Annotated in this window: 44 protein-coding genes and 1 pseudogene (1 of these 45 cut by a window edge); 24 read left to right on the top strand and 21 right to left on the bottom strand. The window is 71.3% G+C overall.

Going from position 1 to position 57,671, the window contains the following annotated elements; all coding sequences use genetic code 11:
* A protein-coding gene (gene iolC, locus AB0E24_RS29795) for a 5-dehydro-2-deoxygluconokinase (protein ID WP_069864114.1) crosses the window boundary here: on the bottom strand, positions 1 to 292 show its start. It extends 656 nt beyond the left edge of the window; 292 of the gene's 948 nt are visible here — the first part of the coding sequence; it begins with the start codon at positions 290 to 292; its stop codon lies beyond the left edge, outside the window.
* A 283-nt stretch (positions 293 to 575) separates the two neighbouring features.
* On the opposite strand from iolC, the gene AB0E24_RS29790 reads away from it, so the two are divergent.
* The 6 genes from AB0E24_RS29790 to AB0E24_RS29765 all read left to right on the top strand — a co-directional run bounded on the left by AB0E24_RS29790 (position 576) and on the right by AB0E24_RS29765 (position 6,187).
* Complete coding sequence (locus AB0E24_RS29790) at positions 576 to 1,586, top strand: sugar ABC transporter substrate-binding protein (RefSeq protein WP_069864205.1); 1,011 nt, start codon at positions 576 to 578, stop codon at positions 1,584 to 1,586.
* Between the two features lie 7 nt (positions 1,587 to 1,593).
* Complete coding sequence (locus tag AB0E24_RS29785; protein WP_069864111.1) at positions 1,594 to 2,664, top strand: ABC transporter permease; 1,071 nt, start codon at positions 1,594 to 1,596, stop codon at positions 2,662 to 2,664.
* A 5-nt stretch (positions 2,665 to 2,669) separates the two neighbouring features.
* Complete coding sequence (locus AB0E24_RS29780) at positions 2,670 to 3,548, top strand: ATP-binding cassette domain-containing protein (protein WP_359381560.1); 879 nt, start codon at positions 2,670 to 2,672, stop codon at positions 3,546 to 3,548.
* A 110-nt stretch (positions 3,549 to 3,658) separates the two neighbouring features.
* Entirely contained in the window at positions 3,659 to 4,579 is a 921-nt protein-coding gene (locus AB0E24_RS29775) for a sugar phosphate isomerase/epimerase family protein (RefSeq protein WP_079257709.1), read from the top strand.
* Between the two features lie 95 nt (positions 4,580 to 4,674).
* On the top strand, positions 4,675 to 5,694 hold the full coding sequence (locus AB0E24_RS29770) for a Gfo/Idh/MocA family protein (protein ID WP_359381558.1): 1,020 nt from the start codon (positions 4,675 to 4,677) through the stop codon (positions 5,692 to 5,694).
* 283 nt (positions 5,695 to 5,977) lie between these two features.
* Entirely contained in the window at positions 5,978 to 6,187 is a 210-nt protein-coding gene (locus tag AB0E24_RS29765; protein WP_069864102.1) for a helix-turn-helix transcriptional regulator, read from the top strand.
* A gap of 303 nt (positions 6,188 to 6,490) precedes the next feature.
* Here AB0E24_RS29765 and AB0E24_RS29760 read toward each other — a convergent pair whose 3' ends face one another.
* Positions 6,491 to 8,869 carry an MMPL family transporter gene (locus AB0E24_RS29760; RefSeq protein WP_359381554.1) on the bottom strand — a complete coding sequence of 793 codons (2,379 nt, stop codon included), beginning with the start codon at positions 8,867 to 8,869 and terminating at the stop codon, positions 6,491 to 6,493.
* 166 nt (positions 8,870 to 9,035) lie between these two features.
* Here AB0E24_RS29760 and AB0E24_RS29755 point away from each other — a divergent pair, with 166 nt between their 5' ends.
* The 3 genes from AB0E24_RS29755 to AB0E24_RS29745 all read left to right on the top strand — a co-directional run bounded on the left by AB0E24_RS29755 (position 9,036) and on the right by AB0E24_RS29745 (position 12,575).
* Entirely contained in the window at positions 9,036 to 9,695 is a 660-nt protein-coding gene (locus AB0E24_RS29755; RefSeq protein WP_359381552.1) for a TetR family transcriptional regulator, read from the top strand.
* A gap of 210 nt (positions 9,696 to 9,905) precedes the next feature.
* Positions 9,906 to 10,130, top strand: a complete 225-nt coding sequence (locus AB0E24_RS29750) for a heavy-metal-associated domain-containing protein (RefSeq protein WP_087684215.1) — start codon at positions 9,906 to 9,908, stop codon at positions 10,128 to 10,130.
* Between the two features lie 87 nt (positions 10,131 to 10,217).
* Positions 10,218 to 12,575, top strand: coding sequence for a heavy metal translocating P-type ATPase (locus AB0E24_RS29745; RefSeq protein WP_359381548.1), 2,358 nt, complete (start codon positions 10,218 to 10,220; stop codon positions 12,573 to 12,575).
* A gap of 603 nt (positions 12,576 to 13,178) precedes the next feature.
* Here the strand turns inward: AB0E24_RS29745 and AB0E24_RS29740 are convergent.
* Positions 13,179 to 14,468, bottom strand: coding sequence for a citrate synthase (locus AB0E24_RS29740; RefSeq protein ID WP_069864091.1), 1,290 nt, complete (start codon positions 14,466 to 14,468; stop codon positions 13,179 to 13,181).
* A gap of 151 nt (positions 14,469 to 14,619) precedes the next feature.
* Entirely contained in the window at positions 14,620 to 16,863 is a 2,244-nt protein-coding gene (recD2, locus tag AB0E24_RS29735) for an SF1B family DNA helicase RecD2 (protein WP_069864088.1), read from the bottom strand.
* Positions 16,864 to 17,036: 173 nt separating this feature from the next.
* Between recD2 and AB0E24_RS29730 the strand changes: the two genes are divergently transcribed.
* The 5 genes from AB0E24_RS29730 to rbsD all read left to right on the top strand — a co-directional run bounded on the left by AB0E24_RS29730 (position 17,037) and on the right by rbsD (position 23,114).
* Positions 17,037 to 18,053 carry a LacI family DNA-binding transcriptional regulator gene (locus AB0E24_RS29730; protein WP_359381544.1) on the top strand — a complete coding sequence of 339 codons (1,017 nt, stop codon included), beginning with the start codon at positions 17,037 to 17,039 and terminating at the stop codon, positions 18,051 to 18,053.
* 266 nt (positions 18,054 to 18,319) lie between these two features.
* Positions 18,320 to 19,837, top strand: coding sequence for a sugar ABC transporter ATP-binding protein (locus AB0E24_RS29725; protein ID WP_093707465.1), 1,518 nt, complete (start codon positions 18,320 to 18,322; stop codon positions 19,835 to 19,837).
* Positions 19,827 to 21,776, top strand: coding sequence for an ABC transporter permease/substrate-binding protein (locus tag AB0E24_RS29720; RefSeq protein ID WP_069864082.1), 1,950 nt, complete (start codon positions 19,827 to 19,829; stop codon positions 21,774 to 21,776). The genes AB0E24_RS29725 and AB0E24_RS29720 overlap by 11 nt, the downstream gene beginning before the upstream one ends.
* Before the next feature lie 19 nt (positions 21,777 to 21,795).
* Positions 21,796 to 22,722, top strand: coding sequence for a ribokinase (gene rbsK / locus AB0E24_RS29715; RefSeq protein ID WP_069864080.1), 927 nt, complete (start codon positions 21,796 to 21,798; stop codon positions 22,720 to 22,722).
* On the top strand, positions 22,719 to 23,114 hold the full coding sequence (gene rbsD, locus AB0E24_RS29710; RefSeq protein WP_069864078.1) for a D-ribose pyranase: 396 nt from the start codon (positions 22,719 to 22,721) through the stop codon (positions 23,112 to 23,114). Before rbsK ends, rbsD begins: the two co-directional genes overlap by 4 nt.
* 513 nt (positions 23,115 to 23,627) lie before the next feature.
* On the opposite strand, the gene AB0E24_RS29705 is transcribed toward rbsD, so the two are convergent.
* Complete coding sequence (locus AB0E24_RS29705) at positions 23,628 to 24,536, bottom strand: LysR family transcriptional regulator (protein ID WP_069864076.1); 909 nt, start codon at positions 24,534 to 24,536, stop codon at positions 23,628 to 23,630.
* Positions 24,537 to 24,822: 286 nt separating this feature from the next.
* On the opposite strand from AB0E24_RS29705, the gene AB0E24_RS29700 reads away from it, so the two are divergent.
* Positions 24,823 to 25,629 carry an SDR family NAD(P)-dependent oxidoreductase gene (locus tag AB0E24_RS29700; protein WP_359381585.1) on the top strand — a complete coding sequence of 269 codons (807 nt, stop codon included), beginning with the start codon at positions 24,823 to 24,825 and terminating at the stop codon, positions 25,627 to 25,629.
* A 185-nt stretch (positions 25,630 to 25,814) separates the two neighbouring features.
* Here AB0E24_RS29700 and AB0E24_RS29695 read toward each other — a convergent pair whose 3' ends face one another.
* The 11 genes from AB0E24_RS29695 to AB0E24_RS29645 form a co-directional block, all read right to left on the bottom strand.
* Positions 25,815 to 26,645, bottom strand: a complete 831-nt coding sequence (locus tag AB0E24_RS29695; protein ID WP_359381539.1) for a sugar phosphate isomerase/epimerase family protein — start codon at positions 26,643 to 26,645, stop codon at positions 25,815 to 25,817.
* The gene (locus AB0E24_RS29690) at positions 26,642 to 27,811 is read right to left on the bottom strand and encodes a dihydrodipicolinate synthase family protein (RefSeq protein WP_069864069.1); all 1,170 of its coding nucleotides are present in this window, start codon (positions 27,809 to 27,811) and stop codon (positions 26,642 to 26,644) included. The genes AB0E24_RS29695 and AB0E24_RS29690 overlap by 4 nt, the downstream gene beginning before the upstream one ends.
* Positions 27,808 to 28,968, bottom strand: coding sequence for a Gfo/Idh/MocA family protein (locus AB0E24_RS29685; RefSeq protein WP_167501752.1), 1,161 nt, complete (start codon positions 28,966 to 28,968; stop codon positions 27,808 to 27,810). Before AB0E24_RS29685 ends, AB0E24_RS29690 begins: the two co-directional genes overlap by 4 nt.
* 117 nt (positions 28,969 to 29,085) lie before the next feature.
* Positions 29,086 to 30,918 carry a hypothetical protein gene (locus AB0E24_RS29680; RefSeq protein ID WP_359381535.1) on the bottom strand — a complete coding sequence of 611 codons (1,833 nt, stop codon included), beginning with the start codon at positions 30,916 to 30,918 and terminating at the stop codon, positions 29,086 to 29,088.
* Positions 30,915 to 31,499, bottom strand: a complete 585-nt coding sequence (locus AB0E24_RS29675; RefSeq protein WP_079257718.1) for a hypothetical protein — start codon at positions 31,497 to 31,499, stop codon at positions 30,915 to 30,917. The genes AB0E24_RS29680 and AB0E24_RS29675 overlap by 4 nt, the downstream gene beginning before the upstream one ends.
* A gap of 10 nt (positions 31,500 to 31,509) precedes the next feature.
* Positions 31,510 to 32,382 carry a carbohydrate ABC transporter permease gene (locus AB0E24_RS29670; protein ID WP_100807170.1) on the bottom strand — a complete coding sequence of 291 codons (873 nt, stop codon included), beginning with the start codon at positions 32,380 to 32,382 and terminating at the stop codon, positions 31,510 to 31,512.
* Entirely contained in the window at positions 32,379 to 33,341 is a 963-nt protein-coding gene (locus AB0E24_RS29665; protein ID WP_069864059.1) for a carbohydrate ABC transporter permease, read from the bottom strand. The genes AB0E24_RS29670 and AB0E24_RS29665 overlap by 4 nt, the downstream gene beginning before the upstream one ends.
* Complete coding sequence (locus AB0E24_RS29660) at positions 33,338 to 34,627, bottom strand: ABC transporter substrate-binding protein (protein WP_359381531.1); 1,290 nt, start codon at positions 34,625 to 34,627, stop codon at positions 33,338 to 33,340. Before AB0E24_RS29660 ends, AB0E24_RS29665 begins: the two co-directional genes overlap by 4 nt.
* 61 nt (positions 34,628 to 34,688) lie before the next feature.
* Positions 34,689 to 35,429, bottom strand: coding sequence for a cupin (locus tag AB0E24_RS29655; RefSeq protein ID WP_069864055.1), 741 nt, complete (start codon positions 35,427 to 35,429; stop codon positions 34,689 to 34,691).
* Positions 35,430 to 35,443: 14 nt separating this feature from the next.
* Positions 35,444 to 36,400, bottom strand: coding sequence for a DUF6807 domain-containing protein (locus tag AB0E24_RS29650; protein ID WP_099013811.1), 957 nt, complete (start codon positions 36,398 to 36,400; stop codon positions 35,444 to 35,446).
* Between the two features lie 7 nt (positions 36,401 to 36,407).
* A complete protein-coding gene (locus AB0E24_RS29645) occupies positions 36,408 to 37,565 on the bottom strand; it encodes a Gfo/Idh/MocA family protein (RefSeq protein WP_359381528.1) in 1,158 nt (385 codons plus the stop codon).
* A 173-nt stretch (positions 37,566 to 37,738) separates the two neighbouring features.
* On the opposite strand from AB0E24_RS29645, the gene AB0E24_RS29640 reads away from it, so the two are divergent.
* Complete coding sequence (locus AB0E24_RS29640; RefSeq protein ID WP_359381525.1) at positions 37,739 to 38,797, top strand: LacI family DNA-binding transcriptional regulator; 1,059 nt, start codon at positions 37,739 to 37,741, stop codon at positions 38,795 to 38,797.
* 191 nt (positions 38,798 to 38,988) lie between these two features.
* On the opposite strand, the gene AB0E24_RS29635 is transcribed toward AB0E24_RS29640, so the two are convergent.
* Together AB0E24_RS29635 and AB0E24_RS29630 are read right to left on the bottom strand one after the other, a co-directional pair.
* The gene (locus AB0E24_RS29635) at positions 38,989 to 39,630 is read right to left on the bottom strand and encodes a hypothetical protein (protein WP_359381523.1); all 642 of its coding nucleotides are present in this window, start codon (positions 39,628 to 39,630) and stop codon (positions 38,989 to 38,991) included.
* A 286-nt stretch (positions 39,631 to 39,916) separates the two neighbouring features.
* Positions 39,917 to 40,300 (bottom strand): VOC family protein, encoded by a 384-nt coding sequence (locus AB0E24_RS29630; RefSeq protein ID WP_099013813.1) that lies wholly within the window; start codon positions 40,298 to 40,300, stop codon positions 39,917 to 39,919.
* A 196-nt stretch (positions 40,301 to 40,496) separates the two neighbouring features.
* Between AB0E24_RS29630 and AB0E24_RS29625 the strand changes: the two genes are divergently transcribed.
* The 5 genes from AB0E24_RS29625 to AB0E24_RS29605 all read left to right on the top strand — a co-directional run bounded on the left by AB0E24_RS29625 (position 40,497) and on the right by AB0E24_RS29605 (position 46,310).
* Positions 40,497 to 41,447: a bifunctional helix-turn-helix transcriptional regulator/GNAT family N-acetyltransferase gene (locus tag AB0E24_RS29625; RefSeq protein WP_359381519.1), complete on the top strand. Its 951-nt coding sequence runs from the start codon at positions 40,497 to 40,499 to the stop codon at positions 41,445 to 41,447.
* Positions 41,448 to 41,659: 212 nt separating this feature from the next.
* Entirely contained in the window at positions 41,660 to 42,427 is a 768-nt protein-coding gene (locus AB0E24_RS29620) for an RNA polymerase sigma factor (protein ID WP_359381516.1), read from the top strand.
* A complete protein-coding gene (locus tag AB0E24_RS29615; RefSeq protein ID WP_359381514.1) occupies positions 42,424 to 43,500 on the top strand; it encodes a CU044_5270 family protein in 1,077 nt (358 codons plus the stop codon). Before AB0E24_RS29620 ends, AB0E24_RS29615 begins: the two co-directional genes overlap by 4 nt.
* Before the next feature lie 318 nt (positions 43,501 to 43,818).
* On the top strand, positions 43,819 to 44,961 hold the full coding sequence (locus AB0E24_RS29610) for a methyltransferase (protein WP_069864038.1): 1,143 nt from the start codon (positions 43,819 to 43,821) through the stop codon (positions 44,959 to 44,961).
* A 551-nt stretch (positions 44,962 to 45,512) separates the two neighbouring features.
* Complete coding sequence (locus AB0E24_RS29605; RefSeq protein WP_359381511.1) at positions 45,513 to 46,310, top strand: sugar phosphate isomerase/epimerase family protein; 798 nt, start codon at positions 45,513 to 45,515, stop codon at positions 46,308 to 46,310.
* Positions 46,311 to 46,532: 222 nt separating this feature from the next.
* Here the strand turns inward: AB0E24_RS29605 and AB0E24_RS29600 are convergent.
* Positions 46,533 to 47,444, bottom strand: a pseudogene (locus AB0E24_RS29600) (EamA family transporter); the annotation flags it as partial.
* A 98-nt stretch (positions 47,445 to 47,542) separates the two neighbouring features.
* On the opposite strand from AB0E24_RS29600, the gene AB0E24_RS29595 reads away from it, so the two are divergent.
* Positions 47,543 to 48,457 carry a LysR family transcriptional regulator gene (locus tag AB0E24_RS29595; RefSeq protein WP_359381505.1) on the top strand — a complete coding sequence of 305 codons (915 nt, stop codon included), beginning with the start codon at positions 47,543 to 47,545 and terminating at the stop codon, positions 48,455 to 48,457.
* A gap of 913 nt (positions 48,458 to 49,370) precedes the next feature.
* The gene (locus AB0E24_RS29590; protein ID WP_251773302.1) at positions 49,371 to 51,299 is read left to right on the top strand and encodes a glycoside hydrolase family 3 protein; all 1,929 of its coding nucleotides are present in this window, start codon (positions 49,371 to 49,373) and stop codon (positions 51,297 to 51,299) included.
* Positions 51,300 to 51,379: 80 nt separating this feature from the next.
* Here the strand turns inward: AB0E24_RS29590 and AB0E24_RS29585 are convergent, their stop codons facing one another.
* The gene (locus AB0E24_RS29585) at positions 51,380 to 52,783 is read right to left on the bottom strand and encodes a S28 family serine protease (protein ID WP_359381502.1); all 1,404 of its coding nucleotides are present in this window, start codon (positions 52,781 to 52,783) and stop codon (positions 51,380 to 51,382) included.
* Positions 52,784 to 52,965: 182 nt separating this feature from the next.
* On the opposite strand from AB0E24_RS29585, the gene AB0E24_RS29580 reads away from it, so the two are divergent.
* Complete coding sequence (locus AB0E24_RS29580) at positions 52,966 to 53,409, top strand: hypothetical protein (protein ID WP_079260481.1); 444 nt, start codon at positions 52,966 to 52,968, stop codon at positions 53,407 to 53,409.
* A gap of 263 nt (positions 53,410 to 53,672) precedes the next feature.
* On the opposite strand, the gene AB0E24_RS29575 is transcribed toward AB0E24_RS29580, so the two are convergent.
* On the bottom strand, positions 53,673 to 57,611 hold the full coding sequence (locus AB0E24_RS29575; protein ID WP_435865335.1) for an ABC transporter ATP-binding protein: 3,939 nt from the start codon (positions 57,609 to 57,611) through the stop codon (positions 53,673 to 53,675).
* Positions 57,612 to 57,671 lie beyond the last annotated feature (60 nt).

The raw sequence follows: 57,671 nt of genomic DNA, 5'->3' as shown, positions 1-57,671 counted from the left end.
TCTCGCAGAAGGTGATCGGGGTGGGGTACTGCTCGACGGGGGTGACGAAGCGGTCGTCCACCCCGAAGGCCCGCAGCTCCTGGTGGATGTAGTCGCCGAACGGATCCGCCCCGGTGCGGCTGATCACCGCGGAGCGGTGGCCGAAGCGCGCCGCGGAGACCGCGACATTGGTCGCCGAGCCGCCGAGGAACTTTCCGAACGATTCAACCTGCGGCAAGGGCACACCGGTCTGGAGCGGATAGAGATCCACTCCGATGCGGCCCATCGTGATCAGGTCGTACGGCTCACTCATGCCTGCCCCTTCGGGAAAGACGCAGCTCAGGGTCTGATGCGCGGAACTCCGGGACGTACCCCGGCCCTTCAGGTCTAGACGTGTCCCCCACCCACTGTCAAGACTTTGTCCTTACATACTGACGTAACTACCCGACCCCATGATGGACGTTATCGCGTCGTTACGTCTAGATGAAATGTTGTCATGACAAAGTCTTGACAGAGGATATCCCCGGGGAGTTGGCTCCCGTTCTGCAACGGCCGTGTTACTTCGACGGACCTGGCTTTGAGAGGTGCTGGAACGGATGGACCTCAGACTCAATCGACACCGCAGAGCGGGCCTCGCCGCATTCGCCGCCGCAGCCGTACTCCTGGCAGCGGGGTGCAGCAGTCAGGGCGGCAAGAAGGCCCAGGAAGCCGACTCCGGCATCGCGGCCGGCAAGGCCGACACCCCGCGGATGAAGATCGCGATGATCACCCACGCCGCCCCGGGCGACACCTTCTGGGACACCGTGCGCAAGGGCGCCAAGGCCGCGGCGGCCAAGGACAACGTCGACCTCGTCTACTCCAGCAACCCCAACGGAGCCGACCAGGCCAACCTGATCCAGAACGCGATCAACCAGAAGGTCGACGGCATCGCCGTCACCCTCGCCAAGCCCGACGCCATGAAGGGCGCGATAGCCAAGGCGGAGAAGGCCGGGATCCCGGTCGTCGCCTTCAACGCCGGACTCGACCAGTGGAAGGACATGGGTCTGCTGGAGTACTTCGGCCAGGACGAGAACATCGCGGGCCAGGCGTTCGGCAAACACCTCAACGAGATCGGCGCCAAGCACAACATCTGCGTGATCCAGGAGCAGGGCCATGTCGCCCTCGAGGCCCGCTGCGCGGGTGTGAAGAAGACCTTCAAGGGCAAGACCGACACCCTCTACGTCAACGGCACCGATATGCCGTCGGTCAAGTCGACGATCTCCGCGAAGCTCAAGCAGGATTCGAGCATCGACTACGTCGTCACCCTGGGCGCCCCGTTCGCCCTGACCGCCGTCCAGTCCGCAAAGGACGCCGGCGGCAAGGCCAAGGTCGCCACCTTCGACCTCAACAAGGACCTGGTCTCCGCCGTACAGAGCGGCGACGTCCAGTTCGCCGTCGACCAGCAGCCCTATCTCCAGGGCTATCTGTCCATCGACTCCCTCTGGCTCTACAAGAACAACGGCAACTTCAGCGGCGGCGGCGAGCAGCCCGTGCTGACCGGCCCCGCGTTCGTCACCAAGGACAACGTGGACACCATCGCCAAGTTCGCCCAGAAGGGAACGCGGTGACCCGGCCATGACCCATACCGCCACCCCGGCGGCCGCGACACCGCCCGCCTCCCCCGCCGCTCCACCGGGGAGCCGCACCACCGAGCGCTCGCTCGCCCGACGGGCGCTGGCCCGCCCCGAGATCGGGGCGCTGATCGCGGCCATCGGCGTCTACGCGTTCTTCTTCGCCGTCGCCCCGACCTTCCGCCAGGCCGACTCGTTCGCCACGGTGCTCTACCAGGGCTCCACCCTGGGGATCATGGCGCTCGCCGTCTCCCTGCTGATGATCGGCGGCGAGTTCGACCTCTCGGCCGGTGTCGCGGTCACGACCTCGGCGCTGACCGCCAGCATGTTCAGCTTCCAGCTCAGCACCAATGTCTGGGTGGGCGTGATCGTCGCACTGCTGGTCTCGCTCACCGTGGGCCTGATCAACGGACTGCTGCTGATCAAGACCGGACTGCCGAGCTTCCTGGTCAGCCTCGCCAGCTTCCTGATGCTCCAGGGCGCCAACCTGGCCATCACCAAGCTGCTGACCGGCAATGTCGCCACCGACTCCATCAGCGATATGGACGGCTTCGACCAGGCGAAGTCGGTCTTCGCCTCCGAGGTCGGTGTCTTCGGGGTCGATGTGAAGATCACCGTGGTGTGGTGGCTGATCTTCGCCGCCATCGCCACCTGGGTGCTGCTGCGCACCAAGTTCGGCAACTGGATCTTCGCGGCCGGTGGTTCGAAGGAGAGCGCACGGGCCGTGGGCGTACCGGTGCACCTCACCAAGATCGCCCTCTTTATGACGGTGGGCTTCGCGGCCTGGTTCGTCGGCATGCATCTGCTCTTCGAGTACAACACCGTGCAGGCCGGCGAGGGCGTCGGCAACGAGTTCTACTACATCATCGCGGCCGTGATCGGCGGCTGCCTGCTCACCGGCGGCTATGGCTCCGCGATCGGGGCGCTGCTCGGCGCCTTCATCTTCGGCATGGTCAACCAGGGCATCGTCTACGCCAACTGGAACCCCGACTGGTTCAAGTTCTTCGTCGGCGTGATGCTGCTGCTCGCGACCCTCGTCAATCTGTGGGTGCGCCGTCAGGCCGCCAGGAGGTGACCGGAATGGCAACGAACGACACCAAGGGCAGCGCCGCACAGGCCACCGCCGCACCGGCCGACGAACCGGTGATCCGGCTGCGCGGCGTGGGCAAGCTCTACGGGAACGTCCGCGCCCTGGAGGGCATCGACCTGGCCGTCCGGCCCGGCCGGGTGACCTGCGTCCTCGGCGACAACGGCGCCGGAAAGTCCACCCTGATCAAGGTCATCTCGGGGCTGCACCAGCACGACGAGGGCGAGTACCTCGTCGACGGCGAGCCGGTGAAGCTCAACAACCCGCGTGACGCCCTGGGCATGGGCATCGCCACCGTCTACCAGGACCTGGCCACCGTGCCGCTGCTGCCGGTGTGGCGGAACTTCTTCCTCGGCTCCGAGCTGACCCGCGGCCCCTGGCCGGTCCGCCGGCTGGACATCCAGCGGATGAAGAAGATCACCGACGAGGAGCTGTCCGCCATGGGCATCCACCTCGACAACCTCGAACAGCCCATCGGCACCCTCTCCGGCGGCCAGCGGCAGTCCGTGGCGATCGCCCGCGCGGTCCACTTCGGCGCCCGGGTGCTGATCCTGGACGAGCCGACCGCGGCGCTCGGCGTCAAGCAGTCCGGTGTCGTGCTCAAGTACATCGCGGCGGCCCGCGAACGCGGGCTCGGCGTCATCTTCATCACCCACAACCCGCACCACGCCTATATGGTCGGCGACCACTTCGCGGTGCTCCGGCTGGGTGCCCTGGAGCTGAACGCGGCGCGTGCGGACGTCAGCCTCGAAGAGCTCACCAACCATATGGCCGGCGGCGCCGAACTGGCCGCGCTCAAGCATGAGCTGGCCCAGGTCCGCGGGGTCGATGTGGAGGAGCTGCCCGAGGATATGACCGCGCCTTCCTCCTGATAAGACGTCCGAATGTCCTGACGAAGCCTTGACGGCCGCCCGCCCGGCCGGTGAAGCTGCCCAAAGCAGTACGACGCGGGCACCCCAGCACCCCGAGGAGACCCTCTGCCATGACTGCCGACGCCTCCCCCGTACCCGCCCTGGACCGCATCCGGGTCGGCTCGGCCCCCGACTCCTGGGGGGTGTGGTTCCCCGACGACGATCAGCAGGTCCCCTGGCGGCGCTTCCTCGACGAGGTCGCGGAGGCCGGTTATGAGTGGATCGAGCTGGGTCCGTACGGCTATCTGCCCACCGACCCGGCCCGGCTCGCCGAGGAGACCGGCCGGCGCGGCCTCACCGTCTCGGCGGGCACCGTCTTCACCTCGCTGCACCGCGGCCCCGAGGTCTGGGACGCCACCTGGGAGCATGTCTCCCAGGTGGCCGAGCTGACCCGGGCGATGAACGCGAAGCACCTCGTGGTCATCCCCTCCTTCTGGCGGGACGACAAGACCGCCGAGCTGATCGAGCCCCCGACGCTCACCGCCGAGCAGTGGCGCCATCTGTCCACCGGGATGGAGCGGCTCGGCCGTGAGGTGCGCGAGCGCTTCGGGCTGGACATCGTCGTCCACCCGCATGCCGACACCCATATCGACACCGAGGAGAACGTGGCCCGCTTCCTGGACGCCACCGACTCCGGCCTGGTCAACCTCTGTCTGGACACCGGCCACTACGCCTACTGCGGCGGCGACAGCGTCAAGCTGATCGAGACCTACGGCGAGCGCATCGGCTATCTCCACCTCAAGCAGGTCGACCCGGAGATCCTCGCCGATGTGGTCGAGAACGGGGTGCCGTTCGGCCCCGCCGTCCAGCGGGGTGTCATGTGCGAACCGCCGGGCGGCGTCCCGGAGCTGGGCCCCGTCCTGACCGCGGCGCAGAATCTGGCCGTGGACCTGTTCGCCATCGTCGAGCAGGACATGTACCCCTGCCCGCCCGACCAGCCCTTCCCCATCGCCGAGCGCACCCGGCGCTTCCTGCGTTCCTGCGGCGCCTGACCTCCCTTTTCGCCGCCCCGCCCGCAGGGACGGCCGAACCACCCGCAGGGACGGCCGAACCGTCCAGAGAGCAGAGAGAGAAGAGAGAGCAGCCAATGACCCAGCAGGGAACGCTCGGGGTCGCCGTCATCGGGACCGGCAAGATGGGCGCCGACCATGTCCGCCGCATCAACGACGTGATCAGCGGCGCGCGGGTGGCCGCCGTGGTCGACATCGACGAGGCGCGGGCCAAGGCGGTCGCGGACACCGCCGACGACTGTCAGGCGTTCACCGACCCGGCCGCCGCGATGGCCGCGCCCGGTGTGGACGCGGTGCTGATCGCCTCGCCGGGACCCGCGCACGAGGCCGCGCTGCTCAGCGCGTTCGAGCGCGATCTGCCGGTGCTGTGCGAGAAGCCGCTCACCCCGGACTCCGCGTCCGCGCTGCGGGTGCTGGAGGCCGAGCAGCGGCTGGGCCACCGCCGGGTCCAGGTCGGCTTCATGCGCCGCTACGACACCGAGTTCATGCAGCTCAAGGCACTGCTGGACGGTGGTGAGCTGGGCCGCCCGCTGCTGCTGCACTGCCGCCACCGCAACGCCTCGGTGCACTCGTACTTCACCAACGAGATGATGATCACCGACTCGGTGGTGCATGAGATGGACCAGTCGCGCTGGCTGCTGGAGCAGGAGATCGCCGCGGTCACCGTGCTCAAGCCGGCGCCCAGTTCGCTGTCGCCCGAGCCGCTCAGCGACCCCCAGCTGGTGATCTTCGAGACCACCGGCGGCGCGATCGTCAATGTGGAGATCTTCGCCACCTGCGGCTTCGGCTATCAGGTACAGGCGGAGGCGGTCTGCGAACGCGGCACCGCCCGCGTCGGCGACGCCCACGGGATGCTGGTCAACCGGCCCGGCACCTGGGGCGGTGAGATCGCCCCCGACTTCGTGGCCCGCTTCGCCGAGGCATACGACCGCGAGGTGCAGAGCTGGGTCAACGCCACCCGGCGCGGGGAGGTCGAGGGCCCCAGCGCCTGGGACGGCTACGCCGCGACCGCCGTCAGCGAGGCGGGGATCCGGGCCCAGGCCACGGGTGAGCGCATCGCCGTCGAGATGATCGAGCGCCCCGCCTTCTACAACTGACGCCCCCTCTCCATATGACGCCCAGTGGGCCGGCCGTGACCTTACGGCCGGCTCACTGGGCGTCAGCGTCGTGGCGTCCGCATCCCGTCCCCTGCGTCACCCCCGCGTCACAGCCGTCACATCTCCATACGCCTACGTCACAGATGTTCAACAGCCCCGGGCCGCCCTTCACTCAGCGTCGTTGACCAGGCACAGGCTGATGGAACGTGAGCAGGCGCGCCGTGGCTCCCCCGACGGCCCCACCGGGCCGTGACCGCGACGCCCCGCGGAAGGGCGTAAAGAGATGACCGACCGGAGGCTGTGGTCCTACAAGGAGATCGCCGCGCATATCGGTGTACGGACCGACACCGTACGGTCCTACCGCAAGCACGGCCTGCTGCCGCCCCCCGATCTGGTGGAGGGCGGCAAGCCGTACTGGTACGCGGATACGATCCGCTCCTGGGTGCTCCGCAGACCCGGCAACCGCCGTGCCCGGCGGGACGCCCAGGACTGAGCGGATCGGCGGAAACCGATCGCGGTTCGAGGCGCCCCAAAGAGGCGCGGGGCCGTATCGATGTGCTGCCCCGCCCCGGCTGTGCCGATATGCGGCCCCGCCGCGGCTCTGTCGATATGCGGCTCCGCCTCGGCTGTGTCGATATGCGGCTCCGCCTCGGCTGTGTCGATATGCGGCTCCGCCTCGGCTGTGTCGATATGCGGCTCCGCCGCGTGGCGCGGCCACGACGGCGCCGCGGACGATCGACGGCAGCTCAGCGTACTTCCAGCGGAGCGCCCAGCGGTGCCGGATCCACATCGCCCGTCAGCGGCCCGTACTCACCCGGTCCCGCACCTTCTCCCCCTCTCCATGAAGCCCGTCCTCGCCATGGGACCCGTCCCCGGCGCGAGGCCCGCCCTTGCCCCGGCACCGACCGTCGGCGCCGCCGTCGGCTCCGGTGGCGATGTCCTTACCGCTTCCGGAGGGAGCGGACTCCCCCTCGCTCAGCCCGAACCGGGCGTGCAGCCGGCGCAGCGGTCCGGGGGCCCACCAGGTGGCCCGGCCGGTCAGCTTCATCACCGCCGGCACCAGCAGCCCGCGCACCACCATCGCGTCCATCAGCACGGCCAGCGCGATGCCCAGCCCCAGCATCTTGGTGTTGGTGACCCGCGAGGTGCCGATGCCCACCATCACCACGGCGAGGATCAGCGCCGCCGCCGTGATCAGGCCACCGGTGCGCCGCAGTCCGAACTCGACGGCCGCCTGATGGTCCCCGGTGCGGTCGTACTCCTCCTTGATCCGGGAGAGCAGAAAGACTCCGTAGTCCATGGAGAGCCCGAAGGCGACACAGAACATCAGAACGGGCAGCGTGGTCTCGATACTGCCGGAGGTGGTGAAGGAGAGCGGACCGGACAGATGCCCGTCCTGGAAGACCCACACCACCGCGCCGAACATCGCGGTCAGACTGAGCGCGTTGAGCAGCACGGACTGAATCGGTATCAGCACGCTCCCGGTGAGCAGGAAGACCAGCAGCAGGGTGACGGCGACGATGATGCCGCCGGCCCAGGGCAGCCGGTCGGCTATGGAGTCCTTGGTGTCCACCAGAACGGCGGCGGTGCCGGTCACCGAGGTGGTGAACGACGGCTCCTGGGCGCGGATTCTCTGCACCAGGTCCTGGCTGGCGGAGTCCACGGCCTCGCCCTTGGGCAGCACGGTGATGTCCGCCGAGCCACCAGCTTGACGCGCCGCCTCCGCCGGCCCCGGCTCGGCCACCCGCCGCCCGTCCGCGAACCGGCCCGCCGGGCTGTCCACCCGCAGCACATCGGGGAGGGCGGAGACCTTGGCGCTGTAGTCGGCGAGGGCCTTGGTGCCGGTCCCGCCCTCGGCGAGGACCTCCACCGCACCCCCGGGACCGCCGGGGAACCCCTCCCTGATGTGCTGCTGCACCACATGGGACTCGGCGCTCGACGGCAGCTGGCGGTCGTCCGCGGTGCCGAACTCCACCCTCAGGAACGGCAGTCCCAGCGCGACCAGACCGGCGACGGTGGCCAGCGCGAACAGCGGGGCGCGCCGCATCACCAGCCGGGCGAGCCGCGCCCAGCCCGCCCCGGGCTCCCCGCCGCGGGAGGGACGGCCGCGGCGCAGCAGTCGGGTGAGATCCAGTGCGTTGACCCGGTCGCCCAGGAGGATGAGCGCCGCGGGCAGGACCACCAGGGCGGCGATGGCGGCGATCAGCACCACCGCGATCCCCGCATAGGCGAAGGAGCGCAGGAAGTACTGCGGGAAGACGAGCATCGCGGCGAGCGAGGCGGCGACGGTCAGCGCGGAGAAGAGCACGGTGCGCCCGGCGGTGCGCAGCGTGGCCGCGACGGCGGGCAGCTTCTCGGCGCCCTGGGCCAGCTCCTCCCGGAACCGGCGCACGATGAACAGGGCGTAGTCGATGGCGAGTCCGAGGCCGAGCGCGGTGGTCAGGTTCTGCGCGAAGACCGAGACATCGGTGAACTCGGTGAGCCCGCGCAGCACCGCGTCGGTGCCGAGGATGGCGACGATGCCCACGCCAAGCGGCAGCAGGGCGGCCACGGCGCTGCCGAAGACCATCACGAGCAGCACCAGGGTGATGGGCAGGGCGATCATCTCGGCCCGCAGCAGATCCTCCTGGATGGTGGTTTGCAGCTCATGGCGGACCGCGACCATCCCGCCGAGCGACACCTCGACCGGGCCGTGGGCGCCCCGGTAGTGGGGCGCTATGCGCTCCAGCGTTTTGTTGGCGGCCGATTCATCGCCCACGATCCGCGCGGCGATGATCGCCTCGCCCTGGTCGCGGGCGCGCAGCGAGGGGGCGCCGGTGGCCCAGTAGGAGGTGACACCGGTGACCGACTTCTCGCCCGAGAGCTTCTTGGCGAGCGCCCGGCCCTCGGCGGCGACCGCCGGATCGTCCACGGTCTTCCGGCCGCTGTCGACGAGCAGGATCAGATTGGGCTGGGAGGCGGGGAAGCGCTTCTCCAGCGCCTTGGTGGCATACGCGGACTCGGACGCGGGGTCCTCCCAGCCGCCGCTTCCCATGCGGTCGGCGACGCCGCTCCCGGCCACCACGGCCAGCGCCGTGAAGATCAGAGCGATTAGCAGGGACAGCCGGGGTCGCGCGGTGACCAGGCGGGTCCACCCTCCGATCCGGTCCTCGGGCGGGCGGTTGACATCGGTCATGGCGCGGTGTCCCCTTCACCTGTGCCCCATGCTGCCTTCATATGTCCGTAAGCAGCATGGGTCGTTGAATTACCATGGGCGGTAAACACGAGCGACCGCTCGCGTTTCTCAAGAATGCGAGCGGGCGCTCGTGTTTGTCAATCGAACACGGAGAACGGGAACACAGGTGAGCGAGAGCAAGGCGGGCCAACGCGACGAGACGGCCAAGCCGCGCCGCAGGCAGGCGCGCGGCGAGCGCCGGATCCAGCAGTTGCTCGACGCCGCCGCCAGCGTCTTCTGCCGCGCCGGCTACACCTCGGCGAGCACCAACGCCATCGCCCGCGAGGCCGGGGTCTCCCCCGGCACGCTGTACCAGTTCTTCCCGAACAAGGAGGCGATCGCCGTCGAGCTCGGCGAGCGCCTCACCCGCCAGATGCAGGAGACCCACGGGGTGGTCTTCACCCCCGAGAACGCCACGCTGCCCCTCGACGAGCTGCTCGACACCGTCCTCGATCCGATGATCGAGTTCAACTGTGCGAACCCCGCGTTCCTGACCCTGCTCCACTCCGCCGACACACCGGGCAACTTCCTCGAAGAGCACGCCGCCGTGCACGACTCGATCCGGGACCGCATCTCCGACCTGATCGGCCTGCGCAACCCCGCCCTCTCCCCCGAGCGCCGCACCCACATCGCGACCATGTCGTTCGGCCTGTTCAAGGCCGGTCTGACGCTGATCCTCGACCATGAGGGCGCGGAACGAGAGGTGTACATCGGGGAGCTGAAGACCGCTCTGCACGGCTATCTCGCCCCGACGCTCGGCACCGGGAGAACCTCCGCCCGCCTCTGACCCTGGGCCGCGCCCCCTCCCCCACCGCCTCACCGTCCCCGGACCGGGGAGGGGTGCGCGCGGGCGCGGCACACCCGTCACAGACCGGCGCACCACCGGCTTCCATCGATACCCCCTAGGGGTATAGAGTGAGCAGTGTCAGGAGTCGCTGAGGCATTCCGGCGCCTCCTGCGCACCGACCGTCACGCCCACCCCACACAGGAGAACCCCATGAGCCCCGAGGCAGTCACCACCGTCTACCAGGTGACCGGTATGACCTGCGGCCACTGCGAAGGCGCGGTTTCCGAGGAGATCGGTGCCCTCGACGGCGTCACCTCCGTCAAGGCCGTGGCGTCCACCGGCCAGGTCACCGTGGTCTCGGCGGCCCCGCTGGACGACGAGACCGTCCGCGCCGCCGTGGACGAGGCGGGCTACGAGCTCGCCGGCCGGGCCTGAGCGAGCCCCCACCAAACCTCAGCCGGACCGTGCCGCCCTGCTCATACAGTCGCCGTACGGCCCGGCCCTCCTCCCAGGAGACCAGACATGACCAGCACGGCACCCCCCGTCGGGCCCGTCGCCGACACCGCGGCGACGGCCGGTGGGACCTCCCAGGTCGAGCTCGCCATCGGCGGTATGACCTGTGCGTCCTGCGCCGCGCGCATCGAGAAGAAGCTCAACCGCCTCGACGGCGTCACCGCCACGGTGAACTTCGCCACCGAGAAGGCCAAGGTGACCTACGGCGAGGGGCTCGAGGTCGCCGACCTGATCGCCACGGTCGTCAAAACCGGGTACACCGCCGAGGAACCGCGCCCCGCCGTGCCCGAGCCCCGCGCCGCCGAGGACTCAGGCGCCCCGCGGACCGACCCGCGCGGCGAGGGCGAATCGACCTCCCTGCGCCACCGCACGCTCGTCTCGATCCTCCTCTCCCTGCCCGTCGTGGTGCTGGCGATGGTGCCCTCCCTCCAGTTCGACAACTGGCAGTGGCTCTCGCTCACCCTCGCCGCGCCCGTGGTCGTCTGGGGCGGTGCGCCCTTCCACAAGGCCGCCTGGACGAACGCCCGGCACGGCGCGGCCACCATGGACACCCTCGTCTCCATCGGCACCCTGGCGGCCCTCGGCTGGTCCCTGTGGGCGCTGTTCTTCGGCGACGCGGGCATGACCGGTATGCGCCACGGCTTCGAGCTGACCGTCTCCCGCACCGACGGATCGTCCTCGATCTATCTGGAGGCGGCGGCCGGGGTGACCGCGCTGATCCTCCTCGGCCGCTATCTGGAGGCGAAGTCCAAGCGGCGGGCGGGCGCGGCGCTGCGCGCACTGCTGGAGCTCGGCGCCAAGGACGTGGCCGTGCTCCGGTACGAGGAGGGCGGGCACGAAGCGCTCCCGGCCGAGGGCGTTGGACGGGTCGGGCGCGAGGTACGGATCCCCGTCGGCGAGCTGGCCGTAGGCGACCACTTCGTGGTGCGCCCCGGCGAGAAGATCGCCACCGATGGCACGGTGGTCGAGGGCTCCTCCGCCGTGGACGCCTCGATGCTCACCGGCGAATCGGTGCCGTTGGACGTGGCGGCCGGCGACCCGGTGACGGGCGCGACCGTCAACACGGCGGGCCGGATCGTGGTCGAGGCCACCCGGGTGGGCGCGGACACCCAGCTGTCCCGCATGGCCAAGCTGGTCGAGGACGCGCAGAACGGCAAGGCCGAGGTACAGCGGCTCGCCGACCGGGTCTCGGGGATCTTCGTACCGATCGTGCTGCTGATCGCCGTCGGCACCCTGCTGGGCTGGCTGCTCACCACGGGCGACACGGCCGCCGCCTTCACCGCGGCCGTCGCCGTCCTGATCATCGCCTGCCCCTGCGCCCTGGGCCTGGCCACCCCGACCGCGCTCATGGTCGGCACCGGCCGCGGCGCCCAGCTGGGCATCCTGATCAAGGGGCCCGAGGTGCTGGAGTCGACCCGCCAGGTGGACACCGTGGTCCTGGACAAGACCGGCACGGTGACGGCCGGGCAGATGCGGCTGCACGGGGCCGTCACGGCGCCCGGTGTGGACGAGGAGGAGCTGCTGCGGCTCGCGGGCGCCCTGGAGCACGCCTCGGAGCATCCCATCGCACGCGCCATCGCGGACGGCGCGGCCGAACGCGTCGGCGACCTCCCGGTGCCCGCGGACTTCCGGTCCGAGCCCGGCCTCGGCGTCCAGGGCGTGGTGGACGGCCATGCGGTGCTGGTCGGCCGCGAGAAGCTGCTCGGCGCATGGGCCATCGAGCTGCCCGAGGACCTGGCGGCCGCCAAGGCGGCGGCCGAGTCCGAGGGGCGGACGGCGGTCGCGGTGGCCTGGGACGGTGAGGCGCGCGGCGTCCTCCTGGTGGCCGACGCCATCAAGGAGACCAGCGCCGAGGCGGTCGCCCAGCTGCGGGCGCTCGGCCTCACTCCGATGCTCCTGACCGGCGACAACAGGCTCGTCGCCGAATCGGTGGCCCGCGAGGTCGGCATCGACGAGGTGATCGCCGAGGTGCTGCCGCAGGACAAAGTGGACGTCGTGAAGCGGCTACAGGGCGAGGGCCGTACGGTCGCCATGGTGGGCGACGGGGTCAATGACGCGGCCGCCCTCGCCATCGCCGACCTCGGGCTCGCGATGGGCACGGGCACGGACGCGGCCATCGAGTCCGGGGATCTGACCCTGGTCCGGGGCGATCTGCGGGTGGCGGCGGACGCGATCCGGCTGGCACGGCGTACGCTCGGCACCATCAAGGGCAACCTCTTCTGGGCCTTCGGCTACAACGTCGCCGCGCTGCCGCTCGCGGCGGCCGGACTGCTGAATCCGATGATCGCGGGAGCGGCCATGGCGTTCTCGTCCGTGTTCGTGGTGACGAACAGTCTGCGACTGCGGACCTTCACAGCGTCCACATAGATTCACCAAGTCCCCATAAGCCGCACAACACCCATACGGCGGAGCCTCGATCTTCAAATCGAGGCTCTTGCCCTTTTATGGCCCTTATGGCAAGAGACGCAGATCACAGGCAACCCAACGTAACCATCGAGGGGGGTCGCGAGTCTAATGGGACGGTGGGGATTCGTCTTGGGGGACGTATCCCGCTACGCGTAGCCGGGACGACGTACTCGGGGAGCTTTGAGCGGCCCTCCCGTAGGTACGCGTCCCGGCAGATCGCGTCGCCCAACGGCCCGCAAGGGCCCGTAGACGCCCGGCCGGATCCCGTGGGGGGAATCCGCTCCGGGGCAAGGGGAGCGCCCCGCTCCGACCCGTGGGGGGATCGGAAGCGGGGCGCTTCTCGGTATTTTTTTGAGGCTCGGTTCGCCTCCGGGGCGCTTGTGCCGCTGTCGACGGTCGACCGTGCTCGGCCCCTTCGTTCCTCAGGGGCCTCCGCGCGCTCTCCCTTTCGACAGCGACGCGCCCCTTCGGCTCACTCGCCGGAAGAACCAAGCGCCCAGTGACGTGAACGCACGGATGCCCCCGACCCAATCAGGACGGGGGCACCCGGGGACGCGATTGTGCTTAGCGCTCCTCGACCGGGACGAAGTCGCGCTCGACGACGCCCGTGTAGATCTGGCGCGGGCGGCCGATGCGGGAGCCCGGCTCCTTGATCATCTCGTGCCACTGGGCGATCCAGCCCGGCAGCCGGCCGAGCGCGAACAGCACGGTGAACATCTCCGTCGGGAAGCCCATCGCCCGGTAGATCAGACCGGTGTAGAAGTCCACGTTCGGGTACAGCTTGCGGGAGACGAAGTAGTCGTCCGCGAGGGCGTGCTCCTCCAGCTTGAGCGCGATGTCAAGCAGTTCGTCGGACTTGCCGAGCGCGGAGAGGACATCGTGCGCCGCCGACTTGATGATCTTCGCCCGGGGGTCGAAGTTCTTGTAGACGCGGTGCCCGAAGCCCATGAGCTTCACGCCGTCTTCCTTGTTCTTCACCTTGCGGATGAAGGTGTCGACGTCGCCGCCCGACGCCTGGATGCCCTCGAGCATCTCCAGCACGGACTGGTTGGCGCCGCCGTGCAGGGGGCCCCACAGGGCGTTGATGCCCGCCGAGATGGAGGCGAACATATTGGCCTGCGAGGAGCCGACCAGCCGGACCGTGGAGGTCGAACAGTTCTGCTCGTGGTCGGCGTGCAGAATCAACAGCTTGTCGAGCGCGGAGACCACGATCGGGTCGAGGTCGTACTCCTGCGCAGGGACCGAGAAGGTCATCCGGAGGAAGTTCTCGACATAACCGAGGTCGTTACGCGGGTAGACAAAGGGGTGGCCGACCGACTTCTTGTACGCATAGGCGGCAATGGTCGGCAACTTGGCCAGCAGCCGGATCGTCGAGAGGTTGCGCTGCTTCTCGTCGAAGGGGTTGTGGCTGTCCTGGTAGAACGTCGACAGCGCGCTGACCACGGAGGACAGCATCGCCATCGGGTGGGCGTCACGCGGGAAGCCGTCGTAGAACCGCTTGACGTCCTCATGGAGCAGGGTGTGGCGGGTGATGTCCTCGCGGAAGGCCGCCAGTTCATCGACGGTCGGCAGCTCCCCGTTGATCAGCAGGAAGGCCGTCTCCAGGAAGGAGGCGCGCTCCGCCAGCTGCTCGATGGGGTAGCCCCGATAACGCAGGATGCCCTGCTCACCGTCCAGATAGGTGATCGCGGATTTGTACGCGGCGGTATTGCCATAACCGGAATCCAGGGTCACCAGACCGGTCTGGGCGCGCAGCTTGCCGATATCGAAGCCCTTGTCGCCGACGGTGCTGTCGACCACCGGGTACGCATACTCGCCGTCCCCGTACCGCAGTACTACAGAGTTGTCGCTCACGTCATCCCTCACCGACGTCTGGTTCTCTTCTTCGAGGTGCCCTGACTCCCCCCACCTTCCCCTACTCGGGTCGCGATCGTGCACTCGGGGTCGGCTGAAGAGCCTTTTGGCGGCACTCAGTGCCGCCTTCACGGCCATCCTGCCCCGTTCGTCATCGTTCGGAAACCCTCTTGACACGCTCGACTCTCACATCGCCGCCGAGTCGGTGATCCAGCGCGGTACAACGCCTCCCCGCCGAGACGGTGCGCACCGCCTGCCCGAGCGCACGGCGCGAGCCGACCAGCACCACAAGGCGCTTGGCACGGGTCACGGCCGTGTACAGGAGGTTGCGTTGCAACATCATCCAGGCCCCGGTGGTCACCGGAATCACGACGGCCGGGTACTCACTGCCCTGGGACCGATGGATGGTCACCGCATAGGCATGAGCCAGCTCGTCCAGCTCGTCGAAGTCGTACGGTACCTCCTCGTCCTCGTCCGTCCGCACGGTCAGCCGCTGCTCATCGGTGTCGAGTGAGGTGACGACGCCAACCGTGCCGTTGAAGACCCCGTTGGCCCCTTTCTCATAATTGTTACGGATCTGGGTCACCTTGTCGCCGACCCGGAAGACCCGGCCGCCGAAGCGGCGCTCCGGGACGTCCGGGCGGGCCGGGGTGATGGCCTGCTGAAGCAGTCCGTTGAGCGTGCCGGCGCCCGCCGGGCCCCGGTGCATCGGGGCCAGAACCTGCACGTCACGGCGGGGGTCGAGGCCGAACTTCGCGGGGATGCGGCGGGCCGCGACATCGACCGTGAGCCGCCCGGCCTCCTCGGTGTCGTCCTCGACGAAGAGAAAGAAATCCGACAGGCCCTGGGTGACCGGCGGCACCCCCTCGTTGATCCGGTGGGCGTTGGTGACCACCCCGGACTGCTGGGCCTGGCGGAAGATCCGGGTCAGCCGCACCGCCGGGACGGGGCTGCCGGGGGCCAGCAGATCGCGCAGCACCTCGCCGGCGCCCACGCTGGGCAGCTGGTCCACATCCCCGACGAAGAGCAGATGGGCACCGGGCGGAACCGCCTTGGCCAGCTTGTTGGCCAGCAGCAGATCGAGCATGGACGCCTCGTCGACCACCACGAGATCCGCGTCGAGCGGGCGGTCCCTGTCGTACGCCGCGTCCCCGCCGGGCTTGAGCTCCAGCAGCCGGTGGACGGTGGACGCCTCGGCGCCGGTCAGCTCGGACAGCCGCTTGGCGGCCCGGCCGGTGGGCGCCGCGAGCACCACCTTGGCCTGCTTGGCGCGGGCGAGCTCCACCACGGACCGCACGGTGAAGGACTTGCCGCAGCCCGGCCCACCGGTGAGCACCGCGACCTTCTCGGTCAGCGCGAGCCGCACCGCCTGGCTCTGCTCGGGCGCCAGATCGGCGCCGGTGCGGCTCGCCAGCCAGCCCAGCGCCTTGTCCCAGTCCACGCCCTGGAAGGCGGGCATCCGGTCCTCCTCGGTGCGCAGCAGCCGCAGCGCCTGGCCCGCGAGGGAGATCTCGGCGCGGTGGAAGGGCACCAGATAGACGGCGGAGATCGGCTCGCCGCCCTCCGGGCCCGGGACCGGCTCGCGCACCACGCCCTCCTCCTCGGCGGCGAGCTCGCCCAGACAGTCGATGACCAGGCCGGTGTCCACCTGGAGCAACTTCACGGCGTCCGCGATGAGTTGCTCCTCGGGGAGATAGCAGTGGCCCTGGTCGGCGGACTGGGACAGCGCGTACTGGAGACCGGCCTTCACCCGGTCGGGGCTGTCATGGGGGATGCCGACCGACTGGGCGATCTTGTCGGCGGTGAGGAAGCCGATGCCCCAGACGTCGGCCGCCAGCCGGTACGGCTGGTTCTTCACGATCGAAATCGACGCGTCGCCATACTTTTTGTAGATCCGCACCGCGATGGAGGTGGAGACGCCCACCCCCTGGAGGAAGACCATCACCTCCTTGATGGCCTTCTGCTCCTCCCAGGCGGCGGCGATCATCTTGGTGCGCTTGGGGCCCAGGCCCGGGACCTCGATCAGCCGCTCCGGCCGCTCCTCGATGACATCGAGGGTGTCGATGCCGAAGTGCTCGGTGATCCGGTCGGCGATCCGGGGGCCGATGCCCTTGATCAGGCCCGAGCCGAGATAGCGCCGGATGCCCTGGACGGTGGCGGGGAGGACGGTCTGGTAATTCTCGACCGTGAACTGTTTGCCATATTGCGGATGGGAACCCCAGCGGCCCTCCATGCGCAGCGACTCGCCCGGCTGGGCGCCCAGCAGCGAGCCGACGACGGTGAGCAGATCGCCGGAGCCACGGCCGGTGTCGACCCGGGCGACCGTATAGCCGTTTTCCTCATTGGCGTAGGTGATCCGCTCCAGGACCCCTTCGACCACCGCGAGTTTGAGCATGCCTCGACCGTACCGCCGGGAGCCGACAGGTGGTTCGGGCCTGTGGACAACGCTCCCAGGGGGTCCTGAGCACCCGGAATATCACGATCCGGTTGCAGCGTGGGCCGACCTCTTGCCCCACCGAATGTAATCGATTCCAATTCCATGTAATCGATTCCACAAGGAGGTGGACGATGCCGGCCATCAAAGATGTGGCGCGGCGTGCCGGAGTCTCCGTGGCAACGGTCTCACGGGTGCTCAATGACCACCCCTCCGTTCGCACGGACACCCGCGAACGGGTGCTCGCCGCGGTCGCCGACCTCGGCTATCGCCCCAACGCGGTGGCCCGCTCACTGCGCACCGATCAGACCCGGACCCTGGGCCTGGTCATCAGCGATGTGCTGAATCCCTTCTTCACCGAGCTGGCCCGTTCGGTCGAGGACGCCGCCCGCGAGCTGGACTACAGCGTGATCATCGGCAACGCCGACGAGCGGCCCGACCTCCAGGACCACCATGTGCGTACCCTCATGGACCGCCGCATAGACGGACTGCTGGTCAGCCCCACCGACGGCGGTTCCCCGATGATGCTGGCCGCCGCCCGCGCCGGCACCCCCATGGTCTTCGTCGACCGCTGGATCGAGGGCGAGGGCCTGGACCGGGTGCCGGTGATCCGCACCGACGGGCGGGCGGCCATCCGCGCTCTGGTGGCCCATCTGTGCGCCCTTGGCCACCGCCGGGTCGCGATCATCGCGGGCCCGGCGGCCACCACGACCGGCCGCGAACGGGTGGACGCCTTCCGCTCCGCGCTGGCCGAGTTCGGCCTGGAGCTGCACGAAAACCACATCGGCCAGGGGGACTTCCAGGCGGACAGCGGCCGCCGGGTGACCGCCCGCTTCCTCGATCTGCCGCATCCGCCGGACGCGATCTTCGCCGCGGACAACCTGATGGCGCTCGGCGCCATGGACGAGATCCGCGCGCGGGGCCTGCGGGTGCCGGACGATGTGGCGCTCGCCGCGTTCGACGACATCCCCTGGTTCGTCCACACCGATCCGCCGATCACCGCCATCGCCCAGCCGACCGGGGCGCTCGGCCATGCCGCCGTACGCGCGCTGATCGATCTCGTCGAGGGGCGGCCCGCCGAGTCGGTGACCCTGTCCGCGCGTCTGGTCGCCCGCCGCTCGTGCGGCGAGCCCGAAGGGAGCAAGCCATGAGTGCCGAGTCCGAGCGGTCCTCCCCCGCGCCGAACGCGGACCCCACGCCCCCGGGCGCCACGTCCCCCACCTCCACGCCCTCCCCCGACAGTGTGTCGACTCCCAACGCCGGGACCCCGGAAGGAGACACGGGGTCCGCGCGGGCGGACGCCGAGGCCGGGATCCCGGGTGGCGCCGTCGGCCCGTCCGCGGCCGCGGCGCCCGGCTCACCTGGCCCGGCGCCCAAGGGCGCGTCCGCGGGTGACACCGGGGCGGAGCTGCTGCGCATGGAGGGGGTCCGCAAGACCTTCCCCGGGGTGATCGCGCTGGACGGGGTGGACTTCGATCTGCGCCGGGGCGAAGTGCACGTCCTCCTGGGCGAGAACGGCGCCGGCAAGTCCACGCTGATCAAGATGGTCTCCGGGGCGCACCGCCCCGACGGCGGGCGGATCCTGGTCGACGGCGAGCCGGTGCGCATCAACAGCGCGCAGGACGCCGAGCGGCTCGGGATCGCCACCATCTACCAGGAGTTCAACCTCGTCCCTGACCTCACCGTGGCCGAGAACATCTTCCTGGGCCGTCAGCCGCGCCGCTTCGGCATGATCGACCGTAAGGCGATGGACGCGCGCGCCGCCGAGCTGCTGGCCCGCGTCGGGGTGGATGTCTCGCCCCGGACCCGCGTCCGGGACCTCGGCATCGCCCGGCTCCAGATGGTGGAGATCGCCAAGGCGCTGAGCCTGGAGGCGCGCGTCCTGATCATGGACGAGCCGACCGCCGTGCTCACCACCGAGGAGGTCGACAAGCTCTTCCGGATCGTGCGCGCACTGCGCGCGGACGGTGTGGGCGTCGTCTTCATCACCCATCACCTGGAGGAGATCGCCGCCCTGGGCGACCGCGTCACCGTGCTGCGCGACGGCCGCAGCGTCACCCAGGTACCGGCCGCCACCGACCGGGACGAGCTGGTGCGGCTGATGGTGGGCCGCTCCATCGAGCAGCAGTACCCGCGCGAGCGCGGGGACGCCGGTGAGCCCCTGCTGAAGGTCCGGGGGCTCACCCGGAACGGCAGCTTCCAGGACATCGGCTTCGAGGTCCGCGCCGGGGAGGTGGTGGGCCTTGCCGGGCTGGTCGGCGCGGGCCGTACGGAGGTCGTACGGGCGCTGTTCGGCGCCGACCCGTACGACTCCGGCTCCGTCGAGGTGCTCGGCCACCCGCTGCCCCGCCAGGACGTGGTGGCCGCCATGCGGGCCGGGATCGGCCTCGTCCCCGAGGACCGCAAGGGCCAGGGGCTGGTCCTGGACGGCTCCGTACAGGAGAACCTGGGCCTGGTCACACTGCGCGCCGCCACCCGCGGCGGGCTGGTCGACCGGGCCGCCCAGCGGCGCGCGGCGGCCGGTGTCGCCGAGCGGCTGGCCGTCCGGATGGCCGGGCTCGACCAGCGGGTGCGCACCCTCTCCGGCGGCAACCAGCAGAAGGTCGTCATCGGCAAGTGGCTGCTCGCCGACAGCAAGGTGCTGATCCTCGACGAGCCGACCCGCGGAATCGACGTGGGCGCCAAGGTCGAGATCTACCAACTCATCAATGAACTCACCGCGTCCGGCCACGCCGTCCTGATGATCTCCAGCGATCTGCCCGAGGTGCTGGGGATGAGCGACCGGGTCCTGGTCATGGCCCAGGGCCGGATCGCGGGCGAGCTGACCGCGCGGGAAGCGAGCCAGGACGCCGTGATGGCCCTGGCGGTGAAGGACGTCAAGGGCGCCGACGAAGAGGTCGGCGGCAAGGAAAAGGAGGGCTCCCGTGGCCACTGACACGATTGACGCCACCAAGGACCCCGGGGGCCCGTCGGCGCTGCGCCGCGCGCTGCTCGACAACGGCGCCCTGAGCGCCCTGGTGCTGCTGGTGGCGGCCATGGCGCTGCTGTCCGGCGACTTCCTCACCACCGACAATCTCCTCAACGTCGGCGTCCAGGCGGCGGTCACCGCGATCCTCGCCTTCGGTGTCACCTTCGTCATCGTCTCCGCGGGCATCGATCTGTCGGTCGGCTCGGTGGCCGCGCTGTCCGCCACCGTGCTCGCCTGGTCCGCGACCTCACAGGGGCTGCCGGTCTGGTTCGCGGCGCTCCTGGCCGTCGCCACCGGTGTCGCCTGCGGTCTGGTCAGCGGGGCGCTGGTCTCGTTCGGGAAGCTGCCGCCGTTCATCGCCACGCTCGCGATGCTGTCGGTGGGCCGCGGCCTGGCCCTGGTCATCTCCCAGGGCAGCCCGATACCCGTCCCCGACTCGGTGTCGAACCTCGGGGACACGCTCGGCGGCTGGCTGCCCGTCCCGGTGATCGTGATGGTCGTGATGGGGCTGATCACCGCGGGTGTGCTGGGCCGTACCTACGCGGGCCGCGCCATGTACGCGATCGGCGGCAACGAGGAGGCGGCCCGGCTCTCCGGGATCCGGGTGACCCGTCAGAAGCTGGTCGTCTACGCGCTCTCCGGCGGTTTCGCGGCCATCGCGGGCATCGTGCTCGCCTCCCGGCTGTCCTCCGCGCAGCCGCAGGCGGCCGTCGGCTACGAACTCGACGCGATCGCCGCGGTCGTCATCGGCGGCGCGAGCCTGTCCGGCGGCGTCGGTAAGGCGTCCGGCACGCTCATCGGCGCGCTGATCCTCGCGGTGCTGCGCAACGGGCTCAACCTGCTGGAGGTGTCCGCCTTCTGGCAGCAGGTCGTCATCGGTGTCGTCATCGCGCTCGCGGTGCTGCTTGACACGGTGCGCAGGCGTGCCGGGGCCGGGCCGGGCGCACCCGGGGCAGCGGCGGGCGGGCCGTCCGGTGGCGGCCGTAAGAAGGCCGTCAACGCGGGCAAGTTCGCGCTGGCCGCCGTGGTCGTCGCCGCCATCGCCTTCGGCGCCTCCGTCTGGCGCTCGGGCTCCTCAGGGGGCGCGGACACCAAGGTCGGACTGTCGGTCTCCACCCTCAACAACCCCTTCTTCGTCCAGTTGAAGGCGGGCGCCCAGAAGGAGGCCAAGCGCGCCGGGATCAGCCTTACGGTCACCGACGCCCAGAACGACGCCTCCCAGCAGGCCAATCAGATCCAGAACTTCACCAGCCAGAACATGAAGTCGATCATCATCAACCCGGTCGACTCCGATGCCGCGGGCCCGTCGGTCCGGGCCGCCGGCAAGGCGGGCATCCCGGTGCTCGCCGCCGACCGCGGCGTCAACAAGGCGAAGATCGCGACCCTGGTGGCCTCCGACAACATCGCGGGAGGCAAGCTGGCGGCGAAGACGCTCGCCGAGCGGCTCGGAGAGAAGGGCACGATCCTGGTGCTACAGGGCACCCCCGGCACCTCGGCCTCGCGTGAGCGCGGTAAGGGCTTCGCGGAGGGCCTGAAGGCGTACCCGGACATCAAGGTCGTCGGCAAGCAGACCGCCGACTTCGACCGGGCCAAGGGGCTCGATGTGACCACCAATCTGCTCCAGGCCCACCCCGGCATCGACGGGATCTTCGCCGAGAACGACGAGATGGCGCTCGGCGCGGTCAAGGCGCTCGGGTCCAAGGCGGGCAAGTCCGTCGCGGTCGTCGGCTTCGACGGCACCCCGGACGGGCTCGAGGCGGTGCGGAACGGCACCCTCGCCGCGACCGTCGCCCAGCAGCCCGAGGAGCTGGGCCGGATGGTGGTGGAGAACGCCGTCAGGGCCGCCAAGGGTCAGAAGATCGACGGCATGGTGAAGGTGCCGGTGAAGGTCGTGGCCGCGAAATGACAAACGAAAGGACGTGCGGATGCACGACTACGACCTGCTGGTCGTGGGGTCGGCCAACGCCGATCTGGTGATCGGAGTCGACCGCCGGCCCGGGGCCGGGGAGACCGTCCTCGGTTCCGACCTGGCGGTCCACCCCGGCGGCAAGGGCGCCAACCAGGCCGTCGCCGCCGCCCGGCTGGGAGCCCGGACGGCCCTGCTGGCCCGGGTCGGCGACGACGACTACGGCCGGCTGCTGCTGGACTCGCAGCGGACGGCCGGGGTCGACACCGCGGGCGTCCTCGTCGGCGGCGCGCCCACCGGGGTCGCGCTGATCACCGTGGACCCCTCGGGGGACAACAGCATCGTGGTCTCCCAGGGCGCCAACGCCCGGCTGACCCCCGGCGACGTCCGGGCGGCCGCGAGCCTGCTGGCCGCGGCGCGGGTGGTGTCGTTGCAGCTGGAGATCCCCCTGGAGACGGTCGCCGAGGTGGTCCGCGCGGCGGACGCGGGCTTCGGCGGCCGCCCCGGGCCCCGGGTGGTGCTCAACCCCTCGCCGACCGCGCCGCTGCCCGCCGATGTGCTGGCCGTCTGCGATCCGCTGGTGGTGAACGAGCACGAGGCGCGGTTCCTGCTCAGCGACGACCCGGCGGGGTCCTCCGACGACCCCGAGGAGTGGGCCGACGCCCTGCGCTCGCGCGGCCCGCGCTCGGTCGTGGTGACCCTCGGCGGCGAGGGCGCGCTGGTGGCCGACCGCGACCGTACGGTGCTGGTGCCCAGTCTCGCGGTGAAGGCCGTGGACACCACGGGCGCCGGGGACGCCTTCACCGGCGCGCTCGCCTGGCGCCTGGGCGTCGGCGACGACCTGCCGACCGCGGTGCGGTTCGCGGTGCGCGTGGGCGCGGCCGCGGTGACCCGGCCGGGGGCGCAGGCGTCCTTCCCCACCGCCGAGGAGGTGGCGGCGCTGTGAAGCGGACCGGGATCCTCAACCGCCATCTGAGCGCGGGCATCGCCCTGTTGGGCCACACCGACACGGTGATGGTGTGCGACGCGGGCCTTCCGATACCGGACGGGCCGTTCGTGGTGGACCTCGCCTTCACGGCCGGGGTCCCGTCGTTCGAGCGGGTGCTCACCGGGCTGCTGGACGAGCTGGTGGTCGAACGGGCCACGGCGGCGCGGGAGGTGCGCGCGCACAACGCCGGGGCGACCGCCCTGCTCGACCGCCTCTTCCCCCGTCCCACGCTGGACCTGGTCCCGCACGAGGAGCTCAAGACGCTGACGGCGGGGGCGAGGCTGGTGGTGCGCACGGGGGAGGCGCGGCCCTACGCGAATGTGCTGCTGCGGTGCGGGGTGCCGTTCTGAGGCGTACGCCGCGCGGGCGCGCCCCGGGCGCCGTGTGACATTTCGAGGGGCCCGGCCGTGGTCCGGGCCCCTCGTTTCCCCTCCCCAGGGCTTCCTCCGCATCCCCCCCGGATCCCTCCCAGGAAGCCCGATGCCAGATACGACCCGCCAAGGGCCGGAACGGTTGCACGGAAATTTTCCCGGGCGCGACAACCTCGGGTGGGGTGGGCCGGATACGGAGCCGGTCGCGCCCCGCCGATGAGGTGAACGAGGACGATGCAGCTCACTCTTGTCCCGCCCTGGTGGGCCCGGTGTCCCGCCCTGGTGGGCCCGGCTGCTCCGCCGCGCCCGGACGAGCGCCTCGACGCCGCCGCTGGGGACGCCGCGCGCCGGGCGGCGGCCGCGGGCGCCGCGGCCGGTGGGCGGCCGGGGCGACGGCGAGCCCGGCCCCACGCTGGCCGATCTCTACCAGGCCCGGCGGCCTACGGCCCCTCCGGGACAAGCGCACGGCCGACGACCGGTGAGGCCCTTGGCTCAGCGGGCGGTATGCGGGGCGAGGAGGCTGGTGCCGCACCAGTTCTGCTGACGGAGGTGGTCGAGCACGGCCGCCTCCGCCGAACCTGGGTGGCGGCGTGTACCGACGATGACGGGTTCGGTCAGGGAAGGCAGCAACGGGCGGGCTAGCTGTTCGAAGGCTTCGGGCACGGCCGATGCCGGAACCACGGTGACGCCCAAGCCCTGGGCTGCCAGTCGCACGGCGGTGGAGATCTGTGACGCTCGGGCCACCGTCGGCGGGCTGATGCCCGCGTCGGCGAGCAGGCGGGCGAGGTATTCGTCGAGCAGGCTGGCGCGGCGGAAGCGCACCCAACCCTGTGTCGCAAGGTCTGCCATGCGCAGGGCCCTGTCGCCGGCGAGGAGCGGGTGTCCCTCGGGCAGGACGGCGACGTAGGTCTCCTCGCCCAGGGGATGGATGTCGAATGTGCAGCCGGTGGGGATGCGGTGGACGAGGACCATGTCGAGCGTTCCCTGGCGGGCCAGCCGTTCCATATCCGCTGGATCGGGCTCCTCGTGGAGAATGACCTGGAGTTTCGGGTGGCGGTGGCGGAGCCGGCCCAGTGCGAGAGGGAGCTGTCGTGCTCCCAGGCCCATGTGGACGGCGATGATGAGTTCACCGGCCAGTTCCCCGGAGGCGGCACGGGCAGCCAGGACGGCTCTGCGGGACGCGGTGGTCGCGATCTCTGCCTCGGCGAGGAAGGCGCGTCCGGCCATGGTCACTGTGACCCCGCCCGATGTCCGAGTGAACAGCTGCACACCGAGGTGCTTTTCCAGAGCGCCGATCTGCTGCGACAAGGACGGCTGCGTGACGCGCAGACGCTCAGCGGCCGCTGTCATGGAGCCTTCTTCGGCCACAGCCAGAGCGTATTCGTATTGCCGCAGGTTCATCCGCTTCCACTTTCCGGTGACATAGACAATGCCAATCTCAGCTATGCGATGACACTATTTGTCTCTATGGCTCGCGGATCCTACCGTGGCGCATGTCCGGTCGATCGCCGCCGCCGAAAGCGGTGGCCATCAGGGCGGGAGCCGGTACGGGCGCGCCCGTGAGGGGCCCGTGGCGGCGAGGCCGCCCGGCGGGTTCTGTTCGACAACGCATCGCCCCGATCCCGGGCGGTTGCCCTGGAGGCCCGCGCCACCCGGACGCTCACCAACATGGACGGGAGTGACAATCATGGCAAATCAGACAGGTGTTGGCCCCGGCGACGGGGTATCGCCGAAGAACGCCGATTCGAGGCTGGCGGGAAAGGTCGCGCTCGTGACGGGTGCTTCCAAGGGCATCGGGGCGGGCATCGCGCGGGAATTCGCTGCGGCCGGAGCGTCGGTCGTGGTGAACTACGCCTCCAGTGCCGCCGGCGCCGAGCGGGTGGTGCAGGACATCCAGGCGCGAGGGGGGACCGCGATCGCCGTGCAGGGCGACGTGTCGGTGCCTGCGGATGTTGAGCGCCTCTTCGCCAGGACCGTAGACGCGTACGGCCGGTTCGACATCCTCGTCAACAATGCCGGTGTCTATCACGCACAGCCGCTGGAGACCGTCATGCAGCAGGAGATAGACCGTCAGCTTTCCGTCAACGTGACCGGACCGATCCGTACGATCCAGGAAGCCCTTAAGTACTTCGGGTCCGACGGCGGGTCGGTCATCAACATCGGATCGCTGGACAGCGCCCGCGCGGTGCCGGGGATGTCGGTGTACGCCGCGACGAAGGGCGCCGTCGATGCCTTGACGCGAGTCCTGGCCGCCGAGCTCGGCCCTCGCGGGATCCGAGTGAACACCCTGGCCCCTGGCGGTGTGGAGACGGAAGGCATCCACGCGGCCGGCTTCATCGGCAGTGACGCCGAGACGGACATGATCGGGCGCACCCCCCTGGGCCGTATCGGTCAGCCCAAGGATCTGGCGCGGGCGGCGGTCTTCTTCGCGTCCGACGACGCCGCATGGGTCACCGGAGAGCGCCTCACCGCCTCTGGCGGACTGCGAACCTGACACACCCTGACCACGCCGGAGTCTGCAACCCCGCTCCGCGGGATCCCCATGTTATGAGGGTCGCGGCGATGGCGGTGAAGGCGAGGAAGGACTGATGGCGCTTCAACACCCTCTCAGGACTCCCCGCGCCGGGGCGTGTCCGGCTGCCTGGACGCAACGCTGCCCAACACACCCCGAAGCAGTCCCTACAGCACAAGTGTCCGGTACCGGCTGGCGACCTCCGCCAGGACCTCCGCGCCGTCCCGGGCCCAGAGGTCCGGGTTGAAGATCTCCACCTCGATCGGGCCGGTGTAGCCGGTCGCGTCGACCCGCTCGCGGAACCAGCGGAAGTCGACGGACCCGTCGCCGAGTTGGCCCCGGCCCAGCAGGACGCCCTCCGGCAGGGGGGTGATCCAGTCGGCGAGCTGGAAGGCGGCGATACGGCCGCCCGCGCCCGCGCGGGCGATCTGGGCGGCCACGGTGTCGTCCCACCACACGTGGTACGTGTCCACGCACACGCCCACCTGCTCCGCGGGGAAGCGCTCGGCCAGGTCGAGGGCCTGGGCGAGGGTGGAGACCACGCAGCGGTCGGAGGCGTACATGGGGTGCAGGGGCTCGATGGCCAGGCGGACGCCGTGGTCGGCGGCGTACGGGGCGAGCTCCCCCAGCGCGTCGGCGATCCGCTCGCGGGCGGCGAAGAGGTCGCGGCTGCCCGCCGGGAGGCCGCCGGAGACCAGGACCAGGGTGTCGGTGCCCAGGATGGCGGCCTCGTCGATGGCCCTGCGGTTGTCGGCCAGGGCGGTGGCGCGCGCCTCGGGCTCGATCGCGGTGAAGAAGCCGCCCCGGCACAGGCTGGTGACGGTCAGGCCGGCGCCCCGCACCAGTTCGGCGGTGGCCGCCACGCCGTACTTCTGGACCGGCTCGCGCCACAGGCCCACGCCCGTGACACCCGCCTCGGCACAGCCCTCGGCCAGTTCGGGCAGCGACCACTGCTTGATCGTTTCCTGGTTGAGGCTCAGCCGGGACGGGGCGCTCATCGGGCGGCTCCGTACACGGACAGCAGGTGTTTCATCCGGGATTCCGCCAGCTCCGGGTCCGGGAACAGGCCCAGCCCGTCGGCGAGTTCGTACGCCCGTGCCAGATGCGGCAGCGAGCGGGCCGACTGGAGGCCGCCGACCATCGTGAAGTGCGACTGGTGGCCCGCCAGCCAGGCGAGCAGCACCACACCGGTCTTGTAGTAGCGGGTCGGGGTCTGGAAGAGGTGGCGGGAGAGCTCCACCGTCGGGTCCAGCAGGGCGCGGAAGCCGGGCACATCACCGGTGTCCAGCGTGCGCACGGCCGCCGCCGCCAGTGGGCCCAGCGGGTCGAAGATGCCGAGCAGGGCGTGGCTGAAGCCCCGGTCGTCGCCCGCGATCAGCTCGGGGTAGTGGAAGTCGTCGCCCGTGTAGCAGCGCACCCCGTCCGGCAGCTTGCGCCGCAGGTCGATCTCGCGCTGGGCGTCCAGCAGGGAGACCTTGATGCCGTCGATCTTGTCGGGGTGAGCAGCGATCACGTCGAGGAAGGTACGGGTGGCTGCGTCCAGGTCGGTGCTGCCCCAGTAGCCCTCCAGGGCCGGGTCGAACATCGGGCCCAGCCAGTGCAGGATCACCGGCTCGGCGGACTGGCGCAGCAGATGGCCGTAGACCTCCAGGTAGTCCTGTGGGCCCTTGGCCACGGCGCACAGGGCGCGCGAGGCCATCAGGATGGCCCGGGCGCCGGACTCCTCGCAGACGGCCAGCTGCTCCTCGTACGCGGCCCGGACCTCGTCCAGGCCGTAGGGGTAGCCGATCTCGGTGACGGACAGCTGGTCGGTGCCGACGCCGCAGGCGATACGGCCGCCGACCGCCTTCGCCTCGGCCGCCGAGCGGCGGATCAGCTCGGCGGCGCCCGCCCAGTCCAGGCCCATACCGCGCTGGGCGGTGTCCATGGCCTCGGCCACGCCCAGCCCGTGCGACCACAGGTGGCGGCGGAAGGCCAGGGTGGCGTCCCAGTCGACGGCGGCCGGGCCGTCGGGGGTCACATCGGCGTACGGGTCGGCCACCACATGGGCGGCCGAGAAGACCACACGGGAGGTGAAAGGCGCCCCGGGTGTCGGCGACAGCGGCTCGGCGCGGGGTTCGTAGGCGCGGGTCGTACCGCCCGGCCCGGGGAGGTGGATGGTCACAGGCTCAGCTCCGGTACGTCCAGGCGGCGGCCCTCCGCCGACGACTTCAGGCCCAGCTCGGCGAGCTGGACGCCGCGCGCACCGGCCAGCAGGTCCCAGCGCCAGGGCTCGTCGAGCGCGACATGGCGCAGGAAGAGCTCCCACTGCGCCTTGAAGCCGTTGTCGAACTCCTCGTTGTCCGGCACCTGCTGCCACTGGTCGCGGAACGACTCGGTGGCGGGCAGGTCCGGGTTCCAGACCGGCTTGGGGGTGGCCGAGCGGTGCTGGGCGCGGCAGTTGCGCAGGCCCGCGACGGCCGAGCCCTCGGTGCCGTCGACCTGGAACTCGACCAGCTCGTCCCGGCCCACCCGGACCGCCCAGGAGGAGTTGATCTGGGCGATGGCGCCGCCCTCGAGCTGGAAGATGCCGTAGGCCGCGTCGTCGGCGGTGGCCTCGTACGGCTTGCCCCGCTCGTCCCAGCGGGTCGGGATGTGGGTGATGGCCTGCGCCTGGACGGTGCGCACGGCGCCGAACAGCTCGTTCAGCACGTAATCCCAGTGCGGGAACATGTCGACGACGATGCCGCCGCCGTCCTCGGCCCGGTAGTTCCAGGAGGGCCGCTGGGCGCTCTGCCAGTCGCCTTCGAAGACCCAGTAGCCGAACTCCCCGCGCACCGAGAGGATCCGGCCGAAGAAGCCGCCGTCGATGAGGCGCTTCAGCTTCAGCAGCCCCGGCAGGAAGATCTTGTCCTGGACGACGCCGTGCTTGACGCCCGCGGCCTGGGCGAGCCGGGCCAGCTCCAGGGCGCCCTCCAGACCGGTGGCGGTGGGCTTCTCGGTGTAGATGTGCTTGCCCGCCGCGACGGCCTTCTTGATGGCCTCCTCACGGGCGGCGGTGACCTGCGCGTCGAAGTAGATGTCGACGCCGTCGTCGGCCAGCACCGCGTCCAGGTCGGTGGAGACATCCGCGACCGGGTCGAGGCCGTGGTGCTCGGCGATCTCCTTGAGCGCGTGCTCCCGGCGGCCGACGAGCAGCGGCTCGGGCCACAGCACGGTGCCGTCGCCGAGGTCCAGACCGCCCTGTTCGCGAATGGCGAGGAGAGATCGGACGAGGTGCTGGCGGTAGCCCATCCGGCCGGTCACACCGTTCATGGCGATCCGCACTGTCTTGCGAGTCACGTGGGTTCTTCTCCTCACAGCGAGTAACAGTAAGCGCTTTCTAATCATCCACGCTAACCGCCCCGCCCCGCCCCTGTACAGACCGAACACAGGGGCGAGGCGGTGACAGTCAGCGCTTCAGCGCAGCGTTAGCCGGTAGCGCAGGGGCGAACGCCCGGTGATCAGGACCCGCTGCCCCGCCGGGGTCAGCTCGCCGCCCAGCCAGCTGTAGCGCTCGCCGGAGTCCACGACGGCGGGCTGGCGCGGACCGCTGCCGTTGCCGGGCCCGAAGGTGATCACGTCATCGCCGACGGTGTATGTCCCATACCCCTTGACCAGCTGATACGTGTCCTGCTGGCCGGACACGGGGTCGACCCCGGTCAGTGTTCCGCCGGTGCGGAAACACAGTTCGAGGGCGAGCGGGACCTCGGACTCGCCGATCTCGACGTCCATGTTCCAGCCGCCGTCCGCCGCCGCGATCCGCACCTCGGTGCGCAGGGTGCGCCACTCCTTGGGGCGGTGCGGAAAGTCCATCGCGGACCAGAACCGGCCGTCGTCCGTGAGCGGATAGCGCCCGTCCGGGCGGCGGTGCCGAGGCGGCAGCGGCAGATGGAATCCGGCCCGCACTTCGGCCCACAGCCGCCAGCCGTCCGCCGTGCGCTCCACGCCCTCGGCCCGGAAGTGGCCGAGCGAGAAGAACTGCGGGGACAGCCGGAGCGAGTCCAGGATCGCCGCGCCCTTGCGCCATTTGAGGAAGGTCGGATTGGTGGACAGGCCCGAGGAGATCGCGTGGACATCGGGGAAGTCGGTGCCGCCGAAGAGGGTGGTCCGTGTCGTCCCCTTCGCGATCCGGACCAGCCCGCAGTCCGGGTCGTGGAAGGTGAACTCCTCCGGCACCGCCGTGGCCCCGGGCAGCGGCGCGGCCAGCTCCGGATGGTCCAGCACCTCGGCGAGGAAGTCCCCGAGCGGGGTCTCGTCGAAGGTCTGGTCCGCCCCGCGCCGCTGGACGGTGGCGGCGACGGCCGCGAACCGCCCGTCCCGCTCCCGCAGCGCCAGGGCCCGGAACTGGAGCCAGTACTCGGACAGATGCTTGACCGTCTTCTGGTCCTGGCGGCGCGAATGCACCGTCTCCACCTCCCCGTCGGGCTCCAGGAGGTGGAGGGTGGCCTCCAGGTTGCGGCGCACCCGCTCGTAGAGGCGCGGGCGCCCGGTGAGCCGGGCGAGCGTCAGCAGCGACGGGTTGGTGACGATGGGCGCGTAGGTGGCGCTGCGCTCGCTGTACTGGCCGCTGTCGTACTGGTCGATGCCCTCGGCCAGCCAGGCGTCGATACGGCGGGTGTAACGCGCGTCGGGCCACAACGAGTTGATCCGGGCCAGCGCGGCGCACACCTTCCAGCGGTGGTTGGGGGTGTGCACCCCGCCGGTGGACAGGCCCGCGCCCGCCTTGAGCAGGATCTTCCTCAAGGTGGCACGGATCGCCTTGGTACCGCCGTGGTCATCCGCGTCCAGCAGGCCGTACACCAGCCCCAGATCGACGATCGAGAAGGCGGTGTCCGGGGGCGAGTGGACGGCGCCCTGATCGTAGAGGCCGTCGTCGAACTGGGCGGCGGCCAGCGCGTCCACCAGCCGGGTCATCGGCCCGATCAGCGCGCCGTCGTGGTGGTGGGCGGCGTCGCCCCAGACGTGGACGGAGGTGAGCAGCCGCAGACCACGGGCGGCGGGGCGGGCCTGGCCGAGGTCGTTCAGCTGACTCAGGACCGCGTCGAGCCCGTCCACCACCTCGGCCACCCGGGCGTCGGCCGCCTCGGTGAGCAGCGCCAGGAACGGCTTGTCGACCCGGCCGTCGGCCCAGCCCCGGCCCGAGGCCGAGGCTCCGCCCGCGGCCGAGGCGTCACCCGGGGCGCCCACGGCCAGCAGCCCGCCCGCGACGGCGGTCCCGGCGAGGAAGTGGCGGCGGGGCAGGGGCGTCATAGGTGGTGCTCCGTGGCTCGGGCCGCCAGGGCGAGGGGGCCGGGGACGAGGAAGGCCAGCGGTGGATAGGACCAGGCGCAGACGGCGGCGGTGGCGACGGCCAGCAGCAGCACACCGCTCGCCCGGGGCCTGCGCACACTGTCGTACGCCGCCGAGCGCAGCGCGGTACGCCAGCTCGTCGCCGATTCCGGGCGGGCACAGGCCCGCAGCAGCACGACGGCGAGCAGTCCGCCCACGGCGAGCAGCACGGGCCGGAAGACCACCGCGCCGGGCAGCCCCGCGCCCGCCGCGAGCGCGTTGAACAGCAGCAGGGCGCCGCCGGCCAGCAGTCCGGCCCCGGCCAGCAGATCGCCGGTGCGCAGCCGTTCCCGCAGGGCGCGAAGATAGCCGCCCGCGGTGGTGGGCACGTCCTGGCGCACCCGCCGGTCGAGGACGGCGCAGGCCGTGGACATGGCGGCCGGGGCGGTGAGGAGGGGCAGCGAGGCGGCGGCCGTGGCCAGGCCCACCGCCAGGACGTCGGCGAAGAGCGCGAAGCGCGGGCCGAACAGCTCGCCGGGGTCACGTTTGGTTGCGGTGGCCATGGTCGGTCCGTCACCCCTTCAGTCCGGAGCTGGCCATGCCCTCGACCAGGAACCGCTGGAAGGCGAGGAAGAAGAGCACGATGGGCAGCAGTGCGAAGACGGACATGGCGAACATCGGGCCGAAGGCCGACTGGCTGGAGGCGTCCACGAAGGACCGCAGGGCCAGGGTCAGGGTGAACTTATCCGGCTCGAAGAGATAGATGAGCTGGGTGAAGAAGTCGTTCCAGGTCCAGATGAAGGTGAAGATCGCGGTGGTGATCAGGGCGGGCCTGGTCAGCGGCAGGATGACGCTGAAGAACGAGCGGAAGGGCCCGCAGCCGTCGATCCGCGCCGCCTCCTCCAGCTCACGCGGCAGTCCGCGCATGAACTGCACGATGAGGAAGACGAAGAAGGCGTCGGTGGCCAGGAACTTCGGCAGGATCATCGGCCAGTAGGTGTTCACCATGCCGAGCTGGTTGAAGATGATGTACTGCGGAATGAGGATGGCGTGGTGCGGCAGCATGATCGTGGCGATCATGAACGCGAAGAGCGGACCGCGCATCCGGAACCGCAGCCGAGCGAAGGCGTACGCGGCGAGTGAGCAGCTGATGACGTTGCCGAGCACCGCGCCGCACGCGATGAGCAGCGAGTTCCACAGCAGCCGTCCGACGCTGACCTCGTTCACCCCGTCCAGGGCGGTGGAGTAGTTGCCCCATTCGAAGTGGCTGGGCAGCAGCTTGAGGCTGGCGATGACCTCGTCGGCGGGCTTGAACGAGGTCGCCACCAGCCAGGCCAGCGGATAGAGCATCACCAGCAGCACGGCGATCAGGCAGAGGTGCAGCACGATCCGGCCGGTGGGCCGTCGCCGCGCCGCCGGGGTGGTGGTGATCGGGGCGGTGGTCATCGGCCCCCCTCGTTGTTGTCGTTGGCGTAGAAGACCCAGGCCCGGGAGGTGCGGAAGAGGACCGCGGTGACGGCCCCGATGGCCAGCAGCAGCGCCCAGGCCATGGCGGAGGCGTAGCCCATGTGGGAGGCGGTGAAGCCGCGGTCGTAGAGGTAGAGCGTGTAGACGAGCGTGGAGTCGGCGGGCCCGCCCCTGCCCGCGCTGACCGCGAAGGCGGGGGTGAAGACCTGGAACGCCTGGATCATCTGGAGCACCAGGTTGAAGAAGAGCACCGGGGAGAGCATGGGGATGGTGATGGAGCGGAACTGCCGCCACCAGGAGGCCCCGTCCACCGCGGCCGCCTCGTAGAGCTCGGCGGGTATCTGCTGGAGCCCGGCCAGGAAGATCACCATGGGGGCGCCGAACTGCCAGATGGTCAGCAGCGCGACCGACAGGATGGCCCAGCCCGGTTTGTTGATCCAGCCGCCGATGTCGATGCCCATGCCGGAGAGCAGGTTGTCGACGGAGCCGCCGTCGTTGAAGATCGCCCGCCAGACCAGGGCGATGGACATCGACGCGCCGAGCAGCGAGGGCGCGTAGAACGCCGAGCGGTAGAAGCCCTTGCCGCGTCTGACCGACTTGAGCGCGATCGCGACGGCCAGCGCCAGCAGGAGCTGGAGCGGCACCGCGATCACCACATACGTCAGGGTCGTGATGACCGACCGCCAGTAGCGGGGGTCCTCGGTGAACATCTGGGTGTAGTTGCGGAAGCCGATCCACCGGGGAGCGTCGAACATGTCGTAGTCGGTGAACGACAGATACAGGGACACGGCCATGGGCAGCAGCGTCAGCAGGGCGGCGCCGAGCACCCACGGGGACAGGAACACCCAGGCGGCCCCCTGCCGCTCTCGCTTCGGCGCCCGCTTGCCGCCACTGGCGGAGGGCGTGGCGTCCTGGGGGCGGGTCGCGGTCGCGGTCATTGCCTCAGCTCCGCCTTCGCCTCGGTGATGTAGTCCTGCGCCGCCTCGCGCGGCGACATGTGCTCGTAGCTGACCTGGTCGTAGTCGCGCGAGAAGGTCTTCTGAAGTGAGGCGTCGCCCTTGGGCGGCGCGGGCGGCGGGTCCTTGAGCCTGCCCTCGAACTGCTTCTGGTACGTGGAGATGACCTGGTCGAAGCCCTCCAGCTTGGGCAGCACCTCCTGCCGGATGGTGTCGTTGGCCGGGATGCCGCGGGAGGCGCCGAGGATGGCGCCCGCCTCCTTGTCGTTGAGCAGGAAGTCGATGAGCTGAGCGGCCTGCTTGGGGTGTGGGGTCTTGGCCGAGGCGCCGAAGAACATCGACGGTTTGAAGTACTGCCCCGGGGTGCCGTCGTCGCCGACCGGCATCGGCGCCATCTTCAGCCCCTTGCCGACGATGGCCTCGTAGCCGCTGACGGGGGCGTCCCAGTTGAAGTCCGCGATGGCCTTCTGGCGGCCCAGCGGGGTGTTCTCCACCGTCCCGTCCATCAGGGTGGTCTGCTCCGCGGGCGAGACCGCGCCGTCCTCGCGGAGGTCCGTGGACCACTCCCAGAACCGGGTCAGGTCATCCTCGGTGAAACCGAGCTTCTTGTCCGCGGTGTAGAGGGACTTGCCCTGGCCGCGCAGCCAGATCTCGAACACGTCCTCGCTCTGGCCCGGGTCGATGGAGCCGACGCGCCCCTGGCTCGTCTTCGCCGCCGACAGCTTGCGCATGGCGTCGGACCAGTCGTCCCAGGTCCAGCTCCGGGTGGGGGCGGGGACGCCCGCCTTGCGCCACAGCGTGGCGTCGTACGCCACCGTCTCGGTGCCGCGGGCCACCGGGAGCGCGTACTGCTTACCGTCGACCACCCCGGTGGCCAGCAGCCCCTTGTCGATATCCGAGGAGCGCAGCTCGGGGTGTTGGCCGAGGTCCAGCAGGATGCCGGAGGTGGCGTACTGGTTGATCTGCCGGTAGTCCAGCTGCATCACATCGGGGGCGTCACCGCCCGCCGCCTGGGTGGCCAGCTTCGTCAAGTAGGTGTCGAAGCCCGCGAAGGACGTGCGGACGTCGATGTCGGGGTGGCGCCGCTCGAAGAGCTTGATGGCCTCTTCGGTGCGGGCGGCCCGGTCGGGGTTCCCCCACCAGGCGAATTGCAGGCTGACCTTGCCGCCCGAGCCGCCGCCGCCATCGCCGCCGCAGCCCGTGAGGGTCCCTCCGAGCGTGAGCGCAAGGGCCAGGGCCAGGGACGTCCTTGTCCCGTTTCCGCGCATACCGGAGCCGACCTCCCTCCGTGATCATTTCGTTGAGCGTGCGTGCTGGTGCCTACGGCGGCTATTCGCCGTAATACGGGAGCGTGACACCGGGCAGTTCGTACTCGTCCCGGCGGCCGCACATGCCGTAGCCGCCCCGGCGGCTGGGCCCGGTCGCGGTGACCCGCGCCTCGGCCAGATGCGAGGGGTCGCCCTCGGCGAGCGCGGTCAGCTGCTCACCGGTGCGGCGCGCGGCGGCGAGCGCCCCGTCCCGCCAGCGCGGCTCCCACTCCTTGACCTTGGGCGCGACGATCCGCGCCGCCGCCTCGTGGAAGGCGCGCAGCGGTGCGTCGTCGCCCTTCTCGACGGCGGCCCGCAGCGTCAGATAGCCCTCGATCGCCAGGTCCCGGCGGCGCCGGGCGGCCGCGTCGGCCTCCGGCCCCTCCTTGGCGGGGAGCGTGGCGGCCGCCGCGTAGCGCCCGGGGTCGGCCAGCACCTCGGGCGGGAAGGTGAAGACGGCGTCCCCGGCCTCCGGCAGCCCGCTGTTCTGCATCAGCACGGTCACCCTGAGGCCGCCGCCCTGCACCATCCGGTGGATCGTGCCGGGGGTGAACCACACCACCGCGCCCGGTTCCAGCGGGGTCTCGGTGAAGCCGTCCCCGAGGGTCAGGGTCTGCACGGCGCCGCGTCCCGCGGTGACCACATACGCCTCGGTGCAGGCCAGATGGAGATGGGGGCTGCCGCCGCACACCCCGTCGGCGGCCTCCCACTCGTACGCGCTGATGTGGGAGAGCCCCACACCGCCGGGCAGCGGGGCGGACATCGCGCTCAACGCCCTCACCACCCGTGGTTCTTGAGGTAGCCCTCGGCGCGCGCCCGGTCCCAGGCGCCGTCGGCGACCACCACCCGGTAGCGGTAGCCGAAGGACTCCCCCGGCAAAAGCTCGAACTCCTCGAAGAACGCCCAGGAGGGGGCGACCGAGGGGATCGGCTCGGAGCGCACGAACCAGTGGGAGGCGTGGATGGAAACGGTGTCGTCGAGGTTTTCCGGGGCGTGCGCGAACAGCAGCGTGGAGTGCCCGTCGACATCGTCGTGCTCACCGGTGAAGGCGATCCAGGGGGCCTCGGCGGCCGGGGTGCCCATCAGGTCCGAGGCACCGGTCTCGCCGTCGCCGCCGCGCCCGTCGGGGCCGATGACATCGCCGCCGGTGAAGTCGCGCGGGCCGCGCCAGTTGAGCCCGGTGTAGCCGGCCATCTCCCGGCCGGCGCTGGTCGGTGAGCCGAAGTGCAGCGCCTCGTCGCGGATGTTGGTGAGCCGGATGGACCAGTCCAGGGCCCAGGCGCCCTCCTCCGGCTCCACCGAGTGGAGTTCGATGGTGCGCAGCTCACGCGCCCACTCCTGGCCTCCGTTCTCGACCCAGGTGAGCTTCTCCACGAAGCGCAGCCGGTCCTCGGCGGCGGTGAACTCCTCGAAGCCGTCGTGGCGCATCGAGCCGACGCGGTCCTCGACCCGCTGGTAGCCCTGCTCGGGGCCGAGGTAGGAGTTGCCGCCCCAGAAGTTCTGGCCGGACAGATGGCTGGCGGTCATCTGGAGGCCCTTGTGCCAGCGGTGGTCGTTGGGGCGGTAGCCGGAGACGGGGTTCCCGGCGAGGGTGCGCAGCGGGTGGGCGTAGGGCTTACGGGCCTCGAAGGCGTCCGGGTCGGGCCGGTAGACATAGGCCATCAGCTCGACGCCGCCGGAGGCGACCGAGATCCGGTCGCCGTGGGTGTGGGTGACGGTGATGCGCTGGGTCATGGCGGCCTCAGCTCTCCTTCGTGGTGGCGGTCGCTGCCTTCGGTGCCCATTCGGGGTGGTCGCCGTGCATGGCGTCGTAGTACGGGTCCCCGGGCGCGATCTCGCCCGCGCGCACGGGCCGCCCGGTGAAGGCCGCCTTGTAGAGCGCGGCGATGAACTCGAGGGTGCGGCGGGCGTCCGGGCCGCTGCCGGGCGGCCGTACGCCCTCGCGCATCGCGTCCAGCAGCGCGGACAGCTGGGCCCCGTGCGAACTGGGCAGATCGGTGGCCGGGGTGCGCCAGCGCCGCTGCCGGTCGGGCTCGTCGCGGACGTGCGGGGCCGGGGTGTAGACCCAGTCGTCGTTGCGGTGGCCGTAGAGGTGGGTCAGCTCGACGGTGGCGTCCGCGCAGTCGATGCGGATCCGGCTGACCTCGTCGGGTGAGAGCACGCTGTTGACGACGGTGGCCATGGCACCGCTCTCGAACCGCACCAGCGCGGTGGAGACGTCCTCGCTCTCCACGGTGTGGACCAGCCGTCCGGCCATGGCGCGGATCTCGGTCCAGTCGCCGAGGAGATGGAGCAGCAGATCCATCTGATGGATGCCGTGGCCCATGGACGGGCCGCCGCCCTCGGTCTCCCAACGGCCGCGCCAGGGCACCGCGTAGTAGGCGGTGTCGCGGTGCCAGGTGGTCTGGCAGTGGGCCACCAGCGGCCGGCCCAGGGCACCCTCGGCCAGCAGCTCACGGGCGTGGACGGCGCCCGAGCCGTAGCGGTGCTGGAAGACCACGGAGGCGTACGGGCCGCCCGCCTCCTTCTCGGCCGCGGCTATCTCGTCGTACTCGGCGAGCGTGAGGCACAGCGGCTTCTCGCACAGCACCCAGGCGCCGGCCTTCAGCGCGGCCACCGTCTGCTCGCGGTGCAGGGAGGGCGGGGTGCCGATGAGGACCAGGTCGGGACGCTCGGCCGCCAGCATGGCCGTCGCGTCGGAATAGCCGGTGACATCGAAGGTGCCGCCCTCGGCCGCGGTGGCGCGGAAGGCGTCGAGCCGGTCCGTGGCCACGTCGACGGCGGCGACAAGGTCCACACGGTCGGCGTGATCACGCAGTGCGGTCAGATGGCTGCCGGTGACGATTCCTCCGGTGCCGACCACTGCGGCACGGATACGGGCGGTGTCTGCTGCGGCCATGGGCTAAGGCTCCTCGCGCTGGGGGTAAGCGCTTGCTGGGGAGGACCCTAGGCATGGTCGGATGACAGGACAAGACCCCGGAGAGCAGAATCGCGCCGCTCCTGGAGTGAGAGCATGGAGGGCCCGACCAGCGCGCACGGTGTACCGGAAAGTGACCACCCAACGGAGGAAACATGGCAGTGACCCTGGCCGATGTGGCGGCACGGGCTCGGGTCTCGGCGGCCACCGTGTCGCGCGTCCTGAGTGGCAACTACCCCGTCGCCGAGTCGACCCGGACCCGGGTGCTGCGAGCGGTCGATGAGCTGGAGTACGTGGTCAATGGACCGGCAAGCGCTCTCGCCGCCGCCACCTCCGATCTGGTCGGGGTGCTCGTCAACGACATCGCGGACCCCTTTTTCGGAATCATCGCGGGCGCCGTACAGGCCGAAATGGGCGCACCGGGAGGCGAATCGGGCCGGGGCGGCGAGAAGCTCGCGGTCATCTGCAACACCGGCGGTTCCCCCGAGCGCGAGCTGAACTATCTGACCCTGCTCCAGCGGCAGCGCGCGGCCGCCGTCGTGCTCACCGGCGGCGCGGTCGAACACCCCGACCACGCCGCCGCCGTGGCCACCAAGGCGTCCCGGCTGGCCGCGTCCGGCACCCGGATGGTGCTGTGCGGCCGCCCGCCGATCGAGGACGCGACCACCCTCACCTTCGACAACCGCGGCGGCGCCCGCCGGCTCACCGAACATCTGCTGACCCTCGGCCACCGCCGGATCGGCTATGTGGCGGGCCCCGCCGATCGCACCACGACCCGCCACCGGCTGGAGGGCCACCGGGCGGCGCTCGGCGCCGCGGGGGTGAACGGTCCCGACGCCGACGAGGAGCGGCTGACCGTGCACGGCCTGTACGACCGCGCCTCCGGCTATGACGCCACCCTCGAACTGCTGCGCCGCGACCGGAGCTTGACGGCCATTGTCGCCGCCAACGACACCATCGCGCTCGGCGTCTGCGCGGCCCTGCGCGACCAGGGGCTGCGGATCCCCGAGGACGTCTCGGTCGCGGGCTTCGACGACCTCCCGTTCAGCGCGGACGCCGTGCCCGCCCTCACCACCATGCGGCTGCCGCTGCACGACGCGGGCGCGCGGGCCGGACGGCTGGCCCTGGGCCGCGAGCCGCAGCCGCCGGGCGGAGTGGCGATGGTCAGGGCCGAGCTGATGGCCCGCTCCTCCACGGCCCCACCCCACGGCTGAGCGCTCCGCTGGAACCGCCGGCCGGTGCCCTCCTGCTCGACCTGGGCGTGATGGTCGCCCCGACCTGCGTCGATCGTCCGTGGCGTCGTGGTGGCAGGTCGCCCACGCGGCGGAGCCGCGTATCGAACGCTTACGTCACCGCGGCGGTGGAGCCGCCGGAGGCAGCTCCACCGCCGCGGCCGGGCGGACGGTTACTCATGGGCGCTGATCACACCACCGGCGCTGAGCACGATGTGCACGCCATTGGCCTCGAGCCCGTCGTCGTGCTGGTCCGCCTCCAGCGTGCCGTCCACCGAGCCCTCGTTGCCGAGGATCTCCGCGCGGTAGTGGAGGTCGCCGAGCTTCGTGACCTTGGCCGTCCAGCCGCCCGCGAGCTTGAAGGTGCCCGGTCCCCGCTGTTCGCCGCCCATCCAGGAGTGGACCTCGCCGCCCGCCGTGAGCACGACGAACATGCCGTTGCCGTCGAGCCCGGCGTCCCCCTCCTTCGCCTCCAGCGTGGCCAGGACATCACCGTCGTTGACGATCTTGAGGCGGTAGTGCAGATCGCCGAGCTTGTAGATCTCGGCCGTGCTGCCGTCCACCAGGGTCTCGGTACGGGTCGGGGATGCCGCCTTGTCCGCAGTGCCCGCCTTGGTGCCGACCTTGGCATCGGAGCCCTGCGCTCCGGTGGAGGAGTCCGCGCTGGAGGCCCCGGCGGAGGCCGCGGGCTTCGTGGCGGTGGAGTCGGAGCCGGAGCAGGCGGTCAGGCTGAGACCGGCGGCTGCGATCAGGGCAGCGGCGGCAATGCGCAGGGTGCGGCGGCGAACGGTGCGGGTGGCGGTGCTGGAGCTCATTTCGGGTCCCCCCAGGGGCTCGGTGTCGCTGTCTCCTCGGTACGTCACCCACTCTGGTGGGGGCCGCTACCGCGAGGCTGCCGCTCGGCTAACACCCGGCTAACGGGGGTGTTGGCGGTGGGGGGACGCGCACGTTGCCCGTCCCCGTCTCCTGCGGGAACGGGGACAGGCAATGGGGGCTGCGCGCGGGATCGAAGTCCTACGGCCCAGCTCTACGCGGAGGCCCGCCGCCGCGAGCTCCGCGGACGGCCTGGCCGCTCGTCGATGGCGCCGGGGCGCAGGTGGATCAGAGGGGCTGGAGCCGGCGGCGCAGGAGGCAGAATTCATTGCCTTCCGGGTCGGCCAGCACATGCCAGCTCTCGGTGCCGGTCTGGCCGACGTCGGCGGTCCTGGCGCCGAGCGCGAACAGCCGCTCCAGCTCGGCGTCCTGGTCGCGGTCGGTGGCGTTGACATCGATGTGCAGGGGGAGCTTCCCGGGCCGCTGGTCACCGCTGGGGCTGAGGACCAGCGTGGGCTGCGAGCCGCCGAAGCCGGCGTCGGGCGGCCCGATCTCGATGCTCCCGTCGTCCTCGCGGCCGAGCTCGACATAGCCGAGCACCTCGCTCCAGAACGCGGCGAGCCGCTCGGGGTCGGCGCAGTCGAGGACCAACTCGCTGATACGGCATGCCATGCCCGTCAGTGTACGTAGCGGACCCGACATCGCGGCCTTCGCCGGAGTCGCTGCTTGCTCAACACGACGGTCGTGGGGCCTCCCTTGTCGTGGGGCCTCCCCGGTCGTAGAGCCTCCCCCCTTCCCAAATACTTGATCTGGCGCAACTATGAGATCAAGCAAATCGTCTTGACCGCAGGGGTACGGAGGGTGCCGGATGGAGCCACGCGATGATCTTGAGCTGGCCGTGGACGAGGTCCGCGACTTCAATCGGATGTACACCCGGCTGATCGGCGTCCTCGACTACCCCGGGCAGCTCAGCACCCCGTACACGCTGAGCGAGGCCCGCATCCTCTACGAGCTGGCCCGGCGGGAGCGCACCCATGCCTCGGCGCTCCGGGAGCTCCTGGGCGTCACCGCCGCGCATCTGAGCCGCACGCTGAGCCGGTTCGAGGAGCGGGGGCTGGTGACCCGCGAGCGCCACCACCGCGACGCCCGCTTCCAGGAGGTGCTGCTCACCGAGGCGGGCCGGACGGCGGCGGAGGACCTGGACCGGCGCTCACGGGAGGCGGTGACCGGGCTGCTGACCAAGGTCTCCCGGAACGAGCTGGGGCGGCTGCGGGAGGCGCTGGCCACCGCCCGGGGGGTGTTCGACGGCCCCGCGGGGGCCGAGGTGCGGCTGCGCGGACCGGAGCCGGGGGACCTGGGCTGGATCGTGCAGCGCCACGGCGCCGTGTACGCCCGGGAGTTCGGCTGGAACGCCGAGTTCGAGGCCCTGGTGGCCCGGATCGTGGGGGAGTTCGGCGCGGGCCATGACCCGGCCCGCGAGCGGGCGTGGATCGCGGAACTCGACGGCCGTCCCGTCGGATCGGTGATGTGCGTCCAGGACGAGCGGCCCGATACGGCCCGGCTGCGACTGCTGCTCGTCGAACCGGAGGCGCGGGGGCGGCGGATCGGCGAGCGGCTGGTGAGCGCGTGCATCGACTTCGCGCGTGAGACGGGCTATCGCGAACTCGTGCTGTGGACCAATGACGTCCTGACCTCCGCCCGCCGGATCTACCAGCGGGCCGGGTTCGAGCTGGTCGCCGAGAAGCGGCACCGCGGCTACGGCTCGCCCCTGATCGGCCAGGACTGGCGGCTCCCACTCCAGAACTCCGCACACGGCTGACGGCTATCTGGGGGCCGCTCCGTTCGGGAGCCGCTCCGTCCGGGCGGGCGTCCCCCTGCCCGAGCGGGCGTCGCCGGGGCCGGGCGGGTGACTTCTGCTCGGCGAGCGCCGCCTGTCCTGGCGGGCGGCTCCGCGACCGTGCTCGCCGGGGCCCGGCCCGACCGTGACGCGGATCACCCGCAACGCGGTCCGCGCGAAGGACAGGGAGGGGTGTGGAGACTTCACTGCGCGCCCGCGTGCGAGCCGGAGATCCGGACGCCTTCAGGCAGCTCTTCGACGAGTACGCCTCGGTGGTCTACCGGCACGCCGTCCGGTTGACCGGCGACTGGGCCATGGCCGACGACATCGTGTCTCTGACCTTCCTGGAGGCATGGCGACTGCGCGAGCGGCTGTTCCCGGGGGACGACAGCCCGCGTCCGTGGCTGCTGGGGATCGCGACGAATGTCACGCGCAACACCGCGCGGGCGGCGCGAAGACACCAGGCCGCGCTCGCCAGGCTCCCGCCTCCGGGCCCCGTGCCGGACTTCGCCGACGAGGTGGCCCGGCGTCTGGCCGACACCGAGGAGCTGGCCGCCGCGCAGAGGGCGTTGCGCACGATGCGCCGTGGGGAACGCGAGGTGTTCACGCTCTGCGTGTGGGAGGGCCTGGACGCCGCCACGGCGGCCGAGGCCCTGGGCGTGGCCGTCGGCACCGTACGAGCCCGCCTCTCGCGCGCGAGAAAGCGCCTGCGCAAGCTCACCGAGCTCGAACTCATCGGCGGCACGGACGGCAACGGCGGCACGGGCGGTACGGGCGGCACGAGCCGCACGGACGGCAACGGCGAGCGCCCAGGCACGGGCGGCGGCAATCGAGGCATGGGCGGCAACCAGGGCGCGGACGGCGGCACCGGGCACGACACGGTGCAACGTGCGACCACGGCCGGACAGATACCGGGCAGCCGCCATCAGGCGGCTCGGTCCACGCAGGAGAAGAAGCGATGAACACCGACCCGCGACGACGCGATCAGCCGGTCGACCACCAGGACCTGGCCGAGTCGCTGCCCGCACCGGGCCGTCCGGTGCTCCGGCGGGACCGCCACCGCGTCCTGAGGGAACATCTGATGGAGCACATCACCAACGAGACCATCCACGCGCAGTCGGGTACGACGAGCGCCTCACCCGTGCCACCCGCACCCCGGCGCCCCGGGCGGCGCCTCGTTCTCATCGCGGCGCCACTGGCACTGGCCGCCGTCGTGGGCATGGGCGCGGTGGCGGTCGACGTCGTACAGGACGGCAAGGACGGTAACGGCGGTAAGGGCACCACCACCGCCACCGGCGGCACCGCGGCCGAACACCGACAGGCCGTACAGCTGCTGGACCGGATCGCCGTGACGGCGGCCGACCGCCCGGCGGTCACGGTCCGCGACGACCAGTTCGTCTACACCAAGTCCCAGGGCTCCTCGGCCATATGGGGCGGGCCCTCCAAGCCCGTGCGCGACTCCAAGGGGGACATCACCGGCACCAAGAGGTACAAGGGGAACGTCCAGAGCCAGGAGTGGCAGCCCGTGGACGGTAAGCGGGACGGGCTCCGGCGCCTCGTCGCGCTGTCCCCGGGCGGCGAGCCCGACCCCTCGCAGCGCCAGGACATCACCATGGTGGGCACCGGCTATCTGACCTTCCAACAGCTTCAGGCGCTCCCCACCGACCCCGACGCGCTGCTGAAGAAGCTCGAGAGCGGCAACGGGGTGGTGAAGTCCCGTCTGACGGAGACGGTCTTCGAGAACGTCGGGGCCATCCTCGATCAAGCCACACTGTTGCCCGATCTGAGTGCCGCGCTCTACCGTGCCGTGGCCAAACTGCCGGACGTACGCATCGTGAAGAACGTCAAGGACGGCTCGGGGCGGACCGGTATCGGTCTCACATACACCGACCGCAGGAACCCTTCGAAGACCACGGGCGGCTATTGGGTCTTCGACTCGAAGAGCCTGGCCTACCTCGGAACGGACAGAAGCGCCCTCCTGGACGTCGCCGTCGCCGACGACAAGGGCGAGGTGACAACGGCCAACGCGTCCTGAGCCGGCCGTCCGACTCAGCCTGTCGAAGGGCGTCCGCTCCGGCGGACGCCCTTCTCGCATCAACGGACTTTCGCATCAACGGCCGCACAGCGCGGGGCCCGATAGATATATGACACGCCGTCACCTAGGCCGAAAACCGCTCGCGCGGGCGGGCCGATACGGGAAGGATCAGCGAACGCACACGGGCGTCCACGGCACACGGACAGCGGGCAACGGGCAACGGGCAACGGGCAACGGGCGGACAACGTAGACACGGCGCGCCCATGCGGCGCGTCGGAACGGCACAAGAGCAACGGCACAAGAGCAAAGGGCGTACCCCTGAGTACCCAGCAGGTCATCGAGTGGACCGAGGACGGCCGGACCCGGACCGCCCACTGGCGCTCCGAGAGCGGCGTACCGCCGCCCCGGCGGGTCGCGGTCGCGGACGACCGGATGCCCGCCGACACCGCCCACCGCCTCGTCTGCGAGGGCACCGCGCTGCTGTGGCGAGGCGACTACCAGTGCGCCCGTCAGCTGCTGACGGCGCTGGCGCGCCGGATCGACCGGGGCCCGCGCCGGGCCAGGGAGCGGCGGGCGCCGGCGGCGACACCGGCCGAGGCGTTCCACCGGTACCGCCAGGCCCGGTCCCGGCGGGCCCGGCTGCTGGGGATGGTGCTGGTGCCGCTGGACGCGGACTTCGGCGTACCGCTGCGCCGGGCGCCGGACGTACGGCGGGCATGCGCCGAGGCGTACGGCCCGGCGCGAGGCCCCTCGGTCGTCTCGCTCCGTGAGTTGCTCGGTCTGATCGGCGCGCATGAGTGGCGGGAGAAGGGAGTCGAGGTCCCGGCGCTGGGCGGGGACCGCGTCCATCCGTACTACGGCGTCTTCTCGCCGGTGCGCGGCGAGTACGTGGACCTGGTGGCCGAGGCCCCGCTGCCCACGCGCGAGCTGGCCTTCGACATCGGCACCGGGACCGGCGTCCTGGCCGCCGTCCTCGCCCGGCGTGGCATCGAGCACGTCGTGGCCACCGACCAGGACGCACGGGCGCTGGAGTGCGCCAGGGAGAACGTGGCGCGCCTGGGCCTCGCCGAGCGGGTCGAAGTGATCGAGGCCGACCTCTTCCCGCCCGGCCGCGCCCCGCTGGTGGTGTGCAATCCGCCCTGGGTCCCGGCCCGGCCCTCCGCACCGCTGGAATACGCGATCTACGACCCGTCGAGCCAAATGCTGCACGGCTTCCTGAACGGGCTGACCGGACATCTGGCCCCCGGCGGCGAGGGCTGGCTGATCCTCTCCGACCTGGCCGAACACCTCGGCCTGCGGCCACGCGCCGAGCTGCTGGCCGCCTTCGACACGGCGGGGCTGACCGTGCTCGACCGCCTGGACGTCCACCCGGTCCACCCCCGCGCCTTCGACCCCACCGACCCGCTCCACTCGGCCCGCGCGGCGGAAGTGACATCGCTCTGGCGACTGACAACACGCTGAGCAGGCCCGCACTCGCGGCCCAGGTGGGTGCCCCCGCGCTCGTGGCCCAGCGAGGTGCCACGCCGTAAGGGCCACCACCGCTCGGGGCACGCCTCCCCACCGCGCTGCCCAGGCCGCCAGGCGCCACCCCGCATCGACCCCACTCGGGACAACCCCGCGCACTCACACGCCCCACCGGCCACCCGGGCGAGACGGCCCCGGACGCCGGGGGCCGAGCAACCGCGCCCCGCCCCGCCCCACAACCCACCCGCCCACACAAAACACCGGGCACGCCCAGCCCCGGCGGTGGCCCACGCAGCCAGGAACCGCCACGGCTCACCGCACGCCTCCCCACCGCGCTGCCCAGGCCGCCCGGCGCCGCCCGGGGCGACCCCGCGCGTTCGCCGGTCGACGGCGGTGGCCACACCACATGGGCGACCACGACTCGGGTACCCGACAAGACACGCCGTAGGCGTGATCCGCAGGGCAGGATTGACCCCACTCTTATGCCTGTTTAGCGTCCCGCATGAAGATCCCCCTCGTACCGCACGACCCCCACCCAGGGAGCCCGTATGAAGCTCGCCTTCTCCACCCTCGGCGTCCCCGGTATGCCCATGGCCGACGTCGCCCGGCTCGCCGCCGGGGCCGGGTACCACGGCGTCGAGCTGCGCGCCCATCCCGAGGAGCCGGTGCACCCGGGGATCGGGGCGGACGAACGCGCCCGGGTGGTGGCGGAGTTCCGGGACGCCGGGGTCGAGATCCTCACCGTCGCGGGCTATGTGCGCGCCGCCGAGGCCGGGCCGGACGAGCCGGTGCTGGCCGGGCTGCGGGAGCTGCTGGAGCTCGCCCACGACCTGGGCGCCCGCTATGTCCGAGTCTTCCCCGGTGGCGGGGAGCAGAGCCCGGAGGAGGCCGACGCCACGGCCGCCCGGCGGCTCGCGGCGGCCGCGCCCCGCGCCGCCGACCTCGGCGTACGGCTGCTGCTGGAGACGCACGACTCGCACCGTACGGGCGCGGACGCGGCCCGGGTCCTCGGGCTCGTGGGGCATGGCGGCGTCGGGGCGATCTGGGATGTGATGCACACCTGGCTGGGCGGTGAGGACCCGGCCACCAGCTATCCGGCGCTCTTCCCGTATCTGGGCTACGTCCAGGTCAAGGACATCGCCTCGGCCGAGGACACCACCCCGCTGCCGCTGGGCGAGGGGGTGCTGCCGCTGACCGAGTGCGTGGAGCTGCTCAGCCGTGAGGGCTGGGACGGCTGGCTGTGCTGGGAGTACGAGAAGCGGTGGTATCCGCGGGCGCGTGAGCTGCCGGAGCTGCTGGCCCCGGGCCGGGAACACCTGCTACGTCTGCTGACCGACTCGGCCTGACCATGCCGGTGCCCCGGCGGACCCGGGCTCGGAACCGCTCGGCTCGGGGCAGCCCGGCTCGGGGCAGCCCGGCTCCGTCGGGAGCGGCTCGGGGCGGCGGTCCGACCCAGGCGCACCGGGTCGGCAGTCCGGCTCCGACGCATCTGGCCGGGCGCCCGCCCCGGACGTATCTGGCCGGGCGCCCGCCCCGGGCGCATCCGATCGGGGGTCCACCCCGGGCGCATCGGGGCGGGCACCCACCTCAGGCGCATCGGGTCGGCGGCGCGCATCGCGCCGTAGGCGCAGGCGCGGGAGCGAGGTCAGCGCCACGCCGCCCACCAGCAGCGCCGCCGCCAGCCAGCGCGGTGCGCTGATCCCCTCCCCCAGCACCAGCGCCGCCGAGGACATCCCGAAGACCGGCACCAGCAGCGAGAAGGGTGCGACCGCCGAGGCGTCGTAGGTGCGCAGCAGAAAGCCCCAGACCCCGAAGCCGAACACGGTGGTGACCCAGGCGACATAGACGATCGCGCCCGCCCCGGCCCAGTCGAGCCGGGTCAGGGCGTCGAGGTCGGGCTCCGCGCCCTCGAACATCAGCGAGAGCCCGAGCAGCGGCAGTACGGGCACCAGGCTGACCCACACCATGAAGTTCAGGGCGTCGGGCGGTGCCGCCTTGCGGGTGAGGACGTTGGAGACGCCCCAGAAGGCGGCCGCCGCGACGACGAGGACGAAGCCGATGAGCGGCCCCGAAGTGCCCTCGTCCACGGCGGCCACCGCGATCCCGGCGAGGGCGACGGCCATGCCCAGCAGCCGCCGTCGGCCGGGGCGTTCGGCGAGCACGACGGACGCGAACAGCACGGTGAACACCGCCTGGATCTGGAGCACCAGCGAGGACAGCCCGGCGGGCATCCCCTCGTGCATCCCGATGAACAGCAGCCCGAACTTCGCCACCCCCAGGGCCAGCCCCACCCCCAGGATCCAGCGCCAGGCGACCCTCGGCGGGCCGACGAGGAAGACCGCGGGCAGCGCGGCCACCAGGAACCGCAGGGCGCAGAAGAGCAGGGGCGGGAAGTGGTCAAGGCCCACCTCGATGACCACGAAGTTGATCCCCCACAGGGCCGTGACCAGCACGGCGAGGGCTATGTGCACAGGTCGCATGGGTCGAGGATCAACCGCCCGGACCTTGTAGCACCAGCGCGGATGTCTTCATGCTTGGATGCAGTAACGGTTAAAGGTGCGAACGGGAGGACGAAACTGTGCTGGATCTGGGCCGACTGCGGGCCCTGCACGCGGTGTCCGTGCACGGCTCGGTCAGCGCCGCCGCGACCGCGCTCGGCTACACCCCGTCCGCCGTCTCGCAGCAGATCGCCAAGTTGGAGCGGGAGACCCGGACGACCCTGCTGGAGCGGCAGGGCCGGGGCATCGCGCTGACCGACGCGGCCCGGCATCTGGCCGCCACCGCCCAGCAGCTGCTCGCCATCGTCGAGAAGGCCGAGACCACCCTGGAGGAGCGGCGCGGGCAGCCGATGGGGCGGCTGGTGATCGGCGCCTTCGCCTCGGCGGCGCGCGGGCTGATGCCCGCGGTGCTGGCCACCCTCAAGGCCGAACACCCCGCCCTGGACGCCCGGCTGCTCGAAGTGGACCCGCATCTGTCGGTGGACCTGGTGACACAGGGCGTCATCGACCTCGCGGTGGCGCATGACTGGGACATCGCCCCGCTGCCCGCCCCGGAGGGGCAGGAACGGGCGGTCATCGGGGACGATCTGTGCGATCTGCTCGTACCGGCCGGACATCCGCTGGCCGAACGGGCCGCACGGCGGCCGCTGCGCCGCGAGGACCTGCCGGGCCAGCGGTGGATCTGCCAGCCGCCCGGGTCGGTGTGCCACGACTGGCTGGTGCGTACGCTGCGCGCCTCGGGCCATGAGCCGGACCTGGCGTATCAGGCGGCGGAGAACCACACCCAGATCGCCCTGGTGGCGGCCGGTCTCGGCGTCGCCCTCATGCCCCGCCTGGGGCGCGGCCCGCTGCCGGACGGGGTGCTGGCGCTGCCCCTGGAGCCGGTCCCGGTACGGCGGCTGTACGCCCTTTGGCGCCCAGGCGCGGCCCGCCGCCCGGCCATCACCGAAACGGTGCGCCTACTGGGCGGCCTCTGGCCGCAACGCACCGGTTGACCGACCCACCGGACGCTGCCGCGTCGGGCGGCGGCCACGCCGGACAGCGACCGCTTCGAGCGCAACCACGCCGGACGGCGACCACGTCGGTTACGGCCACGTCGACTTCAGCCACAACGGGCGCGGCCACATCGGCGGCGGCGACCTCGGCCGCGACCACGCCGGACAGCGGCCACGTCGAACGGCGGCCGCTTCGAGCCCAACCAGGTGGGCCAGCGGCCGCTTCTGGCAGCAGCCACATCGACCTCAGCCACATCGGCGACGCCGTTCGGCGGCACCGCCACATCACCGACGGCGACCTCGGCCGCGGCCACGCCAGACGGCCAACACTTCGGCGGCAGCCATGTCGATCGCGACCGCCTCGGCCGCAGCCACGCAGACCGCGACCACCTCAGCCGCAGCCACGTAGACCGCAGCCGCCTCAGCCCCAGCCGCCTCCACCGCAGCCGCTTTGGGCGCGTACCGCCCCGCTCCTCACCGATTCGCGGTATGCGTGCCATGCGCGGAACCGGCGCGGGCCGCCGCGCGTCGAAGCGGCGTGCTGATGGGGAGTCTCCGCGCGGCGGTAATCGGCTTCGTCGCTGACCACCGCTCCGCCGTCGCGGCCAGCAGCACCCCGCCGCCGGCGCGACACCCCTCCCAGAGCGTCGGCGGCGCGGGGGCCGCCCCGGAGCCCGGCCCTACACCCGTCGAACGGGCTGCTCCACCTCGACCGGCCCGAAACACACCCGGTCAGCAGCCTAGTGCCGGACATGCACAAGCTCCCAGCCCACCGGCATTAACCAGACTTTCCCCCTACGCTTCCCGGCGATCAAAAAAGACCAACTCCGCTTGACCCGGCCGCGGTTTGTGTCCCAGCGTGTCCTGCACACCTCTGGCCGCCCCCTCCGAACGTCCCATGGAAGGAGTGCGGGTGCACACGACGACGTCTCGCCGCGCCCTGCTCACCGCCACCCTGGCCGCCACGGCGGCCGGTGCGACGGCCGGTGCGTGCAGCGCGCCGACGGACAGCTCCCCCGCGCCCGTCGCCCCCGCGCGCCGCCCCGCCTCAGGCGGGGCCTCGGCAAGCCCCTCCCGGCCCACCACCCAGCCCGGCCGGGACCATGAACGCGACCGTCGGCGGATCGACGAGCTCATCGGGCGGATGACGCTGGACCAGAAGATCGGCCAGCTCTTCGTGATGCGGGTGTACGGCGATTCGGCCACCCACCCCGACCCCGCCGATGTCGCGGCCAACCGTAAGGACATCGGCGTCGACAACGCCGCCGAGCTGATCGCGAAGTACCACGTGGGCGGGGTGATGTACATCGGATGGGCGCACAACATCCGCAGCCCCCACCAGGTGGCCGGGCTCTCCAACGGCATCCAGAAGGCCGCGCTGGCCGCCTCCGTGCCCGTCCCCGTCCTGATCTCCACCGACCAGGAGTACGGCACCGTCGCGCGGGTCGGCGCGCCCGCCACGCAGTTCCCGGGCGCCATGGCGCTCGGCGCGGGCGGGAGCGCGGCCGACGCCCGTACGGCCGCCCGCACCGCGGGGGCGGAGCTGGCCGCGCTCGGCATCCGGCAGGACTACGCCCCGATCGCGGACGTCAACGTCAACCCCGCCAACCCGGTGATCGGGGTGCGTTCCTTCGGGGCCGATCCGAAGGCCGTGGCCCGGCTGGTGGCGGCCCAGGTGGAGGGCTATCAGAGCGCCGGGGTCGCGGCCACCGCCAAGCACTTCCCGGGCCACGGCGACACCAGCGTGGACAGCCATGTGGGCCTTCCGCGGATCACCCACTCCCGCAAGGAGTGGGAGCGGCTGGACGCGCCGCCGTTCCGGGCCGCGATCGAGGCCGGAATCGACTCGATCATGACGGCGCATCTGCTGTTCCCCGCACTCGACCCGGCCGACGACCCCGCCACGCTCTCCCGCCCCATCCTCACCGGTGTGCTCCGCGAGGAGCTGGGCTACGACGGGGTGGTGGTCACCGACTCGCTCGGGATGCAGGGGGTGCGGAAGAAGTACGGCGACGACCGGGTACCGGTGCTCGCGCTCAAGGCGGGTGTGGACCAGCTGCTGAATCCGCCGAAGCTGTCCCTCGCCTTCGAGGGCGTGCGCAAGGCCGTCCGGTCGGGTGAGCTCGACGAGGACCGGATCGACCGTTCGCTGCGGCGCATACTGGAACTCAAGGCCCGCCGCGGGCTGTTCGACGATCCGTACACCAGCGATCGTGCCGTCAACCGCACGGTGGGCACCCGGGAGCACCGCGCCACCGCCGACCGGATCGCGGAGCGCACCACCACTTTGATCACCAACCGCGGCGGGCTGCTGCCGCTCTCGCCGCGCCGCCACCGCGATCTGCTCGTGGTGGGCGTGGACGCGGCCGCGCCCTCGGGCACCGGCGGCCCGCCGACGGCCGTCCTGACCCGCGCCCTGTCCGGGCTCGGCTTCCGGGCGGAGGCGCTGCCCACCGGCACGGGCAGCTCGCCCGGCCCCTCGCCGGAGCGGATCGAGGCGGCGGTCGCCGCGGCGCGCGGGCGGGACGCGGTGATCGTGACGACGTACGACATGGTGGCCGGATCCACCCAGCGCACCCTGGTGGCGCGGCTGGTGGCCACCGGTGTGCCGGTGGTGCACCTGGCGCTGAGCAATCCGTACGACATCGCGCGGCTGGGCGGGCGCGGCACGGCGCCCGGGGCGTCGCTGGCCACGTACTGCTGGACGGATGTGGAGCTGCGCGCCGCCGCCCGGGTCATCGCGGGCCGGGCCACCCCGCGCGGCAAGCTGCCGGTCGCGGTGGAGCACGCGGACGACCCGTCCCGGGAGCTGTATCCGATCGGGCACGGGCTGACGTACTGAGCGGCCGTCAGGTCGGTCATTCGCATGCGAAAAGGGCGTCCGCCGGGGCGGACGCCCTTTCTGCCGCGGAACCGGGCCCGTTACGGCCTCAGCACCGGCTGCCGTTCGACCTCGCGGCGGTCCAGCTTCGCGTCATGCCGGGCGAGCGGCCGGCTCGTCGCGCTGACGCCCGCCCACTGCTGCACCTCGGCCGTGGCCTTGGCCTTCTCCTCGGCGGCCAGCTGGGCGATGCTGGAGCCGTGGTTGCCACCGGCGACCGTGTAGACGAACGCGTCCTTGGCGCCCTTGCCGACCCGGAAGCGCTCGGCGCCCCACGGGTCGTTCTGGCCGTAGACGAAGAGCATCCGGTGGGCGTCCTGCCGCACCCAGCGGTCGATGTCCCGCATCGCGGCCGGCTTGAAGCGCATCGGAATGTCGCGCGGCACATAGCTGCGCGGGGCGTAGATGCCGGGGTAGCGCAGCAGCCCGTCCAGGTGCGGGGTCTCGAAGGTGGGCGAGCCGAGCTCGGTGCCCGCCTGGTAGTAGTACGGCGTGTAGGTCTCCAGGCCCTGGTCGGTGTAGGCGGAGAAGCCCGAGATCTCGTCGATGAAGCCGTAGAGCTCATCGGTGGACGCGGTCGTGGCGGGCACGTCCGCGCAGTCCTTCAGCAGGTGGTACTGCCAGAAGGCCCACACCAGGTCCAGGACGACGTTCTCGTACGCCTTGTCGGCGCTGCCGACGACGGTGAAGGTCTGCTTCTCGTCGTCCGCCCACTTCTGATAGCGCTTCACGATCTCGTCGCGCCGCACCAGCGCCTCGCGCTGCACCGCGCCCAGCCTGGTGCGGCATTCGGCCGTGCCGACGCCCGCGAAGAAGCGGTCGTAGGCGGAGTCCTCCTTGTCGGCCACGTCGTTGGGCGCGACATACGCGACGGTGCCGTCCATGTCCCGCGGATAGAAGCGGCGGTAGTAGGTGGCCGTCATACCGCCCTTGCTGCCGCCGGTGGCCAGCCACTTCTTACCGTAGAGGGGCTTCAGGGCCCGGAAGAGGCGGTGCTGGTCGCTCGCGGCCTGCCAGATGTCCAGCTTGGACCAGTCGGCGGGCTGCGGCCGGGAGGGAGTGAAGAAGCGGTACTCCATGGACACCTGGTTGCCGTCCACGATCTGCGTCGGCTCACTGCGGCGCGGCGCGGTGGTGACGTTGTAGCCCGAGGTGTAGAAGACCGTGGGCCGGTCGGTGGCCTTGTGCAGCAGGGTGAACCGCTGCTGGAAGGTGCCCTTGGACGGATGCCGGTGGTCCACCGGCTGGGCGTAGCTGAAGACGAGGAAGCGATAGCCGTCGTAAGGCTGCTCCTCCACAAAACGCATTCCGGGAATCGCCAGGACGCGTTCCTTGATATCCGGCTGGGCGGGGGCGGCCGGTGCCGCGGACGCGCCTCCGGCGCCCACACCGACCGTCCCCACCAGTATCGCGAGCGACAACAGCCATCTGAGCATCTTGCGCATGCACCCTCCCCTTGTTGCCGTTGGAACCCTTTGCCCTGTGAAATCGCACAGGCCGCCGAGAACCTATCCGGGCACACACTCGGGTCGCCAGAGGTCGTCGGTGCTCCAACCCGACGCCGAATACGGAGAGTTGTTACCGTCGCCCTCTTTCGTAGCGGGCTGTGATGGCTCATGCTGCCTGTATGGACCGAGACGAACGGTACGACCGGAGTGAACGGGCCGAGCGACTGACGCGGTATCTGACCGAATTGCAGGACCGAATCGATCCTCGCTCCCTCGAGCTGCTGATGCGGCTGCTGCGCGAGCTGAGCACCTCACCTGCCGTCCGCGGGGGGACGTACGAACTCGGGATGGGGCCGGAGGAGAAGGAGCTGTTCACCCCCGCTCTCCAGGCCGAGTTGCTGGTGCTGTTCGGCCTGCTCACCTCCCAGGACGAGCGCGTGGTGGTCGACCTCGGCGACAGCCCGCACGCCAAGGGCATGAAGGTGCTGGTGCCTCAGGAGCGGGCCGGGGACCCCGATTTCCTGCACCGCCACAAGCAGCGGGTGGCGGCCGAGGCGGAGCAGCGGGAGCGGGACCGGCGGGAGGTGGAGGGCATAGCGAGGGCCAGCGGCATGGAACCATGAGGTTACCGTACGTAACAGGGGGCGAACGCTGAGCGTTACCGCCGAACGGCGGATCACCGGTGCGCGCTGCCCCTGCGACGCGGGCCCACACGGCGCGTATTGTCCACGCGACGGCGGGCCCAGGCGCCCCGAAGGGGCACGGGGCTGTGTCGATGCGCGGCTCCGCCGCGGCTGTGTCGATATGCGGCTCCGCCGCGTGGGCGACCAGCCACGACGGCGCCGCAGACGGCCGACGGCAGGTCGGGGCACTTCCAGCCGCGCGCTCAGACGGTCGCAGGGGCCGTCTCGCCCATGAAGGTGCGCCACAGCGCGGCGTACCGGCCGTCCAGCGCCACCAGCTCCTCATGAGTGCCGTCCTCGACGACCCGGCCGTGGTCCAGGACCACCACCCGGTCCGCACGGGCGGCGGTGGTCAGCCGGTGTGCGACGACCAGTGTGGTGCGCCGTCCCGTCAGACGATCCGTGGCCTGGTTGACCAGGGCCTCGGTGGCCAGATCGAGCGCGGCCGTGGCCTCGTCGAGCAGCAGGATGTCCGGGTTCACCAGCTCGGCGCGTGCCAGCGCGATCAACTGCCGCTGCCCGGCGGAGAGATTGCGCCCGCGCTCGGAGACCTCGTGCAGATAGCCACCGTCGAGCGACGCCACCATGTCATGGGCGCCGACCGCCCGCGCGGCGGCCTCCACCTCCGCGTCGCTCGCGCCCGGCCGCCCGTAGGCGATGGCGTCGCGCACCGTCCCGGCGAAGAGATACGGCTCTTGCGGGACCACACCGAGGTGGCCGCGGTATTCGGTGAGGTCGAACTCGCGCAGATCCACACCGTCCACCCGCACCGCGCCCCCGGTCGGGTCGTAGAACCGCGCCACCAGCTTGACCAGGGTGGACTTCCCCGCCCCGGTCTCCCCGACGAAGGCCACGGTCTGCCCCGCGGGGATCGTGAGCGAGATGCCCGCGAGCGCCTCCTCGCCGTCCCCGTACCGGAACCGCACCTCGTCGAAGTCGATCTCGCCGCGCATCGCCCGCACCTCGCGCGGGGTGTCGGTGACCGGTGTGGAGGTGGGCTCGCGCAGCAGCTCCTGGATCCGGCCCAGGGACACCGTGGCCTGCTGATAGCCGTCGAAGACCTGGGAGAGCTGCTGGACCGGGGCGAAGAACAGGTCGATGTAGAGCAGATACGCCACCAGCGCGCCCGCCGTGAGCGTGCCGTCCTGGACCCGTCCGGCGCCCACGATGAGCACCAGCGCGGAGGCCACGGACGACAGCAGCTGGACGAACGGGAAGTACACCGAGATCAGCCGCTGACCGCGCACCCGCGCCTGGCGGTAGGCGTCGCTGCGCTCGGCGAACCGCTCCCGGCCGGACCGCTCGCGGCGGAACGCCTGCACGATCCGCAGCCCCGCCACGCTCTCCTGGAGGTCGGCGTTGACCACGCTCACGCGCTCACGGGCCAGTTCGTACGCCTTGACGCTGCGGCGCCGGAACACCACGGTGCCGATGATCAGCGGCGGCAGGGTCAGGAAGACCACCAGCGCGAGTTCCACATCGATGATGAGCAGCGCGACCAGGATGCCGAAAAAGGTCAGCAGGCTGACCACGGCGGTGACCAGGCCGGTCTGGAGGAATGTGGACAGCGCGTCGACATCGGTGGTCATCCGCGTCATGATCTTGCCGGTGAGCTCGCGCTCGTAGTAGTCGAGACCGAGCCGCTGGAGCTGGGCGAAGATCTTCACACGCAGTGCGTAGAGCACCCGCTCACCGGTCCGCCCGGTCATCTGGGTCTCGCCGATCTGGGCGGCCCACTGCGCGAGGACGACGAGGAGCGCGAGCCCGGACGCGGCCCACACCGCGCCCAGTGAGAGCCGCTGGACACCCTGGTCGATGCCGTGCCGGATGAGCACGGGCAGCAGCAGCCCGGCGATCGCGTCCACGGCGACGAGCAGCAGCGCCACCGCGAGCGGCCCCCCGAAACCGCGCAGCAGCCGCCGCAGCCCGTACGACTCCTCGGGGCGGGCGGCCCGCTCCTCGTCGATGTCGGGGGTGTCGGTGGCCGGCGGCAGGGCGGCGACCTTGGCGAGCAGCTCGGGTGTGGCGGGCATCCCGGACAGCGCCCCCGCGACCCCGGGCCCACCGGCCACGGCCCCCGTCCCCACCGCCGTGCCGTCCTTACGGCCGTCACCATCGGGCCGCACCCACAGCTTGGGGGTCACCCCACCGGGCCGGGGGCAGCCGTCGGCGTGCTCGGGGTCGTCCCCACCGCGCGGCCGCAGCTCCGCCGCGTGGTCGCCGCCTTCGCGCGGTTCACCGTCGAGACAGGGACAGGGCTCGACCAGCGCCGTCGCGGCGGCCTCCCCGCCGAACCCACCGGCGAGGCCCACCGCGTGCTCCGCATCGTCCCCGCCCCGGGCGGCGACGGACGCGGTGTCGTCCGTCAGCAGCCGCCGGTACACGGCGCTCCGCGCCCGCAGCTCCTTGTCGGTGCCCACGTCCACGACCCGGCCCCGCTCCATGACCGCGATGCGGTCGGCGAGGGCGAGCGTGGAGGGACGGTGGGCGATCAGCAGGGTCGTACGGCCCGCCATGACGCCCCGGAGCGCCTCGTGGATCTCGTGCTCGACGCGCGCGTCCACCGCCGAGGTGGCGTCGTCCAGGACGAGCAGCCGGGGGTCGGTGAGGATCGCGCGGGCCAGGGCCAGCCGCTGCCGCTGGCCGCCGGAGAGGGTCAGCCCCTGCTCGCCGACCTCGGTGTCATAGCCGTCCGGCAGCGCGGAGATGAAGCCGTCGGCCTGCGCGGCGCGGGCGGCGGCCCGGATCCGCTCCTCGCTCGCGTCCGGCAGCCCGTAGGCGAGGTTGGCGCGCACGGTGTCGGAGAAGAGGAAGCTGTCCTCCGGCACCAGCCCGATCGCCCCGCGCAGCGAGTCGTATGTGAGCTCCCGCACATCGTGGCCGCCGATCCGCACCGCCCCGGACGACACGTCGTAGAACCGCGGCAGCAGCATGGACAGCGTCGACTTGCCGCTTCCGGAGGCGCCCACGACGGCCAGGGTCTCGCCCGGTTCGATCCGCAGGGACACCTCGGACAGCACCGGGCGCTCGGGGTCGTAGCCGAAGCTCACCCGGTCGAATTCAACGGTCGCGGGGGCGTCCTCGGGAAGCTCCCGGGCGTCGGGGCGCTCGTCGATGACCGGCTCGGTGTCGATCAGCTCGAAGACGCGCTCGACCCCGGCCCGCGCCTGCTGCCCGATGGTCAGCAGCATGGTGAGCATCCGCACCGGGCCCACGAGCTGGGCGAGGTATGTGGAGAAGGCCACGAAGGTGCCGAGGGTGATCTGCCCCCGGGTGGCCATCCAGCCGCCGAGCGCCAGCATGGCCACCTGGCCGAGGGCGGGGACGGCCTGGAGGGCGGGGGTGTACCGGGAGTTCAGCCGTACAGTCCGCAGCCGGGCGGCGAACAGCCGGCGCCCGACCCCCCGCAGCTTGTCGGTCTCCTGCGCCTCCTGCCCGAACCCCTTGACCACCCGGACACCGGTCACGGCCCCGTCGACGACCCCCGCGACGGCGGCCGCCTGCCCCTGGGCGTACCAGGTGGCGGGGAAGAGCCGGATACGGCTGCGCGAGGCGAGGATCCACAGGGCGGGGGCGACGGCGAGGGCGACGACGGTGAGCAGCGGCGAGAGCACGGCCATCACGACGAGCGAGACCAGGAAGAGCAGGATGTTGCCGATCATCATCGGCACCATGAAGAGCACGCCCTGGATCAGCTGGAGGTCGCTGGTGGCCCGGCCGATGATCTGGCCGGTGGAGAGCTTGTCCTGCCGCCGGCCGTCGAAGCGGGCGATGGCCGCGAACATCTCGGTGCGCAGGGCGTGCTGGACGTCGAGTGCGAGCCGTCCGCCGTAGAAGCGGCGGACGTAGGTGAGGACGTACACCACGAGGGCGGCGACGATCAGCAGGGCGGCCCAGGGGGCGAGCGACCGGTCATGCTTGACGATCACATCGTCGATGATCAGCTTCGGCACCAGCGGAACGAGCGCCATGACCGCCATCCCGGCCAGCGAGGCGCCCAGGGCGAGCAGCACATCGCTGCGGTACTGCCAGCAATAGCCGAACAGCCGCCTTACCCAACCCCGCCCGGCATCCGGCCCAGCCGCATCCTTTTTGCCCGTTTCATCGGTTTCATCCGCTACGTCCGCCGCCACACCCGCCACCCGTGAACCTCCCGATCCGCACACGCTTCCGGAAGGCACCAACACACTGGCGTGCGGATT

Source organism: Streptomyces malaysiensis subsp. malaysiensis (assembly GCF_040653035.1).
Lineage (GTDB): Bacteria > Actinomycetota > Actinomycetes > Streptomycetales > Streptomycetaceae > Streptomyces > Streptomyces malaysiensis.
Note: the sequence above shows the minus strand (reverse complement) of the source record. Positions and strands in the feature narration are given on the sequence as shown.

Coding starts and splice junctions, on each gene's coding strand:
- AB0E24_RS29660 (WP_359381531.1), bottom strand. CDS start 34,627: ATGCGCGGAAACGGGACAAGGACGTCCCTGGCCCTGGCCCTTGCGCTC.
- AB0E24_RS29750 (WP_087684215.1), top strand. CDS start 9,906: ATGAGCCCCGAGGCAGTCACCACCGTCTACCAGGTGACCGGTATGACC.
- AB0E24_RS29580 (WP_079260481.1), top strand. CDS start 52,966: ATGGACCGAGACGAACGGTACGACCGGAGTGAACGGGCCGAGCGACTG.
- AB0E24_RS29650 (WP_099013811.1), bottom strand. CDS start 36,400: ATGACCCAGCGCATCACCGTCACCCACACCCACGGCGACCGGATCTCG.
- AB0E24_RS29670 (WP_100807170.1), bottom strand. CDS start 32,382: ATGACCACCGCCCCGATCACCACCACCCCGGCGGCGCGGCGACGGCCC.
- AB0E24_RS29645 (WP_359381528.1), bottom strand. CDS start 37,565: ATGGCCGCAGCAGACACCGCCCGTATCCGTGCCGCAGTGGTCGGCACC.
- rbsK (WP_069864080.1), top strand. CDS start 21,796: ATGCACGACTACGACCTGCTGGTCGTGGGGTCGGCCAACGCCGATCTG.
- AB0E24_RS29785 (WP_069864111.1), top strand. CDS start 1,594: ATGACCCATACCGCCACCCCGGCGGCCGCGACACCGCCCGCCTCCCCC.
- AB0E24_RS29730 (WP_359381544.1), top strand. CDS start 17,037: ATGCCGGCCATCAAAGATGTGGCGCGGCGTGCCGGAGTCTCCGTGGCA.
- AB0E24_RS29585 (WP_359381502.1), bottom strand. CDS start 52,783: ATGCGCAAGATGCTCAGATGGCTGTTGTCGCTCGCGATACTGGTGGGG.
- AB0E24_RS29625 (WP_359381519.1), top strand. CDS start 40,497: ATGGAGCCACGCGATGATCTTGAGCTGGCCGTGGACGAGGTCCGCGAC.
- AB0E24_RS29615 (WP_359381514.1), top strand. CDS start 42,424: ATGAACACCGACCCGCGACGACGCGATCAGCCGGTCGACCACCAGGAC.
- AB0E24_RS29790 (WP_069864205.1), top strand. CDS start 576: ATGGACCTCAGACTCAATCGACACCGCAGAGCGGGCCTCGCCGCATTC.
- AB0E24_RS29630 (WP_099013813.1), bottom strand. CDS start 40,300: ATGGCATGCCGTATCAGCGAGTTGGTCCTCGACTGCGCCGACCCCGAG.
- AB0E24_RS29640 (WP_359381525.1), top strand. CDS start 37,739: ATGGCAGTGACCCTGGCCGATGTGGCGGCACGGGCTCGGGTCTCGGCG.
- AB0E24_RS29705 (WP_069864076.1), bottom strand. CDS start 24,536: ATGAACCTGCGGCAATACGAATACGCTCTGGCTGTGGCCGAAGAAGGC.
- AB0E24_RS29635 (WP_359381523.1), bottom strand. CDS start 39,630: ATGAGCTCCAGCACCGCCACCCGCACCGTTCGCCGCCGCACCCTGCGC.
- AB0E24_RS29700 (WP_359381585.1), top strand. CDS start 24,823: ATGGCAAATCAGACAGGTGTTGGCCCCGGCGACGGGGTATCGCCGAAG.
- AB0E24_RS29655 (WP_069864055.1), bottom strand. CDS start 35,429: ATGTCCGCCCCGCTGCCCGGCGGTGTGGGGCTCTCCCACATCAGCGCG.
- recD2 (WP_069864088.1), bottom strand. CDS start 16,863: ATGCTCAAACTCGCGGTGGTCGAAGGGGTCCTGGAGCGGATCACCTAC.
- AB0E24_RS29665 (WP_069864059.1), bottom strand. CDS start 33,341: ATGACCGCGACCGCGACCCGCCCCCAGGACGCCACGCCCTCCGCCAGT.
- AB0E24_RS29605 (WP_359381511.1), top strand. CDS start 45,513: ATGAAGCTCGCCTTCTCCACCCTCGGCGTCCCCGGTATGCCCATGGCC.
- AB0E24_RS29780 (WP_359381560.1), top strand. CDS start 2,670: ATGGCAACGAACGACACCAAGGGCAGCGCCGCACAGGCCACCGCCGCA.
- AB0E24_RS29765 (WP_069864102.1), top strand. CDS start 5,978: ATGACCGACCGGAGGCTGTGGTCCTACAAGGAGATCGCCGCGCATATC.
- AB0E24_RS29770 (WP_359381558.1), top strand. CDS start 4,675: ATGACCCAGCAGGGAACGCTCGGGGTCGCCGTCATCGGGACCGGCAAG.
- AB0E24_RS29725 (WP_093707465.1), top strand. CDS start 18,320: ATGGAGGGGGTCCGCAAGACCTTCCCCGGGGTGATCGCGCTGGACGGG.
- AB0E24_RS29760 (WP_359381554.1), bottom strand. CDS start 8,869: ATGACCGATGTCAACCGCCCGCCCGAGGACCGGATCGGAGGGTGGACC.
- AB0E24_RS29695 (WP_359381539.1), bottom strand. CDS start 26,645: ATGAGCGCCCCGTCCCGGCTGAGCCTCAACCAGGAAACGATCAAGCAG.
- AB0E24_RS29745 (WP_359381548.1), top strand. CDS start 10,218: ATGACCAGCACGGCACCCCCCGTCGGGCCCGTCGCCGACACCGCGGCG.
- AB0E24_RS29775 (WP_079257709.1), top strand. CDS start 3,659: ATGACTGCCGACGCCTCCCCCGTACCCGCCCTGGACCGCATCCGGGTC.
- AB0E24_RS29680 (WP_359381535.1), bottom strand. CDS start 30,918: ATGACGCCCCTGCCCCGCCGCCACTTCCTCGCCGGGACCGCCGTCGCG.
- AB0E24_RS29675 (WP_079257718.1), bottom strand. CDS start 31,499: ATGGCCACCGCAACCAAACGTGACCCCGGCGAGCTGTTCGGCCCGCGC.